Origin of the sequence: Flavobacterium granuli (genome assembly GCF_031456055.1) — a bacterium.
GTDB lineage: Bacteria > Bacteroidota > Bacteroidia > Flavobacteriales > Flavobacteriaceae > Flavobacterium > Flavobacterium granuli_A.
This window is the reverse complement of sequence record NZ_JAVDTX010000004.1, coordinates 57,672-115,342: the sequence shown is the minus strand read 5'-3', so window position 1 is coordinate 115,342 and position 57,671 is coordinate 57,672. Positions and strand designations below refer to the sequence as shown.

The following is a 57,671-nucleotide window of genomic DNA, read 5'->3' as shown; positions in this document are numbered from 1 at the left end:
CTTCATTGTATATTTATTTTCATAGGACTTCAATGAATGTCATTTACAGCTAACTATCGAAGTAGTTCGAATAGCGCGATAGCACAAAGCGAATGATTTTAACAGTAATTAATTTCACATCCAATTTTGACAGAAACTCTTCTAATCAATTAATTACAACGATTTCGTTTATTTTTTGTAAATTTATGTCAATATATTGATTCCCAAATACATATTGAATTTCTAACTTTTAAAAAACTAAGCCATGAAAGTAAAAAAAGAAATTAAAAACGGGTTCTTCATTTTTATATCAATTGGAACCTATTTTCTTTTAATGGAATTTTTGGGTTTATCCAATCTTTTCTATTTGAGGTTGGTGAATGTGTTCTTCATTGTCTATGCCGTAAATGACACGTTAAAATCAAGGGTTGCACACGGCAAGAAAAAATTTGTACCCAATATCTTGGCTGCATTATCCACTTGTATTGTCGGTATTGTTTTATCTATTGCTGGGCTGTTGGTTTATAGCTATATGAGAGGTGGCGATGCTTATATCCATACTTTATCAGAGAGTTTTTTATTCGGCGGCCATCCTTCCATTAATATGTATTGCTTTTCTTTGTTTTTTGAAGGAATTGCCTCGTCAGTTATTGTAACTATGCTATTAATACTGTATTATAATGATAAATTTATCACCGATTAAACTACTCTTTTTAAACAATTTCTAACAAGTCTTTTTAATTCTAGCACATTGCTTCTTTAGAACAATTTGATTACTTTTGGGGCATCAAAATAAAGGATCAATGAGTATCACAAAACACAACTGGACGAAAGAAGAAATTATTGCTATTTATAATAAACCCATGATGGATTTGCTTTTTGAAGCAGCTACTATCCATCGCGAGCATCACGACCCAAACGTGGTACAAGTTTCTACTTTGGTTTCCATTAAAACTGGAGGATGTTCTGAAGATTGTGGCTATTGCCCACAAGCAGCTAGATACAACACTGGCGTTGAAGGAAATGATTTAATGTCCGTAAGCCAAGTCAAAGCTCAAGCTCTTAGAGCAAAGTCTGGAGGTTCTTCTCGTGTATGTATGGGAGCCGCTTGGAGAAATGTAAAAGACGGCCCTGAGTTTGACCAAGTTTTGGAAATGGTTCGTACCATAAACAAAATGGACATGGAAGTATGTTGTACTTTGGGTATGATTACCGAAAATCAAGCTCAACGATTGGCAGAAGCTGGTCTTTATGCTTACAATCACAACTTAGACACATCTGAAGATTACTATAAAGAAGTTATCTCGACTCGTGGATTCGAAGATCGTTTGCAAACTATAGAAAACGTTCGTAAAACCAGCGTTACAGTTTGTAGTGGTGGAATTATCGGAATGGGAGAAAGCGTAGAAGACAGAGCCGGAATGCTTGTGGCTCTTTCAACTTTGAACCCACAACCAGAATCAGTGCCAATCAATGCATTAGTAGCCGTAGAAGGCACTCCAATGGAAGATGAAAAACCTGTGGAAATCTGGGAAATGATTCGAATGGTTGCAACAACTAGAATTATAATGCCAAACACACAAGTCCGTTTATCGGCTGGAAGAATGAACATGAGTCGCGAAGGACAAGCGATGTGTTTCTTTGCTGGAGCGAACTCTATCTTTGCCGGAGACAAATTGTTAACTACACCAAATCCCGATGTAAATGAAGACATGAAAATGTTTGATTTATTAGGCCTCAAACCACAAAAACCATTTACTAAAGTTGTGCAACCTCAAACAGTTGAAGCTGCTGATTCACAATTTGAATCACTTGGAGAAAAACCAAAATGGACTAGACCAGGCCATACGATTGAGAAAAACTTAGAGGCATCAATAAAAGGAAAATAAATCTTTGTGTAAGATAGTAAAACCCCATTTTCATGCCGAAAATGGGGTTTTTTAGTTATTCGCATTTACATAAATATCTTTTATCCAATATATAATAATCCAAATATTGAAATAAAAAAACTGTCCGAATATTTCTATTCGAACAGCCTAAATAATATAATCAACAACCTCTTAAAAAACAATCTCCTTCGTAACCCATTTTCCGCTGGTTAATTGAACCATCACAATCAAGAATTGCTCGGTGGAGTTAAAATGAGGCATTATAAATTCCATACTGTTAATTTTATCCTTTTGATAAAGAAGGCTTCCCTTCAAATCGTAAATCATCACAGCATCAATAGTCTCATTAAATGAAATGACTTTTATTTGATGATTCTCAACAGAAACCACTGACTCTTTTTTTGTTTCCACAGAAGTTCGATTGTCAAAAGAAGTATCAGTAAAGGTACTTTTGTCGTAACTCAACTCAAAACGATCATTGAACGTTCCCTTGGCTGTGGTAAATGAATAAGGTCCATTCTTCAGATTATGGATCGTTTTAGTCAAATTATCCTCTAAAAAGACAGTTTGGTTCGTCAATTCACCATCTACATTATCAATGCTAATCTGAAAAGTTCCTGCTACAGTAGTTCTGTAACCTAAAGGCACTTTGTCCGTTTTATCAAAAGGCAGAGTACGACCTTGTATTGCCAGGTTATTTGTTTCATTGACACTATAAAAATCAGCATACGCATTCCCATCAAAACTAACCGCATCATACAAATTATCCATTTCATTGGTGGCTCCCGTGATATATCCAACCAATAATTGTTTGAAGATTCCATCGGAATTCGTCAAATTTAGCCAAACCCTGCTCTTATCAACTGACTCCGTCTTCTTGGTTTTGGACATTCTGAAAAACTGACTGTTAGATCCAGATGCCGTAGCAGCTGTCGTATTACGCATGGCATTGTTAAACTTAAAAACTCCAGCAGTTTTACTCGTCACAAAAAAGGATTGTCCTGCCGCTATAGTCTTGCCTGGAACTGTTCCTCCGCTTGTTGCCTTTACTCCTCCCGTCAAGAGATAAACTGCATAATCATTGGGACTATACACATAAAAAGAGCCGCTTTGCGTTATAGCAGTATTGTGAGTCCAAAAATACAGTCCTCCATCAATCATGTCCAAATTTTCATTTATAAACTTATCGGCATCGATAGCAGAAGGATAAGGATTACCTATCAAATTATCCTTTTGGATCCCTTGGGAATCAATGGTAATGTCTCCATTATTAGGAACACCAACAAACTTAACTGGTTGAGCATATGTCAAACCCGTCCAATACTCATTGTTAGGAACAAAGTGGATATTAGGTTTAGGAACACGAATAGCAAAACCTTTTCCTGCTGGATCCATTTCATTTAATCCATTCTCAATCACCCATTTCCCATTGGCGTAACTTTGATACTTATCCGATAAGGTATTCGGAGACAAAACATTCAAAACCTGATCTTTTACTGGAGAGCACCAATACGTAAAATCAAAATTCTTCATCGGAGCCGAAATACGATTATAGACGATTTTCCCAGTATTAGCTACGTTATTTATCTGAATCAAACTCGCATTATTCTCGAAGATCAAAGTACCTCCGTTATTAGTCACTGCATTGGTTACAGTAAATATTTTTCCAGATGGAATTGTAACTGCTGCCTCTGAATTAATTATACACGAACAAGCAACCAAATCAGTTGTGGCGGTATATGGTCCCGAAAAAACTGCAGTCTTGGTTACATCTGGATCTCCATTATCCCAAGCACTACCACTCCAAGTAGTGGTAAGCGAAGGTTTTATTGCAATAGGATCTGTAGCAGATGAAATACATCCCGATCCATCTTTGGCAGTTACAACATAATGCCCTACAACTAAACCATTAAAAATTCCTGTAGTATTAGAATAATCAGAACCATCAATACTGTAATTCAATCCTGTAGGTGCCGTTACTGTTATTGTACCTGTTGACACTGTGCAAGTGGGTTGTTCAGTAGCAGTTGCTGATGGCGGTGATGCTGGAGCGTTAACCGTTATGGTCACCACGTTTGAGTCAGCACTAGTCCCACAACCGCTTTGGGTTCTTGCTCTAATATAATAAGTAAAACCAGGAGTCAACCCATTTATATCTAAAGAGGTTACTGATGCCAATACTGGCATATTTTCATAAAGCCCTACAAAAGTCCCTATCCCGAATGATGAATCAGAAGACACGTCAAATCTGTAATTAGATATATTAGGGACTGATGTCCAATCTTCTGTAGCAATAGTTTGATTACAACCTAATGTGATATTGTTTAACACTGGGGCAATTGGCAATGGATTCACAGTTATCATTCCCGTTTTGGTGATATTACCGCAACCTCCTGTCAATGTTACCATATAGGCAAACGGACTTCCAATTGCCGTTGAAGGTGAACCCGAAATGGTTACAACATTTCCTGAAAAAGAACCCGTAACTCCCGATGGCAAACCACTGAATGTAGCACCGATAGCACCTGTGGTTACATAGGTAATATTTGTAATTGCCGTATTAATACATCCTACCTGGTTGTCCGTACCAGCCGCTGAACTCAAAGCAATTGTATTTGTTGGTGTTACCATTACTGTCGCCGATGCACTATTGACCGGAGCACAAGATCCGTTGGTTACAACAGCTCTATAATAGGTTGTTGCAGTTAAGTTGATTGCAGTTAATGCAGTAGTTGTATTTGAAATAGGAGTACTCGCTGTCGCAAAGTTGTCCAATGAAGACTCCCAACGTGTTACTGCTCCAGTGTGTCCACTTAAAGTCAATGTCGTGCTATTTGTTCCTGTACAAACTGAAGTACCGCCAGCAACACTTCCGCCTACTGAAGCTGCACTGACCGTTATAGTGGCTATTGTACTATTGACTGGCGTACAAGATCCGTTGGTTACAACAGCTCTATAATAGGTTGTTGCCGTTAAGTTGGCTGCTGTTAATGTAGTGGTTGTATTTGAAATAGGAGTACCCGCTGTCGCAAAGTTGTCCAATGATGACTCCCAACGTGTTATTGTTCCCGTGTGTCCACTTAAAGTCAATGTCGTGCTATTTGTTCCTGTACAAACCAAAGTACCACCAGCAACACTTCCGCCTACTGAAGCTGCCCTGACCGTTATTGTAACAGAAGCCGTATAAGCTGAATAAGTTGTTACACCACCATTTACCAAAACTGTTCTTCGTCGGTAACTTGTCGTTGCTACTAAAGCTGGTGGAGAATAAGTCGAACTTGTCTCTCCTCCGATTGTTACATAACTACCACTTGCATTTGTTTGCCATTCGTAAGTTATTGTTCCCGATCCAGTTCCATTTGTAGTAGATGTCAAAGTAGCTGGTATTGATCCACTACAAATTGTCTGTGCCGTTCCTATTGAACCTGCTGCCCCAACATAGCCTCCATTATTTACTAAATTAGGAAATTCATATTCACCACTATTACCATTACAAGCAGCGACAGTAGTATTTCCAATAATTATCTTATCAGCTCCATTACAGCCAGAAGTACCATTACCCCCTAGGGGTTTTAAAGTACCACTACCAGTAAACCTAATTGAAGACCCAGCAGCAAGCGTCAATGTATAATTACTAGTAGAAAAATCAATATTAGCATTGGTATTAACAATAAGCTGAATAGCCCCTAAACAACTAAGGTTTAAGTTTTCATTCATAACCAAACTTGATGCTGTACTACCATCTCCAATATTTAAAATACCATCGCAATTACTAAAAGTAACACATGGGTCAGGATTCAATGTAGTAGCATTCTTTGTTCCCGTGATAGTACATTGAGCACTAACATTTCCGTAGAGAGCAAAAAATAACAAAATAGATGTAAAAAACTTAGCTTTAAGTAAAATTCTATTCATAATATTTGGGGGTATTTTGCGGTATTTTTAACAAAAAAAAAACAACTGATAAAACTTTGTGACAGTAAACTTTCAACAAATATCATTTACCTCATTTACAGTATATTTTGCTTTATTAAAGCAAAAGCAGGTATTTTTATGTGCCAAAAATAACCATTAAAAATTTGTTATAAAATTAAAATTGCCCCTAAAAACACTAATTTTTAATTAATTAACGAATTTTTATCTTTCCTGTAAGTTTTAACTTTAAAACTAAAAATCCCCATTCTAGATAGTAAGAATTAGAATATAAAAAATATTATACTGAATTAATTTTTAAAAATAATTTCCTGGGTAACCCATTTACCATTTACCAATTGAGTCACAACAATTAAAAATTGATCACTCGATGTTAAATTCTGAATAATAAATTCATTTCTGTTTACACTATCATTCTCATAAAGTAGTCTTCCTCTTAAGTCATAAACCAACAACGCGGAAATTGTTTCTTCGAAAGAGTTTATATTTATTTGATGATCTTTTACCGATATAACAGCTGATATACCTTTTTTATCAAAAGATTGATTATCCAACTTTGAATTCAATCTAATTGTTGGAGGATTTAACACAACAGAAGTCACAACTCCTTCTGAAGAGTCAATATAAACCAACGTAAAACGATCATTAAACGTTCCCTTGGCTGTGGTAAATGAATAAGGTCCATTCTTTAGATTATGGATCGTTTTAGTCAAATTATCCTCTAAAAAGACAGTTTGGTTTGTCAATTCACCATCTACATTATCAATGCTAATCTGAAAAGTTCCTGCTACAGTAGTTCTGTAACCCAAAGGCACTTTGTCCGTTTTATCAAAAGGCAGGGTACGACCTTGTATTGCCAGATTATTTGTTTTATTGATACTATAAAAATCAGCATACGCATTCCCATCAAAACTAACAGCATCATACAAATTATCCATTTCATTGGTGGCTCCCGTGATATATCCAACCAATAATTGTTTGAAGATTCCATCGGAATTCGTCAAATTTAGCCAAACCCTGCTCTTATCAACTGACTCCGTCTTCTTGGTTTTGGACATTCTGAAAAACTGACTGTTGGATCCTGGCGCCAAAACAGCTGTCGTATTACGCATGGCATTGTTAAACTTAAAAACTCCAGCAGTTTTACTCGTCACAAAAAAGGATTGTCCTGCCGCTATAGTCTTGCCTGGAACTGTTCCTCCGCTTGTTGCCTTTACTCCTCCCGTCAAGAGATAAACTGCATAATCATTGGGACTATACACATAAAAAGAGCCGCTTTGCGTTATAGCAGTATTGTGGGTCCAAAAATACAGTCCTCCATCAATCATGTCCAAATTTTCATTTATAAACTTATCGGCATCAATAGCAGACGGATAAGGATTACCTATCAAATTATCCTTTTGAACCCCTTGGGAATCAATGGTGATGTCTCCATTATTAGGAACACCAACAAACTTAACCGGTTGAGCATATGTCAAACCCGTCCAATACTCATTGTTAGGAATAAAGTGAATATTAGGTTTAGGAACACGAATAGCAAAACCTTTTCCTGCCGGATCCATTTTATTCAATCCATTCTCAATCACCCATTTCCCATTGGCGTAACTTTGATACTTATCCGATAAGGTATTCGGAGACAAAACATTCAAAACCTGATCTTTTACTGGAGAGCACCAATATGTAAAATCAAAATTCTTCATCGGAGCCGAAATACGATTATAGACGATTTTCCCAGTATTAGCTACGTTATTTATCTGAATCAAACTTGCATTGTTCTCGAATGTTAAAGAACCCGTTAAAGCAACATCCAACCCTCTTTCTAGTGTCAAAACCACACCTGAATCAACATGTACAGCAACCCCAGCATCTATTTGACAAGAACAGGCTTCCAAATCAGAATTCAAATTATAATCGCTCGAAAATCTTATTTTCTTTGAGGCATCAGGAATGCCATTCGACCAGATTCCATCATAAATAGTCTCTGTGGGTGCAACATTTATAGTATTTGAATAATCGCTCTCACCACAACTATTGGCTGATTTGAGCCTAACATAATATGTTCCTCCTGCCGTCAAACCAGAAATAGATTCCGATAGAACATTACCTAATTCTCTATTTTCAAAACCTGGAATTCTATTATTAAAACTCAGATCGGTTGCAACATCTAGAAAATAATTTGATGCATACATAGAACTTGGCCAATCGAGCATTAAAACAGTGGATGCACAACCAAGCTTTGTTTCAGGCAATACTGGTTTTTCAGCCGTTAAACAAGAAACATTGCCTTTAAAAACAAAATCATTAACACTAAATGTTCCAGTACCTGCACTCGCCGCCCACCCGTAGATTCTAAACGTTATGGGCAAAACCACATTTTGAAAAGCAGGAGCTGACAATGAAACCAAAGAACCTCTCGCTGAAACTGTACCAATATCTGATGAAAAGCCATCTACACTGGAACGAAAAGCAAAAAGAGTAGGTCCCTTAGCCGAAGTTTGTCCCTTAAATCCAAAACTTACAAAATCAATTTTTTGGCCTGCATTAGGGATCAAAGTAAACTCAAAATAAGTATCTGGATCTGAGCCTTCCACCTTCCAGCTTTTGGCGTCATACCTATTATTTGCATTTACACCAAACATAGTTAGGGCTCTACCAATTCCGCTAACTGTAATATTTGGATTTACGATTTGCCCTAGAGTATAAGGATTTGAATTATTGGGATTGGCTCCAACAATGGCATTGCTAAATATTGATTGAGCAAAATTTAAAACTGGAAAACAAAAAAAGAAAGAAAAAAAGATTAGATATTTTTTCATAAAAAATTAAATAATATTTTAAAAATAAAACACTAAAATAAGATTTTTATTGTAAAATATAAATTTTTATAAAATTATTTTCCTACAAATAAATAATAATTATAAATGCAAAATTTTCCTATTACTAGCTCCATTACTTTTAAAAAAATTAGGTGATATCTAAAAACTATTCTCTTTCCTAAAACACAACATATTAAATAAATTTAATATGTTCTCACTTTAATTATTTTAAGAAAAAAATCCCATTCTGAAAAATCAGAATGGGATTATGTAAAAATTAATATGTTTCTTCTTTAAAAGATAATCTCTTTCGTAACCCATTTTCCACTGTATAATTGAGTCATCACAATTAAAAACTGCTCTTTTGAATTTAAATTCGATATTGTGATTACATCACTATTAACGTTATTCATTTGATAAAGCAGGCTTCCTTTCAAATCATAAATAATTACAACTTTTATGATTTCATCAAAAGAGTTAATTTTAATATGCTGATTATTTGTCGAAACAATAACTGATTTATTCTTTTTAAGAAGAGATGGGTTTCCCAATGATGGATCCAAACTACTTACAGGAGGATTAACAACCACTGGTGCCTCGGCAATAACCTCAGGCTCTGTCGCTACAGGCAAATCAACTACCACAGGTGGCACAACGACTACTGGAGAATCTACAGCAACTGGTGGAGCAACCACTACAGGTAAATCGACTACCACAGGCGGTACAACTTCTACTGGCGGCTGTACAACTACTGGTAATTCGGTAATAACTGGGGAATCTATCGCAACCGGTGGAGCAACCACTACAGGTAAATCGACTACCGCAGGCGGTACAACTTCTACTGGTGGTTGTACAACTACAGGAAATTCAGTAATAACTGATGGATCTACAGCAACTGGCGGAGCAACCACTATAGGTAAATCGACTACCACAGGCGGTATAGCTACTACTGGCAATTCGGTAATAACTGGGGGATCTATCACAACCGGTGGATCAATCACTATAGGCAAATCAACTACCACAGGCGGTACAACTTCAACTGGTGGATCTACAGCAACTGGTGGAGCAACTACTACAGGTAAATCAACTACCACAGGCGGTATAGCTTCAACTGGCAATTCAGTAATAACTGGTGGATCTACAGCAACTGGTGGAGCAACCACTACAGGTAAATCAACTACCACAGGCGGTACAACTTCAACTGGTGGCTGTACAACTACTGGCAATTCGGTAATAACTGATGGATCTTCAGCAACTGGTGGAGCAACCACTACAGGTAAATCCACTACCACAGGCGGTATAGCTTCAACTGGCAATTCAGTAATAACTGGGGGATCTACAGCAACTGGTGGAGCAACCACCAGAGGTAAATCAGCCACTACAGGCGGTATAGCTTCAACTGGTGGTTGCATAACAACTGGCAATTCAGTAATAACTGGTGGATCTACAGCAACTGGTGGAGCAACCACTACAGGTAAATCAACTACCACAGGTGGTACAACTTCTACTGGTGGCTGTACAACTACTGGTAATTCGGTAATAACTGGGGTATCTATGGCAACTGGCGGATCAATCACTACAGGTAAATCAACTACCACAGGTGGTACAACTTCTACTGGTGGCTGTACAACTACTGGCAATTCAGTAATAACTGGGGGATCAATCGCAACTGGTGGATCAACCACTACAGGTAAATCAACTACCACAGGTGGCACAACTTCTACTGGCGGCTGTACAACTGCTGTTTTATCAACATAGACCAAAACAAAACGATCATTAAACTTCCCTTTGGCCGTGGTAAATGAATAAGGTCCATCCTTAAGGTTATGAACAGTTTGCGTCACATTATCCTCTAAAAAAACAGCTTGGTTCGTCAATTCACCATCAACATTATCAATACTAATCCTAAAAGTGCCTGCTATCGTAGTTCTGTAACCCAAAGGTACTTTATCGGTTTTATCAAAAGGTAGAGTACGACCCTGTATTGCCAGATTATTTGTTTTATTGATACTATAAAAATCAGCATACGTATTCCCATCAAAGCTAACGCCATCGTACAAATTATCCATTTCATTGGTGGCTCCCGTGATATATCCAACCAATAATTGTTTGAAGATTCCATCGGAATTCGTCAAATTTAGCCAAACCCTGCTCTTATCAACTGACTCCGTCTTCTTGGTTTTCGACATTCTGAAAAACTGACTATTAGATCCAGATGCCGTAGCAGCTGCCGTATTACGCATGGCATTGTTAAACTTAAAAACTCCTGCAGTTTTACTTGTCACAAAAAAGGATTGTCCTGCAGCTATAGTCTTACCAGGAACTGCTCCACCGCTTGATGCCTTTATCCCTCCGGTCAAGAGATAAACTGCATAATCATTGGAACTATAGACATAAAAAGAGCCGCTTTGCGTTATAGCAGTATTGTGGGTCCAAAAATACAGCCCTCCATCAATCATTGCTAAATTGTCATTTATAAACTTATCGGCATCGATAGCAGACGGATAAGGATTACCTATCAAATTATCCTTTTGAATTCCCTTCGAAGCAATGGTAATGTCTCCATTATTAGGAACACCAACAAACTTAACTGGCTGAGCATAAGTCAAACCTGTCCAATACTCGTTGTTAGGAATAAAGTGGATATTAGGTTTAGGAACCCGGATAGCAAAACCTTTTGCCGGATCCATTTTATTCAATCCATTCTCAGTTACCCATTTCCCATCGCCGTAACTTTGATACTTATCCGATAAAGTGTTAGGAGACAAAACATTCAAAACCTGACCTTCTACTGGAGAACACCAATACGTAAAATCAAAATTCTTCATCGGAGCCGATATACGATTATAAACAATTTCTCCCCTATTAACTACGTTATTTATCTGAATCAAACTCGCATTGGTTTCGAAAATGAACTCCTCTCCGTTATTAATCACTGCATTGGTTATTGTAAATGTTTTTCCAGACAGTACTTTAACTGTTACATCTGAATTAATTATACATGAGCAGGCAACCAAATCAGTTGTGGCGGTATATGGTGCCGAAAAAACTGCAGTCATGGTTGCATTAGGATCCCCATTAGACCAAGCAGAGCCATTCCAAGTAGTAACCAATCCTCCTATAATGACATTTGGAGATGAAACAGATTGACAACCACTAGCACTAGAAACCTTAAATGTATAAGTACCAGGAAGCAGATCAATTATTGTAGTAGATGTTCCTGTTCCTGTAGTTGTTTCTCCCCCTGGAGTTCTTTCCAATGTCCAAGTACCCGTTGATGGTAAATTATTTAAAACAACACTTCCTGTATTGGTGCAACTTAAATTTGTTACAGTACCAACAGCAGGAGCATTTGCCCCATTTAAAAGAGTAACTGTAGATATATCATCAAGATTAGTCTGTCCAGACAAATCATCAACAGTGTTCAACGAAGGGTCTATTCCTGTAACTTTAGCTGAATTCTCGACTTTACCATTAGCAATATCTGCAGCTGTAATAGTATAAGAACCTGTTACTGTTGCTTTTGCCCCAGCAGCCAAAGTGCCAATGGTACCACTACCCGACCACACAAATCCTGGCATCGAGTCAGTCACATTTATGTCAGTTACTGGTACCTTTCCTGTATTTTCAACATCAAACGTATAATTAATGACTTCTCCAACATTAGCACATCCTGAGAAAGAGGCTTTTTTAACCAAACTTAATTCTGCAATTTTTAATGATTCCGTATTAAAAGCAATAAAGGCACAATCAGAACCACCAGAAAAAGTGACTACAAAACGATCTACTTGAGCTGCATTGGCATCACTTATTCCAAAGGAAGCCAAATCCAAAGCAAGAAGTCGAATTTCCCTAGAATCATTTGCACTGTAAACCGAAGCTGGCAGTCCAGTTTTGGCATTAAACAAATCCAATCGATAGGTTCCAACTACAGGAATAGAAGTAAATGCTACATTTACAGCAGTACCAACAGTAACTCCATTTGCATCCACAAATTTGAATGTATCAACTATTGAACTAGGTGAAGCAACCTGACTAACCACTATGTCGGGCGTCCCATCACCAAAAACACCTAATTGCAAATTATTTGTTCCTATCTTAAATTCGGCAGAAGTACCTGCTTGTATGTTTGCTATCCCTGTACCTAATGCCAACCCGTTAATACCATCCGTAAGTCTGGACGCAAGTTCCGCTGGGGTAGATATACTCCCTGATATTGGAGGAATTAATTTCCTATCAGCTAAATCTTTATCAATATTGGAACCCTGCAAAAAATAGGTACTCCCATCATATCCTAAAGATTGAATTTTTAAAGCCCTGAAATTAGTGTTTACATACTTTTTATTTGGTAACGAAACGGGGGGGAGTTTACTATCTAATACACCATTATTTACTCCAGTTGAATATGTCTTTCCATTCCAATCAAAAGCCAACAAATTGTTTTCAGTATTTGGTTGATTACCGATGCCAGTAGCCCTATCAGAAGTCCAATATCCATTCCAATCGGTATAAATCCTGTTAACTGCCGTTTGGCCTAACATATTGGAAGTATTCAGTAAAAAAACTACAACAAGAGTTTTAAAAAATAAAGTTTCAGTAAATAAAAGTAATTCTTTAATCATAGTATTATTTGGGGCGTTTTATGATTCTATAAAAATCTATAAAAAAAGCAATAAACCTATAAGCATTTTATAAATAATATTCCTATTTTTTAAAATATGTTTAATCTAACAAACGAAAAAACACGTATTTTTACGTGCCAAAAGTAAACAAAAAAATTTGCGATGAAACAAAATAGGCATTAAATACAATAATCTAGGTTGAATTACCTAAAATTATCAATTTTATAAGTATAAACTTTATTTTGTTGCCTACCAATCATTTATACTCTATTCCGAAAGAGGTCTCAAATTTTTATCACCTTTTTAAAATGACTTATTACAAAAAAAATGCAATAATCAGAAGAATACACTACACCATTGGCAATTAGATAAGAAAAAGACATTATGATTCAAATGCATTCTTCATTTAAAATCACAAAAAAACTGTCCGAATATTTCTATCCGAACAGCCAAAATAAATATTATTCGCTACTTAATTCTTAAAAAATTATTGCCTTCGCAATCCATTTTCCGTTGGATAATTGTGTCATCACAATCAAAAACTTTTCACTGGAATTAAAATTTAATATAACAAATTCATTACTGTTAACATGATTTTTTCTATAAAGCTCACGCCCTTTTAAATCGTATATGATCACTACATCCATAATTTTATCAAAAGAGTTAATTTTAATCTGATGATTATTTATAGACACAATGACTGATTTATCCTTTTTATCAAAAGATGAATTTCCCCATTTTGGGTCTAATGCAACAACCGGAGGAGTCAGCATAGGCGGATTGATTATAACTGGTAGATTAGCTACTGCAGGTGGTTCAACCGTTACTAGTGGATCAACTACTGCAGGTGGTTCTACTGCAACAGAAGGTTCAACCATTACTGGTGGATCAACTACTACAGGAGGTTCAACCATTACTGGTGGATCAACTACCGCAGGTGGTTCTACTGCAACAGCTGTTTTGTCAACATAAACCAACGCAAAACGATCATTGAAAGTTCCTTTGACCGTGGTAAATGAATAAGGTCCATTCTTCAGATTATGGATCGTTTTAGTCAAATTATCCTCTAAAAAGACAGTTTGGTTCGTCAATTCACCATCTACATTATCAATGCTAATCTGAAAAGTTCCTGCTACAGTAGTTCTGTAACCTAAAGGCACTTTGTCCGTTTTATCAAAAGGCAGAGTACGACCTTGTATTGCCAGGTTATTTGTTTCATTGACACTATAAAAATCAGCATACGCATTCCCATCAAAACTAACCGCATCATACAAATTATCCATTTCATTGGTGGCTCCCGTGATATATCCAACCAATAATTGTTTGAAGATTCCATCGGAATTCGTCAAATTTAGCCAAACCCTGCTCTTATCAACTGACTCCGTCTTCTTGGTTTTGGACATTCTGAAAAACTGACTGTTGGATCCTGGCGCCAAAACAGCTGTCGTATTACGCATGGCATTGTTAAACTTAAAAACTCCAGTAGTTTTACTCGTCACAAAAAAGGATTGTCCTGCCGCTATAGTCTTGCCTGGAACTGTTCCTCCGCTTGTTGCCTTTACTCCTCCCGTCAAGAGATAAACTGCATAATCATTGGGACTATACACATAAAAAGAGCCGCTTTGCGTTATAGCAGTATTGTGAGTCCAAAAATACAGTCCTCCATCAATCATGTCCAAATTTTCATTTATAAACTTATCGGCATCGATAGCAGAGGGATAAGGATTACCTATCAAATTATCCTTTTGGATCCCTTGGGAATCAATGGTAATGTCTCCATTATTAGGAACACCAACAAACTTAACTGGTTGAGCATATGTCAAACCCGTCCAATACTCATTGTTAGGAACAAAGTGGATATTAGGTTTAGGAACACGAATAGCAAAACCTTTTGCCAGATCCATTTTATTCAATCCATTCTCAATCACCCATTTCCCATTGGCGTAACTTTGATACTTATCAGATAAGGTATTAGGAGACAAAACATTCAAAACCTGACCTTCTACCGGAGAACACCAATACGTAAAATCAAAATTCTTCATCGGAGCCGAAATACGATTATAGACGATTTTCCCAGTATTAGCTACGTTATTTATCTGAATCAAACTCGAATTGTTCTCGAAGATTAAAATACCAGCAGTACTTACCGAATTGGTGATGGTCATTATATTTCCACTAGGGATCGTTACTGTATAACCAGCGTTTACCTGACACGAACATCCCTGAATATCAGCAGTTTGGCTATAATTACCGTCGAAAACAACAATATCACCTGCGGTAGGTGGTGTAATATCATTAGTTTTAGACCATTTAGCCCCATTCCAAGTATTGGTTGGAGAAATTATTGAGATTGGTACACCTAATGAAGCACAAGTCCCGTTAGAAGCCGTTACTGAATATACCCCTACAGCTACATTATTGAAAACACCTGTAGTATTGCTATAATTAGAACCATCTATACTATAGTTCATTCCTGTTGGTGCCGTAACCGTAATAGTCCCTGTTGACACTAGACAAGTGGGCTGTGAAGTAGCATTACCCGTTGGAGTCGTTGGCAATGCATTTACCGTAACTGTTACTGTTTTAGTACAGCCATTACTATTTTTGTAAGTGATTACACTTGTTCCTGACCCAACTCCTGTAACTACTCCAGTATTGCTTACCGTAGCAACTGCTGCTGTTGCTGAAGTCCAAGGAGCCGTAGCATCTGGAGTACCTGAACCTGTCAATGTAGTAGTTAATCCAACACAAACAGCTGAAGCACCCGTTATAGATGGCAACGCATTTATCGTGATTGATTGTATTGCAATATCTGTACATCCTCCCCCATTAGTATATTTATACTCTACTGTAGCTGTTCCTGCAGTCAATCCAGTAACAACACCTGCAGGAGTAATACTAGCCGATCCTGTTCCGTTTACGATTAACCAAGTTCCACCTGATGGCGTACCAGTAAATGCCGGAGTTACCGCGTTTACGCAGACTGTATTAGCTCCCCCTATAATTGTCTCGGATGTAACTGTACTATTATTAACAGTTATCGCTAAAGTAGTAAAGGTTGATGATCTACATGAGTTGGCATCAGTTACAAATACACTATAGGTTTTGGTATCAGTTCTGTCTGATGTTGTAGCAGTATTAGTATTTACCGTAGTATTCGTAGCGGCTAAGCCAGCAGAATTCCCTGTAGAAGACCAATTATAAGTATATGGAGCTGTAGCACCCGATGCCACTGAAGCAGTTAGTAAGAGAGTACTATTTTTACAGATAATTGTAGCACTTGGAGTTATTGATGTTATAACAGGGGATGGATTTACTGTAATTGTTTTAGTTACAGTTGTAGTGCCGCAGGTCCCTCCATTGGTTGTCAATGTTAAAGTAATAACTCCCGATTCGCTAGCGCCTGCCTTATAGGTCGCTGTTGATGGATTTGTTGGGTTTGTCCAAGTTCCAGCACCGCCAGACCATGTTCCGCCGATGGCTGTTCCGCTGACTGAGCCTCCCATAGCTGCAGACGTGGCACCTTGACAAATGGCAGTTAATACAGCACCTGCGTTGGCGATCGGGTTTGGATTAACAGTAACCGTTACTGCTTTTCTGGTGGTTGTATACCCATTATATACAGCTTCTACATAATAGATCGTGGTGGCTGATAACGTTGGGGTAGTATATATTGAACCAGTCATAATAGAACTCCCTCCCGATGCTGTAGTATACCATTTATATGTACCTCCCGATAGTGTTGCTGTTGCTGTTAAGGTCGAACTACCAGATCCACAAATTGTAGCTGGGTTAGTAGCTACACTAATTGGATTATAGCCCCCTTGACTAACTATTTGATCAAACGTAAGACCAGTCCCAATTCCAGAATCATTAGCTATCCATGAAGATCCAATATAAAGCCCCCATCCAAAAAATGAACCACTCATATCTGAACCTGAATCAAATTGAATAGAGGAACCCTCTGCTAACCTTAAAGATGTAAACGCTGAAACATTGAGAGTTGCATTGTTTCTAACAATAAGCTGAATAGGCCCCAGGCAACTTAAATCGAAATTATTGTTTATATTCAAAGACATCGTGTTCGTCCCGTCTCCAATATATAATATACCATTACAAGTAATCAGTGGAGCAGTCCCACAGGTCAAAGTACTTGTATTTATTGTCGTCGATATTGAACATTGCGCATTTCCATAAAAAGAAAAAAACAATAAAATAAACGCAAAAAAAGGAGTCTTAAGTAAAATTCTATTCATAGGATTTGGGGGATTTGGTATATAATTCAATACAGTTAAAAAAAACTCTGCGATCTATAAACATTTTTAAAATAATATTGCTTCTTTTACTGTAAGTTTTGACTTAATAAAGCAAATTTACGTATTTATACGTGACTAAATTAAATATTAATAATTAGCTTAAAAATAAAATTGGCGCAAAGGCAATAATTTTAGTTAAATAACTACAAATCAGTATTTTTGTAAGCTATTTTGTCTTTTTACACACCATTTCAATTTTTAAAGAGATTGAAAAATTGGTGGTGATAAAACTTTAAAAACAAAAGTATCGCTAGATTATTCTTATAAATATGATTGTTTTTCAAATAAGACTCATTATCAGTATGTTACCTGCATTGATTTAAAAACAGCTAAACCATAGCCCTCATAATCAACTAATAATTTTTATGGACATTTACAAAACAAATAATGTAATTCTGGTTTTCAGGATAATTATTTCCAAATCTATTAATCCAAACTTAGTAACTTAGTCACCTAGAATTTTAGTAACTGCTGAACAGTTACAAAACATCACTTTTAACCAAAGACCTTCCACATGAAAGAAATCTATTCCCTCAAAGAAGCCATCCAAAAAATAGAGCATTATTGTGTCTATCAAGAGCGCTGTCATGAGGAAGTGGTATCGAAACTGTGGAGTATGAAATTGGATCCAAACGAAATAGACCAGGCCATCGTGCATCTTATTGAGCACAATTTTCTAAACGAAGCAAGGTTTGCCTGTAGTTTTGCCCGCGGAAAACACCGCATCAAGCATTGGGGAAAAATTCGAATTACCAACGAATTGAAAATGCGCAAAATTAATCAAACCTTGATCAATCTGGCTTTAAAAGAAATTGAACCCGAGGAATATATTGCCACATTTGAGGAATTGTCCGAAAGAAATTGGAGCTCCATTGCAGAGAAAAACATACTCAAAAAAAGAAAGAAATTTTGCGATTATATGCTCCGCAGAGGATTTGAAAGTAATTTGATTTATGATAAAGTAAGAGAACTGGAGAATGGAGAAATTAATCTTTAGCCTTTTACAAACTCAAAAGAATACTGACCGCATTTCCTCCAAAACCAACCGCATTAACCAAGACTTTTTTTATTGGCTTCGTTTGTATTTGGGCTTTCGCAAAAGGGACTCCGACGAACTGATTGTGCTGCATCATCAAAATAGCCATTTCCATACTCAAAATGCCCGAAGCACCGAAAGTGTGACCGATTTTCCATTTGTTGGTTGTCAATAAAGGAAGATTTTCTCCAAAGATTTTCTCAATAGCTTTATATTCTGTCAAATCACCTTTTATTGTTCCCGGAGCATGCATGACAATAGCATCCACCTCAGAAATATCGCTGTTTTTCAGCGCCATTTTCATCGATTTCTGAAAACAGGTCGCTTCCGCTGAAATCGAAATATTGTGTTCCAAAATCTCAGTAGCATACCCCACACCTTCAATAAAAGCAATGGCATTTTCTTTCATCCCTATTTCGAGACAGCATACTCCAGCACCTTCGCCCAAAATCATGGTATTTAATTTTTTGTCCAAATCCAAAGCTCGATTTGGATATTGATCTTCACTTTTTGAGTAAATTTTTAAGGCTCGCATTTGTCCAATTGTGAAATCCGTCAAGGGAGCTTCGCTTCCTCCAACTAAAAATTTGTCGGCCATGCCGGCTCTTAACCAAGCAACACCATTAAGAACGGCATGCAAAGCAGTAGAACAAGTAATGGAATGTGAAATCTCTGGACCTTCACTTTGCAAATCATGAGCAACCCATGAGGAAATATTACCCAAAGTAGTGGTTGGCGATGCCAAAGTCTGCGCTTTTCCTGTCTCCAGATATTCCTGAAAATGTTTTTCGAATAAATCGGTTGCACCACGTGAAGAACCAATGTTGATACCAAATTCTGTTCCTTTCGACCAGCCTGCTTTTTCGATTGCTTTTCGTGAAGCCACCATCGCAAACAATACTGATTTATCTAAAGATTTATATTTAATATCGGATTGCCGTAATGCTTCGACTTCCGCTTTGGAATTTTCATCAAGGGCAGCTACAGCTGTGTTTTGATGATCCAAAAATTGTGTCGAAAAGCAAGGACTTTCCGAAAGATAATTTTTCCAGATCGTTTCGGAAGAATTTCCTAATGACGAAAGAGAACCTATGGCTGTTATGGAGATGATTTGTGACAAAATTTTCTATTCTGATTTAACCGCAAAGGTCGCAAAGTTTTAGGCAAAGTTTGCAAAGGATTGTAATTATATAGCAACAGAAATTCACAAATTGTTAGAATTATAAATTCAAATTACTTTGCATTCTTTGTAAACCCTTTCCATTTTTAGCGAAATATTATTACACTATTTCCAAAACACTTTCTACTACCTCATACACTTTTTGTAATTGTGCTTCTGTAATTACATAAGGCGGCAAAATATATACAATATTCCCAACAGGACGTAGAATCACGCCATTCTCAATAAAAAAACCATAAAGTTTATTGCGCAAAGTTCCGTAATAGCTCGCCGAAGTTTCTGTTTTTATTTCTAATGCAAAAATAACTCCGAGCACTCGGGTAGCTGTAACCATAGGGTGATTTTCAACCCGTTTTTGGAAATCCAAATGACTTTTATTGATTCTAATAAGATTTTGCTGCATTTCTTCCGTCTCCAATAAAGTCAAACTGGCCAAAGCTGCGGCACAACCCGTTGGATTTGCCGTAAAGGTATGTCCGTGAAATAATGCCTTATTAATATCTTCATCATAAAAAGCATCAAAAAGTTCTTGAGTAAAAGTCGTAATCGCCATCGGAATAGTACCTCCTGTCAACGCTTTAGACAAACACATCATATCTGGCTTTTGCTTCAAATAATCACAGGCAAAGTTTTTTCCGGTTTTCCCGAAACCTGTCATCACTTCGTCAGCTATTGTCAGCACATTATTTTCTTGGCAAACTTGAAGTAATTGATCCAGTGCTTCGGGCTCATACATCACCATTCCTGCGGCTCCCTGCACCAAAGGTTCAAAAATGAAACCTGCACAATTATTATTTTTTATTACTTCGTTTAGTGTATTAAAACTTAGCTTTTCCTGACCTTTCACTGGCACGGGAATCCTAACCACATCAATGAACATTCCCTGAAATGCTTGTGTGTAAAATGATATTCCACTAGCTGCCATAGCTGCAAAAGTATCGCCATGAAAGGCATTTTCGAAAGCAATTATCGTTGTTCTCTTTTCACCTTTATTGTAGAAATACTGTAAAGCTACTTTGATCGCCACTTCAACTGAAGTTGATCCATTATCTGAGAAAAACACTTTCTTTTGATTGGTTGGTAAAATCGCCAAAAGTTTTTCAGCCAAAACAACAGCTGGTTCGTGCGTAAATCCTCCAAACAAAACGTGTTCCAATGTTGTCAGCTGTTTGTAAATCGCATCGGCAATGAACTTATTCGAATGCCCGTATGGATTGACCCACCAAGAGGCGATGGCATCAATATATTCCTTATTGTTTTCGTCCCAAAGCAATGCACCTTCCCCTTTGGTTATCGCAATAGGAAGCGCTGCCGTTTTATGCTGTGTATAAGGATGCCAAAGGTGCTGGCTGTCTCTTTCAATTAAATTCATTTTACAAAGATAAAAGAATCAAGAAAAAAGAAAAAAGAGATACGATAAAGTTAACAACAATCGTCTTGCTTCTTTCTTCTTGTCTCTTTCCAGTTTACAAATTCAATAACTCATAACGGAATCGATCTGCATATTCTTTGATAACGTTTTGGTCAAAATACGGCTCCTGTTCTATTCGACCGATGAATTTAATTCCTGTTTTATTCAAAATAATAGTCTCCGTAGCTTTATTTTCATCTCCTGAAAAAATAATTCCTCCAATCGCTATTTTACGATTATGCAATGATTCAATGGTGAGTAAAGTATGATTGATGCTTCCTAAATAATGTCTTGAAACTACGATCACTTTATAATCAGGCTGAATTAAATCAATAACGCAGTCTGTATCGTTCAATGGCACAAAAACACCTCCAGCTCCTTCTATAACCAAATGATTTTCGCTTTTTGGTTCTTCTATCTGTTTCAAATCAATACTAATCCCGTCAATTGATGCAGATATATGCGGACTTACAGGCGTGTTTAATAAGTAACTATTTGGATGAATTTCCGTTTTGGCGTTAGAAATAAGCGATTTGATTTTATGACTGTCAGAATGGTCAATATCCCCAGCTTGAATAGGTTTCCAGTAGTCGGCTTCCAGAGCTTCGACGATAATGGCTGAGGCAATGGTTTTACCTACATCGGTAGAAATTCCTGTAATAAATAGTTTCATGTTTTTTTGTTTCGTGAAGATTTGTGAAGTAAAATAAGATTCACAAAATTTTTTATTTAATGATTTCTTTGCGTGTCTTTGTATTTACTCTTTGTGAATCTTGGTGTAATTTTAGATTGTAAACTTTTAAAATACAAAGCTACTCAACAATGTCAATAGCTTAGTCATTTCTTCTTTTGTATTATAGCTATGCAAACAAAAACGCAGTCGTTCCTGCCCTACAGGAACAGTCGGAGAAAGCACCGCTTTGACATCAAAACCATTTTGTTGAAGTAAATTGGCAATATCTTTCACTTTTTCGTTTCCTGGGATAATGACGCTTTGTATTGCTGATTTACTGCGAATAAAAAGTGGACTCACATACAGCATTTTTTTTACTTGGTTAAAAAAAATAATATTATCCCGAAGTGACTCAAGCGCATTTTTGTCTTTTTCCAAATGGTGATATCCCATTAAAATAGTGGCCACCGAATGGGGAGATAGCCCCGTAGTATAAATGAAACTTCGGGCGAAATTAACGAGATACGATTTTAATTCATTTGAACCCAAAATCACTGCCCCATGACATCCTAAGCCTTTGCCAAAAGTCATAATTCGCGCAAATATTTTGTCCTGCAAATGCAAATACTGAATCAATCCTTCCCCTTTTTCTCCAAAAACTCCCAATGCATGAGCTTCATCAACCACCAAATAACAACTGTGTTTATTCGAAACAGAAACCAATTCTTCCATATTCGGACAATCGCCATCCATTGAAAAAACGGACTCTGTCACGATGTAAATTAGAGTGTTTGGATTACGTTGAATGAGTAATTCTAAATCCTCAAAATCATTGTGCTTGAATTTATATGACTTGGCATACGATAGTTGAATTCCGTCCCGGATTGAAGCATGACACAATTCATCGTACAAAATCAAATCTCCTTTTTGGGGTACAGAGCTAAAGAAACCGACATTGGCATCATAGCCTGAATTAAACAGCAAAGCCGACTCAGATTGATGGAATTCGGCAATAAAATTTTCAGCTTGGGAATACAAAATGTGATTGCCAGAGATGAGCCGAGATCCTGTAGCTCCATTATTTTTTATATTATGATCTACTAAAAATTGATGGGTCTCGTTGAAAATCGCTTCCGATTTTGAAAAACCAATATAATCATTCGAAGAAAAATCAATTAAATCATTTGGCTGCGTAAGAATCCTTAGTGATTTATTCTGCTTTCGCGTCTCAAGTTTATCGGTAAGATTTTTTGGGAAATTCATGAAGGCAAAGTTATGAAAAGCCAATTAATTTTCAGACATAGCCTTTTTCTCTTCTAAAGCTTTCTTTTCTGCAGCTCTTTTGGCGGCCTTGGCTCTTCCGATAGGCAGTCCTGCAGTTACGTAAAGAGAACGATTGTATTGGTCAGGGCTGTCATCTCCTTTTAGAAGCGGCACCAAACCGTAGTAATACTGCAGACCAAGATTCATACCATATTTGGTTTTTATTCTATACCCCGCGCCAATTACCAAACCAGCATCGACAACATGAATCTTGTCGCGTATATTGTTTTTATATTCTACATCGTCACCATCATACTCTTTATGAAATAAATCATTAGCCGTGGACAACAATCCCAATTGCGTACCCGCTTTGACATAAATATTATTCGCAAATTTGTATTTTATCATCAAAGGAACATTAAAATAGTTGATGTTTCTTTTAATGGAACCTTCTGCAAATACGGCATCCAATTTTTCATCATTCAGTGAATAAACGGCAACACCTTTCGCTCCCATTGTCGATTTTACTATTACCCCTGTGTTGAAAGCCCAGGAGGGGTTCTTTAGATTAAAATCAAAATAAAAACCCAAATTGAAATCTGTTCTGTAATCCGAATCTAGATTTGAAATAGTGGAAAAATTGGCACCACCTTCCAAACCAAATTCAATATTGGGAGAATTTAATTTATCGCCAAAAATCAAGGACATAATCACCTGTGATTGAGCAGCTTGAAAACTAAAAAATAATGCAATGAAGTAGATACTTTTATTCATGTGTTGTTATTTATTAATTTCCTTGAATTTCAATTCTTTCTAACAAAATTCTAAAATTATAATCCAAAACGGTATTGAAAACTTGTCATGAACTGAGTACGACTTCCTAAAAAACCACATTCAGCACGCAACATAAAATGTCTGTTGAACTGATATTGTGTTCCTAAAATAAAATTCCACATGTCTTTGGGCGCTTTTTCAAGTGAATATTGCACAGTGGAAGTTTCGGCTGTACTCAATGCACCGTCAATACCTGCCAAAAGGTTTCCAGCACCTTCTAAAGCTCTATTCGCTGTTTCGTATTTTGCTTTATTGGCTGGATTTGCTTGTTCCTTAGGAGGCAATCCACTCCACCAAGCGTCCACTTGTGTTTGCTTGTCATTTACTTTGATTATGGCATCATCTACTTTTGCCTGCGCCCCATCTAATGGCAACACATCCGATAAAGCCAATGAACCATTTGTACCGCTTTTTAAATGCACTCGAAATGCTCCAGCCCAAACAGCAATATTACTTTCGGGTTTATTAAATTTAAACGTCTTCCCTAATCTTGGTCCAAAAATAAAACTCATTGCAGGTTTCTCAAGAGCATCAATATCTGTCCACGCTACGTTCATATCAAGAGCCAACCAGCCTCCGCCAATACCAATAGTAGGAGTCATACCAAATCCAAAAGTAGTAGCATTAAATTCAGCTTTTGTTCCAAAATCCATTACATTAGACCAATTATTATCAGCATCCGGAACCCAAACACCTGCATTAATTGTTGTTGATGTATTGGCTTTACCTAAAATACCATAGATGTTCAAAAATGGAAACAGCCAAATATCCGGTCTAACGTTAACTGCAGATGCTGTTACATACGAATCCGTAAAACGAATAATTTGATCCAAATTATATTTAGGACCATTATTAAAACCAACTTCGAGATTATTAATAACAATGTCTGATTTCTGCCAAAAATAATTAACTGAAAGTCCCGCAGAATAAGGCAATTGAAAGCCTTTTTGTGTTGCTTTCTCTCCCCATATTGGCAAAGCATATGGATATTCTACCACTTTGAGACTATCTATGAGCGCAGCATTTTTTTTACCAACCACTTTATTGGTATATACTTGAGAAAAACTCACTCCATATAGCAACAAAAAAAGAAGTATTAAAATTTTATTATTTTTCATAACATAAAATTTAGATTATTTGTTTGGTTTAAAACACGTTAGGTAAAGTTAAAAAAAATAACAAGGTAATTCTTTTACATCACTTTTATTTTAATACAAAAAGTGCATTAGACAAAAACATCAAAAAAAGCCCAATTTATAAGGATTATAACTACTTATTATAACCTTTTTATAATTCATTTTATTATGTAAGTCCTAACGAATCTAGCAATTTCAAGAAATTTAAAAAAAATATTAAGCGAAAGAATAAACTTTATCGGCAAACATTTTTCTTGTTCTCCATTATATTCCATCAGGGCTAAAAGGCCAGCAAAGTTATCTTTTGGAAAAAAAATCAACACCAATCTGTAAAGAAAAAAAACCTAACATAAGTCAGACATTAACATATAATAATTCCATGCTTAAGTAACCATTGTCATTTTTAAAAAAAATACACTAATTAAAAATATATTAATCAAAAAATTAACATAAAAATTTACAAAAACCTTTTCGGTTTATCATATTCATAAAACTATGTTAACGAAATGTTAAAACAAATACGGAAAAGATAACCATCTGAATTAGTTTTCTATTTTCGAACATTATGAAACGAATTGCCTCTTTATTCTTATTAGTAACATTGTTTTACAATGTTCTTGGATACTATCTTATGATTGCTCAAAAAGAAGAGCAAACTTGGGTAGCATCTATGGAAAGAAAAGACAATTCAAAATTCAAAGTCATTCATTTAAATGCTTCTTTATACTCTTTTATTGATGATACCGATTTTCAATACGTAAACGAAAACGTTTCTATCAACAACAAAGTCTATCATGTTTTCAAGAAAAGAATTCAAAACAACGTATTAAGTTTATACTACCTACCAAATTTACATCAAAAAGAAATTGGCAAAAGCCTAAATGACATTGTTGACAACCAATTATTCAACAATAGCAGTTCAAAAGATAGTCCTCTTAAAAAACTCATGAAGTACTCTCTTCAAGATTTTGTAACCCAAGAGGTAAATTCAGTATCTTTTTCATCAAAAAAAACATATAAAACTATTGCCTTTAATACTATTACAAAAGAGGCAATACATGCGGGATACCATTCTTTATCATATTCACCGCCAGATTTCGTTTAATTCTTCTTTTACCCCTAGTAAAATCATTCGCTATCGTTACGTTTTGTCAAAAGCAGGATATTTCATGGATGCATTTTAAGTAAAGAATGCACTTTCTACCGACTTAATATTGGAAATTACACCCGTTACAAACATAAAATCCTTTTTGTGTTTTCTCTATTCTCTTTTTAAAAAGAAATATGGGCTTTACTTCCTTTTTAAATTGGTCTAATGCATCACTTGCTTTCCCAATCATGAAATCATCAAATAGAAAATTCAAAAATTAATTTCTATTGCATGACTAATCCTGTCATTTTTCCCAAAGGATATATCTTTTGCAGTAAGTGCTACATCTTGTATTTCTTTTTGTTTTTTCAATGTTCTGGTCAATACATTTGCCTATACCTAAGATACTTCAAAAAGCGCATTCAATTTGTCTCGACTCTGCATTGATATGACAACGTAATGTACAAACTCAATTTCAATCCACTATTTAGAAATTTTCTATAATTAAATACTATTTTATAATGTCACATATCCCATTAGAAACACATTTACCAGGTATTACAGGATTGTTGGAATACCGCCAAGATTCGGCTGCTCCAATTCGGGAATTGACTCAAATCCTTTTGCGAGGAGAATCAACACTTACTGAAGGCGAACGTGAACTTATTGCCAGTTTAGTATCCTCAAGAAATCAATGTAAATTTTGCACCGCAGCACATACAGCCGCCGCAGACATTCTACTTGGCGAAAGCACTACTTGCGAATTAGTCAAACAGGATTTCGAAACCGCCCCTGTAAGCGACAAAATGAAAGCCTTACTGGCCATAGCGGCATTCGTGCAGGAAAACGGAAAAAAAGTAACACCAGAAAGCATTAATCATGCCAAAAATTCAGGAGCGACTGACCGTGAAATACACGACACAGTCTTGATTGCTGCACTATTTTGCCTTTACAATAAATATGTAGATGGATTGGCAACAGTAACTCCTACAGATAGTCTGTTTTATGAAAAACTAGGTGATCGAATTACCACAGTGGGTTATAATCGTTTACCAGGAGGCTATGATCAATTAAAAAAATAATTGTTGGTCAAACAGAAAAACCACTTTCTGTCAACAAACACTTTCATGTTATATTATTAACTAAAAATCATTAACCATTAAAAAAATTATGAAAAAAACAATATTCTTTTCTCTGCTATTTATTCTAGCGGTTACCTCTTCTTTCGCCCAAAAATATACTGGAACAATCGTTGATGAAACAACAGAGAAACCAATAATTGGAGCTTCTGTTTCCTTAAAAGGGGAAAAAGTAAGTACAAATTCAGATTCAGAAGCAAAGTTTTCATTAAATACCGAAACAAATCTGCCTTTTACTATCGTGGTTTCAATGTCAGGTTATGCAACGCAAGAAATCTTGGTAACTGATAATTCTCCAGTTACTGTTTTTATGAAAATGGAAATTGAGGAGCTAAACCAAGTTGTAGTAACTGCCTCAAGAGTAGAAGAACGTATTTTACAATCCCCTGTCAGCATAGAAAAAATGGATGCCCGAGCCATTCAATCTTCACCTTCGGCTAACTTCTATGATGCTTTACTGAATATGAAATCCGTGGACTTAGTTACAAGCAGTTTGACATATAAACAAATAAATACGCGCGGTTTCAATACAACAGGAAATAGCCGCTTCCTTCAATTAGTTGATGGAGTTGATAATCAATCGGCGGGGTTGGGTTTTGCCATGGGAAATCTTTTTGGCCCACATGATCTTGATGTAGAAAGTGTAGAATTAATTCCTGGTGCAGCTTCTGCATTGTATGGCCCTGTGGCTTTCAATGGGATGTTGGAAACCCATACCAAAAATGCTTTTGCGTATCAAGGATTGAGTGCTCAATCCAAAGTGGGAGTAAATCATCTTAATGAAAATTTAACCCCAGGTGCAAAGCCATTTTATGATTTTGCTATTCGTTATGCAAAAGCCTTTAATAACAAATTTGCCTTTAAATTTAATGCCGCTTATATGGCAGGAACAGATTGGTATGCAAATGACTACACAGACATTGATCCCTATACACCTGAAGCCGACAGAGGTCCAAATAACCCAGCTAAAAATTCATTGAACATTTATGGAGATGAAGTCGCAAGTACTATACCAGGCATCGGACGTGTATCCCGCACAGGATATGAAGAAAAGGATTTAGCAAATTATGATGTAAGCAGTCTAAAATTGAATGCCGCTTTTAATTATCGCATCAATGATAATTTAGAATTAATGTATCAGGTAAATTTCAACAAAGGAACTACTCAATATACTGGAAGTAGTCGTTTTTCTATAAATGGTTTCGCTTTTATACAAAACCGTATCGAGTTGAAAGGAAATAACTTTTATCTCCGTGCCTATGACAACCAAGAAGATTCAAACGAATCATATAACACTCGTTCGTTGGCGCAGTTGATTAATCAAAGTTGGGTGCAAGATTTAAACGGAAATGTGGTGAGTCCTGAGAATGCAGATGCAACATGGTTTACCCGATACGGAGCCGCATATAATGGCTCGATTTCGGGAATTACAGGAAATGACAATAATTCAGCAAGAGCATTTGCCGATCAAGGTCGCTTTATGCCAAACACACCAGAATATAACGCTGCCAAAGACAAACTCATTTCTACACAAGGCCTAAGTGGTGCAGGAATTTATAGCCGTTGTGGGTTACGCCATTTCGAAGGCTTGTATGATTTGAGTTCACATCTCAACAACTTTTTAAAATTGCAAGTTGGTGGAAATTATAGAGTATATCGTCTAGATACTCAAGGAACTCTATTTGATGATAAAGACAAAAACTTAACAAACACAGAATATGGTACTTTTGCACAAGCTTCAAAAAGTGTTCTTGAGAATAAATTAAAATTCACCCTTTCTGGACGTTATGATAAAAACGAAAACTTCGATGGTAGTTTTACTCCACGTGCATCCGCTGTATACTCTCCTGATGAAAAAAACAATTTTAGAGCTTCTTACCAAACTGGCTTTAGAAACCCAACTATTGGAGATCAATACATCAAATTGAATGTTGGCCCAATCATAATTCTTGGAGGAGCTCCCGTAAATTCTCAAGGTTTAAATGCTTATGAAAACTCGTATACAGCAAGTTCTGTAGGAGCTTTTGCTGGAGCGACAGGCGCTCAATTAGGACAAGGGGTTCCGTTTCCAGTTGCTATTGCAAACAACAAGGACAAACTTGTAAAATCTAATGTTCCTTATATTAAACCAGAACATGTGAATAGTTTTGAAATAGGATACAAAGGATTTTTTAACAAAAGCATATTGTTTGATATCAACTATTACAATAGCCAATACAAAGACTTTATAGTCAATACTGTTGTAATCCGAACTGATAGTCCAGTTACTCTACCAGACGGTTCAATAAATCCTGCTGCAGCTTCTGATATAATGACTGGAAAAACTCAAGCATTCCAACTTTACACCAATGCTCCAGATAAAGTTTCAATTCAAGGTATAAGTGCAGGCTTGTCTTATCTTTTCCCTAAAAGCTATCGATTAGATGGTAATGCTACTTGGACTGATTTTAATATGATGGATGCAAACCCAGATAACATTCCCGCTTTTAATACTCCAACATGGAAAACTAATTTAGTTTTAAGCAATTCGAAATTAACCGAGAAATTAGGATTCAGCGTAGCTTGGCATTGGCAAAATGCATTTGATTGGTACGGAACTTTCAACGGAAATAACCCTGGACGCATTCAATCGTACAATATTTTAGATGCCCAAATGAGCTTGAAATTATCTAAACTAAAATCAATCATCAAGTTTGGAGCTTCGAATCTAACTAATAAATACATCGTTCAAGCATATGGTTCCCCAGCAGTTGGCGGTTTATATTATGTGAGTTTGAATTTTGATGAATTATTTAACTAAAATTAGATTGTGTGCATTGCTGTATTTGTAGTACCAAAAAATCTATTTAACATCTAATTGCTTTATTTAAAAAAAAACATGGAAAACTCAAAAAATAATTGGTTGGCTTTATTTCTTTGCATCTTGGCATACACCTTTGCAGGAACGGTTTCTACCCTAATGTCCGTTTATTTACCTGTTGCTATACCAGAGCTATTAGGCAACAAAGTTACCGAAAGTCTGTTGGGGGAAATTGGCGCTTACATCAGTGCTGTTTTTCTTTATGGGTGGATGATTGGCGGCTTATTGTTTGGCGTTTGGAGCGATCACATCGGGCGAAAAAAAGTATTGGTATTTTCCACGGCCTTATATGGCTTTGCTACCGTTTTATGTGTTTTTGTACCCAATCAATATGCTTTAATGGGACTACGTTTTTTTGCTGGAATGGGAATCGGAGGTGTATTACTAATCACAACAGTATATATTTCAGAAATTTGGCATGCCAAAAATCGTCCTGTAATTCTGGGAATTTTGGCAATCTTTTTTCCTGTTGGAATTGTTGCTACAGGCAGTTTGAATCTTCTTTTTACGAACTGGAGACAAGCTTTTTGGCTTGGTATCATCCCTATAATAATCGCACTATTAATAGCCTTACTATTACCCGAAACAACAAAATGGCAAACAATAAAAGAAGATCAAATAGCCAAGAAAAGCATTTTTGATTTAGAGCATCGCTCGAATCTTTGGATGGGCACCCTCATCTTCGGCTCTGTATTAATTGGTCTTTGGGGTCTTTTCTCCTGGATTCCAACATGGGTTCAAACCTTAATGCCAGCAGGTCAAGATGGACAACAAGAGCGTGGTATATCAATGATGTTACTAGGAATCGGAGGCATTCTAGGCGGTATATTGTCTGGATTCCTCATCAAAAAAATGGGCAATCGAAAAACCTTACTCCTTACTTTTTCGGGTTGTTTCATCTCTTGCTGTTTGCTTTTTTTGACAAACACCCAATTTAATGCAATTATTTATTTTGAAATGGCATTTTTGGCCCTATTTTTCGGAATCAGCCAAGGCGCTTTGTCGAGTTATATACCCGAATTATTTCCAACGCTTATTCGAGCAACAGCTACAGGGTTTTGTTTTAACATTGGACGCTTTTTTACCGCAACGGCTGTGTTTTTTGTAGGTAGTTTTGTTACTGCTTTTGGTGGATTCAGCAATGCTTTATTATCATTTTCACTTACTTTTTTATTGGCTTTAGCCCTCACTTTTTTTAGTAAAGAACCTGTAAAAATTAAATTAAATTAAAATTATGGCACATATCCCTTTAGAAGAAGGTGTTCCCGGCATTCGCAGTTTGGTACTCTACCGACCAGAAACTGGCGAACCTTTATATGAATTAGCACAAATACTTTTACGTGGAGAATCTCCACTTACTTCTGCAGAACGAGAACTAATTGCCACTTATGTATCCTATAAAAATGAGTGCCAATTTTGCGCATCCAGTCATGCAGCTGCGGCACGGTATTTATTTCATGACGAAGCAAAAACAGTTGATTTGGTTTTAGATGATTATAAAAATGCCCCTATTTCAGACAAACTGAAAGCTTTATTAACCATTGCAGGCAAAGTACAAGCTGATGCCAGAACGGTTTTACCCGAAGATGTATTATCTGCAAGAGAGTTTGGCGCAAATGACCGCGATATTCATGACACAGTTTTGATTGCTGCGACTTTCTGCATGTTCAATCGCTATGTTGATGGTTTGGCAGCTCTGACACCAACAGACCCCGAAGTATATGCTCAAATGGGAGAACGCATGGGAACCTTAGGATATGTCTCTCCAAAACGCAAATAACTATTATGGCATACATCTCATTAGACGAAACAAAAAGAGGTATGAACAGTTTATTGGCCTTTCGTCCCGAAATAGCACAACCTTTAACAACATTGATGCAAATATTAATGCGGAACAATGTCGGATTGAGTATGGGAGAACGAGAATTAATAGCCGCTTTTGTGTCATCATTAAACGATTGTTACATATGTGGTTCAATCCATGCGGAAGTAGCACAATGCTTATTGAATGCAGATATTACACTAATACAAAAAGTAAAAGACGACTATCAAAAAGCTCCCATTTCTAACAAGATGAAAACCTTACTTACACTTGCAAAAAGTGTGCAAGAAGGAGGAAAAAATGTAACTGAAGAGCAAGTAGCAATTGCAAAAAATTCAGGTTCAACTGACATGGAAATACATGATACGGTATTGATAGCCTCCCTTTTTTGCATGTTCAATCGATATGTGGACGGATTGGGCTTGGAATCAAACGATACTATGGAAACATTCCGAGAGCGTGGTATAAAAATAGCACAGCAGGGTTATAATCAATAAATTTAAAATATGCCACACATAAAACTAAACGAAAATCTTCCTGGCATGAGAGCCTTGCTGGAATTTAGCCCAGAAACTGCCCATCCCATAAATGAACTTGCCGAAATTCTATTAAGGGAAGACAACACGCTTTCAAGAGGAGATCGCGAATTAATAGGAACTTATGTTTCCTATTTAAACAATTGTTTTTTTTGTCAAAATGTACATGGAAGTCTAGCGCAATTTTACATGAAATGTGACATGAAATTCATTGATGACATCAAAGCAGATTTCGAAAAAATGCCTCTCTCCAATAAAATGAAAGCCTTATTGACAATCGCTGCCAGTGTACAAAGAGGAGGAAAAAACGTTACCCCTCACCAAATTGAAAATGCAAAGATTGAAGGTGCAACAGATAAGGAAATTCACGACACAGTTTTGATAGCCGCTTTTTTCTGTATGTGCAACCGCTATGTCGATGGTTTAAACACTACTGCTAATCCTGATCGTCAATTTTACATTGACCGAAGTGAAACCAGAGCAAATCAAGGATATAGAGATTTCGATTTACATAAATGATCAATATAAATCTGTTTTTCTTGACAGTACTTTACAAAAAAAGCCTAACAAAATGTTAGGCTTTTTTTTAAAATATTCTTGAAATTATTTTAGTCAGCTAAAACAATTACTTTATTATCTTTTAACTCAAGAGTACCAGAGGCAATTTCTAAAGTATAATTTTGATCATTTACTTTGGTAAACAAACTTGCTGTTTCTTCGTTTAAATCAAAGCTAGGAGCAGTAATATTAATTGTTCCCTTTTGCAACAATGAAACTATTGGCGCGTGATTATTCAACATTTGAAAACGACCATCTACTCCTGGAACAGAAATAGAAGTGATTTCTCCTGAAAATAATTTCGCTTCTGGTGATACTATTTCTAAAATCATATTTTTTAAAGTTAGAAGTTAGTGGTTAAAAGTTAGAAGTTAAAGTTTAGAACTGATAACTGATAACTGATAACTGCCAACTGATTTTAAGCTTCTGCCAACATTTTCTCTCCAGCTTCTATAGCTTCTTCAATTGTACCTTTAAGGTTGAAAGCTGATTCTGGCAAGTGATCTAATTCACCGTCAATAATCATGTTAAATCCTTTGATAGTATCTTTGATATCAACTAAAACACCTTTTAATCCTGTAAATTGCTCAGCAACGTGGAAAGGTTGAGACAAGAAACGTTGAACACGACGTGCTCTAGATACAGACAATTTATCTTCTTCAGAAAGCTCTTCCATACCAAGAATTGCGATAATATCTTGCAATTGTTTGTATTTTTGAAGAATTTCTTTTACTCTTTGTGCGCAGTCATAATGCTCAGCACCAATAATGTGAGGAGCTAAAATTCTTGAAGTAGAATCCAATGGATCAACCGCAGGATAGATACCTAACTCAGCAATTTTACGAGACAATACAGTAGTTGCATCAAGGTGAGCAAATGTTGTTGCTGGCGCCGGGTCAGTTAAGTCATCCGCAGGAACGTAAACCGCTTGTACAGATGTAATAGAACCTTTGTTTGTAGATGTAATACGCTCTTGCATCGCACCCATTTCTGTTGCCAATGTTGGTTGGTAACCTACCGCAGACGGCATACGTCCCAAAAGAGCCGAAACCTCAGAACCTGCTTGTGTAAAACGGAAGATATTATCAACGAAGAACAACACGTCTTTTCCTTGATCAGAACCTGCTCCATCACGGAAATATTCAGCGATAGACAATCCAGAAAGTGCCACACGAGCACGAGCTCCAGGAGGCTCATTCATTTGTCCGAAAACGAAAGTAGCTTTTGACTCTCTCATTCCAGGTAAATCTACTTTAGACAAATCCCATCCTCCATTTTCCATAGAGTGCATGAAATCCTCACCGTATTTAATAATTCCTGACTCCAACATCTCACGAAGTAAGTCATTCCCTTCACGTGTTCTTTCACCTACTCCTGCGAATACTGAAAGTCCACCGTGACCTTTTGCAATATTGTTAATCAACTCCTGAATCAATACTGTTTTACCTACTCCAGCACCACCAAACAATCCAATTTTACCCCCTTTTGAGTAAGGCTCAATCAAATCGATTACTTTAATACCTGTAAATAAAACTTCAGAAGATGTAGATAAATCTTCGAATTTTGGTGCTTGTTTGTGAATTGGAGTTCCGCTTTCACCTGTTTTTGGTAAAGCTGGCAAACCGTCAATAGCATCACCAATTACATTAAACAAACGACCGTAAACATCGGCACCGATTGGCATTTGGATAGGATTACCTGTTCCAACTACTTCATAACCTCTACTCAAACCATCTGTTGAGTCCATCGAAATGGTACGAACTGTATTTTCACCAATGTGAGATTGTACTTCAAGTACTAATAATGTACCATCCTTTTTTGTGATTTCTAATGAATCATAAATTTTTGGAAGTTCAACATCTTTTCCGTTGAAAACTACATCGACTACTGGTCCAATGATTTGGGCAACTTTTCCTATTACTTTTGACATTACTTATGTGTTTATTAAATAGCTATTTAGGTTTATGAAATACAGCCGATCGAAACTCATCGAAAGGATACTTTTTTCAGAGTGCAAAGATAATTTTTTAAAATATAAAATCAATATTTTTTTTATAAAAAAAGCTAAATTTTTACTGAATTGATTATTAAGCAGTTTCAAACTATTAAATCACCTCTCTCTTTACTAAAAAAAACAAAAAAACCACCTCGTCATAAACGGGTGGTTTCGATAGCTATTGCAAGTAAAAATTATTGTATCGTTGCAGGATACTGAATTTGATATTGAGACAAATCTACTGTTCTTAATGTTGCACCATATTTAGCATTTATCGCGTTTACAAAAAGATTAGCGATATACGCATAACCTCTTGGACTAGGATGAACACCATCTAATGAAAAAGCACCACCAGTAACATATGCCGCTGTCATGTGATAATTTCCAAAACGAACTCCTGAAGTAGACAGTTGAGTCATAGCTAATTTTGTATCAACAAATGCCAAACCTTTGGACTCCGCAATTCCACTTATCGTTTTATTATAAGCGTCTGTAGCAACTTGAACTTCTTTTACTTCGTCTTTTGAAAGCACCCATTGATCAGCTAATGGAACTGAAACTCCATTTACTTTTGTTGGATCCCCTCCAACTGCAGTTCCTATAAAAGTTCTAGCCGTTAGTACAACCAAATCCTCTTTGGTAACTTGTCTATAAGATGGAACTCCATAAGCCGCTAAATTTGTCAAATAACTATCTACGATTACAACTGCATTATTTCCAGCAACAAATTTTATCGTTCTTCTTGCCGCCTCTTCAGCAGTTAGCAATTTATTAGTAACCATAGCCTGCAATCCACCATTATATCTTGCATAACCAGCATTCAATTGTGTAGCTGCAGCATCGGTTAAAGGAACTGGATTATAAGGAACTGTTGTAAAATACGGCAAAGTAGTCACATAAGGCAAATTAGCTACTACTCCTTTAGCGCCACTAGCCGTTAAATTAGTAGCCAAAGCATTATATACATTTGCAAAAACATTAGGATCTGTTATATCATTTCCACCATAAGTAGAAGGATCCAAATTTCCAGTTTGATTTACTCCAATACCTCCAGATGTGGCATAACTCAAAACATCATTACCTCCAATAAACAAAGAAAAGAAACTAGGCGCTTGAACTAATGCATCCGCCAATACAGTAGTTGATCCAGAAGTAGCAAAACGAGCATAATACGGATTCGCTTTACCAGAAGCCACCCCTGCAACATTTCCATACCCAGGTGCAAGTAAATGAAAACTTTTGGCTCCAGGAATCCCTAAATTATTGAAAGCCCCAGTCAAATGATTGGTCACTTCAGTAGTTGGCACCCCCGGCACAGGCACTGGTCCTTTCCCATTAAAATATAAACGTGGCCCCGCAATAACATTTCCACCCAATAGCAACCCTCCAATATTATCAGCCATCAAAGGAGTTGTAATTGCAACCCCTCCAGCTGGCATAAATTGTTGTGCCAATATGTTTACATAAGAGTTCTCTTGACCTGCTTTAAAAAGCGCGCCATCACTATATCCTGCAGCAAAGGAATCTCCCAATGCCACATATTTAGCAAATGAAGCAGATCCAGATGTAATAGGAATCTCAGCTACTGCATCTTCATCATCATTATTATCACATGCTACAAAGCTTAAAGAAACCAATAGTAGCCATTTAAAATTTTTTATCATACCTCTGTATATTTTTAAGTTTTTGTCTAGTCTTTTTAATTAAGGATTAATTGTCAATGAAGCGAACCATTGTTGTCCTATAGATCCAGCCCCAATTACTTGGATATAATCTTTACCTCCAATATTAGTACCTCCCAATTTGAACAATAATTTATATGCCGGAACCGCGTAATTGATTTGAGCATCAAACACAGTAGTTGAAGGCACCATTCCATCAGCAAATGAAGATTGCCATAAATATTCTGTATTCCATCTTACGTTCGTATTAAATCCAAAATTTTTAAACAGTTTTGGATTTCCTAACGAAGCTTTTACTCTATGTTTTGGAGTATTGAATCCAGTAACAAATCCTGGATCTTCTGATTGATCAAAATCCAATTGAGAATAATTATAATTCGCCCCTAATTCAAAGTCTTTATATACCTTTTTAGACAAACCAATACCAAAACCTAAAGATGAAACATCAGCACTAGTATTTGTGTACACCTGATAAACTCTTCTATCACTTCTAACCAAAGCATAAACAGGACTCAATGGATCAGATAAATTGATTGCAGAATTAACATCACCATAATAAACACCAGCTACTCTAGAAGTATTCAAGAAATGATTGTATTGATTATAATACCCATTCAAATCAACTGATAAATCATTATTAATTACAGTACGATATCCCAACTCAAACGCTTTCACTTCTTCAGGACGAACTAAATTAACATTTGCCGATTGCAATAAAGCTGCTGCTCCAGCAACATCAGAAGGATTTGCATTCAAAGCAGCTCCAAACGCCTGAACAGAAGTTAATGTATAAGAATTATTATAAGCATTTCTACCATCCATAGCAACAGTAGCAGCTGCGCCCGCCGCTTGTCCAGACGAGCTTACACCTCTAATTTCAGAATAGCGAGCCAAGTTTTCTGGTGCCGAACCAATTAAAGCAAATGGTCCTAAGTCAAGTCCGATGTATTGATCTTGTGTAGTTGGGTTTCTAAAGCCTGTTTGGTATGAAGCTCTGAAGTTGTGATTCTTTTGCGCTCCTGCAGAGTAAACGAAAGAAACTCTTGGAGATATATTTCCATCAAAATTTTGACTTTTGTCATAACGTATAGAAGCAACCACTTTCAAACGGTCTTCCATAAACAATTTAGATCCCTGGGTGTAAACCCCATACTCATTGTAGCGAATTGGACCATCATAGTCAGTAAAAATAGAACCGCTAGAATTCATTTCATATTGACGAGCAGAACCACCAACTTGAATTTCCGCAAACTCAATCAAGTCTTTAAAATTATAATTTACATCAGAGTGATATATTTTAGATTGATCTGTAAACTTTGCTCCTTGTGTAAAATCAGGATTACTTTTAACAGCATTTAAAGCACTTGTAAACTCAGGAGTTCCTGGCTCAAATCTTGCGTTTCTTGGCGCCGAAGGATTAGTTGGATCCGTATTAGGCACTAAATTCAAACCTGGCGAAACATTGGTGTCCGCAAATGTTCTTGCATAATTAGCTGCTTCATTACCATCAAGCCCTAAAACAGCAGAAGACAATTGAAACGATGTAGCATAATCTGTAAACCAGTTAGTATCTGATTTAGCTGCTCTTTGCACATTCCAACCCGCAAAACGCATATCATACGAATTACCAGCATCTTCAGCAGAACGATACGCTCTAGCAAAAAAGTTTTTCCCTTTTATCTCAACTTTAGTTTGACTCATAAAGAAATCATTCAAAGCATATCTATTTGCTCCTTGGTAAATAGTATTTCCCATACCTAATTTATACTGAAACATGATTTCTGTATCATCAGCCCAAGGTCTTAAATGCAAAGAGAAATCAGCTTTGACACTATTCACTTTATTGTCATTCAAATCTTTTTCACGATAACCCGTTCTGCTAACCTGACCAACATTATTGATAAATGTAGTTACCTCATCTCCATAAATATTCAAACCATCATAATTTTGATTTCCATCATGACCAATAGTACCACCTGTCATACTTCTTCTATCATCAGCAATCCATTCAGTAGCCTTCATATAATTGAAGTTAGCTTTTACAGCAAAATATTTATTAAAGGCTGTTGCCGCTCTAATTCCCATATCAAAATAATCATTGGTACCTGCAACATCTTGAGAAGTTTGACCATATTTCACATAAGAACTAATTCCTTGATTCGTAAAAGGATTTTTACTGTTCATAAATAGAATTCCATTGAATGCATTAGCACCATATAAAGCTGAAGATGCCCCAGGCAAAAGCTCTACACTAGCCACATCAATATCCGAAAGACCAATTAAGTTACCCAATACAAAGTTCAAAGCAGGTGAGGAATTATCCATACCATCTACCAACTGCATAAAACGCGTATTCCCAACAGCGGCAAAACCTCTAGTATTAACCGTTTTGAATGAGATACTACTGGTATTGAATTGCACTTCTTTTAAATTTTCTAAACCATCATAAAAAGTTGGCGCAGTAGTACTTTTTACTTGCGCAATTCCCATTCTCTCAATAGTAACAGGAGATTGAAGAACTCTCTCTGGCGCTCTTGAAGCAGAAACTACAATTTCATTCAATTTCGTCTCTTCTGAATTTAATTTTACTTGAATTTTTTGTGATATTGACTCTACTTTAATGCTGGCAGAAACCTGCCCAACCGCAGTAACATCAATAGAAAAAGGAGGCATTTGTTTGGTTGTCAAAGTAAAGGAACCATCATAATCTGAAGTAGCACCTTCATTTGACCCAGACACTCTAATACTAGCTCCCGCAATAGGTTGATTATTTTCATCAACAACAACACCCTTGATAGAATTTTGCGCAAAAGATATGCTACAAAAGAATAATGTTAAAAAAAGTAAATACAATCTCATATGGTAAAATTTTGTTAGTTAGTGGCAGCAAATTACACATATTTTTTAATTATAAGTAAAAAATGTAAAAATATTTATCATTATTATTAACAAAATAGTTCATTATCTAACAATTCAATATTTTTATATTTTGCATAATTAATAATAAAATAATAGGTTATTCACATAATATACTATGCGTACATAACAATTTGGCATTTATATTAAATTTATCATAAAATTTACAACGATTTCGTAAAAAGTATAAAGCAAAAAAAAGCGAGAAATAAATCTCGCTTTTCAAAAAATTCTATAACAATTCATTATTCAACAGTAACTGATTTTGCTAAATTTCGAGGTTGATCAACATTACAACCTCTCATAACAGCTATGTGATAAGACAAAAGTTGTAATGGTATTGTGGTGATGAGCGGAGATAATGCATCAGAAGTTTCTGGTATCTCAATAACATAATCTGCTAATTCACGAACTTGAGTATCACCTTTAGTTACTACAGCAATAATTTTACCACTTCTAGACTTGATTTCTTGAATGTTACTTACAATTTTATCATAATGCCCTTGTTTAGGAGCAATCACAATAACCGGCATCTGTTCATCTATCAAAGCAATAGGTCCGTGCTTCATTTCGGCTGCAGGATAACCTTCAGCATGAATATATGAAATCTCTTTTAATTTTAAAGCTCCTTCAAGCGCAACTGGAAAATTGTATCCACGACCAAGGTATAAACAATTTGGCGCATCTTTAAATACTGCTGCAATTTCCTTAGATTTATCATTAGTTTCTAATGCTTCCTTAACTTTCTCAGGAATGATTTCCAATTCTTGTAAATAAGTGTGAAAATCAGACTGTGTCAAAGTACCTTTAGCTTTCGCCAAACGCAATGCCAACATTGTCAATACTGTAATTTGAGTAGTAAATGCTTTTGTAGAAGCAACACCAATTTCAGGACCAGCATGAGTATAAGCTCCAGCATGTGACTCTCTTGAAATAGACGAACCCACAACATTGCACACTCCGAAAACAAACGCTCCGTGTTCTTTAGCTAATTTTATAGCTGCCATAGTATCGGCAGTTTCACCTGATTGTGAAATAGCAATTACAACATCTTTGCTATTAATAATAGGGTTTCTATATCTAAATTCAGAAGCATATTCAACTTCCACAGGAATTCTGGCAAACTCTTCAATAACATATTCAGCTACCAAACCAGCATGCCAAGATGTACCACAAGCAACTATGATAATACGGTCTGCATTTAAGAATTTCTCAAGGTTATCTTCAACACCTGCCATTTGAACAATTCCTTCATTGGCATGTAATCTTCCTCTATAAGTATCTTTAATTACACTTGGTTGCTCGTAGATTTCTTTCAACATAAAATGATCGTAACCTCCTTTTTCAATTTGCTCCAAATTCATCTGTAGCTCTTGAATATAAGGATCAACGATAGAATCATCTTTAATTTTACGAACTTTCATCCCTTTATGTAACCTAATATTAGCCATTTCTCCATCCTCAAGATATACCGCATTTGAAGTATACTCAATAAATGGTGAAGCATCAGAAGCGATGAAATATTCACCTTCACCAATTCCAATTGCCAATGGACTTCCTAATCTTGCAGCAACAATTTCATTTGGATTCTTTTTATCAAAAACAGCAATTGCATAAGCACCAACTACTTGATTTAGCGCAACTTGAACAGCTTTTCCTAATTTTAATTTTTCATTTTTCTGTACTTCTTCAATAAGATTTACTAAAACCTCAGAATCTGTATCCGAATTAAAAGTATAACCTCTTTTTATTAGCTCAACTTTCAAAGGAGCATAGTTCTCAATGATACCATTGTGAATAATCACCAAATCACCAGAGTTAGAAACATGAGGGTGTGAATTAACATCATTTGGCACACCATGAGTTGCCCAACGTGTATGTCCAATCCCTATAGTCCCATTTGTAGTAATTTCATTTTGGGCTTTAGATTCAAGATCTGATACTTTGCCTTTTGTCTTAGATAATTTTACAGACTCCCCATCATACAACATTACCCCAGCACTATCATAACCACGGTATTCTAATCTTTTAAGTCCTTTTATAACAATAGGATAAGCCTCTCTATAGCCTATATATCCAACAATTCCACACATAGTTTTTCTTAATTAGTTTTTGTGTAATAAATTTCAAATTTCAATCTTTTATTATAATCCTTATCGTCTGTTGGAATATTATTACCAAACAAGATAGTACCTAGCGGATTCATTACTGAAGCCATAGGGGCTTTCAAAGGAACTCCTGTTTTGTTTCTTAAAGAATAAAAACTGGATTTATTAATATCTTCAGTAACAACCAATCCCAAATCCACATTAGTGGAATCTGCATACTTAACAAGATTTCTAATATGATTGGTAATCCTAAATTTATAATAAGAACCACCATCAACATCAGATTTCTTAGTGAAAATACCTCCAAAAACAAATTTATTGTTTTTAGTATTTGACGAAACAGTTGATGTCTCTAAATAGTCAATTAATATTTGATTGTTTTTAAAATCATATAAATAAATTCGTTGCGGCACATAACTTGAGCCCATCGCTGCTGAATTCAAATAAAACACTAAACTGGCTTCATTTATTAGATATTTATTTTTTCTCATAATATCTAATTGATCTGCCACTCCATTATGCTCTCCACTCACACCATCTGCACCAAATTTATCATCTCCAAATAGCTTTAATACTGACATTGAACCTTCGCCTCCTTTAAGATACAAATTAGCATCAGAAACTTTATCATCAATAGTAGCATTGGCATAATTGACATTAGTATTACTCTGATCCAATAAACTAACAGTATTCCCAGACAAATTCAATATCACGGTTTTATCGGTTGCTACTGAATTTACAGTCTCAGTATAAGTAATCGTTATCTTTCCAGACTTAAAATTAAGCATTGCCATGTTTCCAGGATTACTTCCTATGGTTTCTATATTGAAAAACACACCTCTAAAATAATCTTTAAACGCATTATTATCAACTAAAGACCCTGCTGGTGCTTTAATTATTTTCTTCAAAAAGAATTCTTTATTTAAATTTAACTTCATCCCAGGAGCAGTTCTAGTAGTTGTTTCTTTACCATCGGTAGTTGTTTTAACAACATGTTCTGCAGGATCAAAAAAGAATTCTGAATTTTCAGCTTTATTAGAACCATCATTTAATGGGGTGCCTATTTTTAACTGATTAAAATCTGGATATTGATTGCTGTAATATTTTTGAGGTTGAGAAAATTGCTCTTCAGGATCTAAATCTCTCATGAAATAACCAGACTCATAAACACTAAGTTTCATCTTAGCTTTATCTGGACCATAAATAGAATCTAAAACATAGGTACTACTTCCATCGCTGTTCACTACTGTTTTAGTCTTATCAAAAAAATAAGGTATGGTCAAAACTACACTTTTTATAGCGGCAGAAGTATCAAAAGTAGGACTTACTTCAGCTAAAGTCACTTGAGTAACAAAATTTGCATTAGTAGTCCCGAAAGAAGGATTGTCATATACACCTAAAGGGTTAACCTCTAAATTGTTCGATTGAATTGGCCCTAATTTTTGATTATATGCTTCAACAGAATACTCACTCTTTTGAATATCGAAAGAGTTATCCCCTATAAGATCTTCACCAACAACATTAAATTCTTTATCACAGGAATTAAAAAGAACAATAAATAAAAGGAAAGGAATTGTTTTAAAAAAAGAATTTTTAAGCATACTTATTCGTAAATGATTGATTTATAACAACATATTTTTATAGAATTCGGTATAAGCAACCGAGAATTCGTCTTTATGTTTCAAAGGTAGAAAAGGTTTGTTGGAAGATTCTATAAATTTTGTTAAACTTGGAGAGAGTCCATCTGACGCAATGATTACAGCATCAGAATTACGAATAGTTGTTTTTATAATGTTTTCATAATTCGGAACCTCCAATTCAGAGATAGCTTCATCTGGAATACCGTCAAATTTAACTTTATTGATCATTTCAACATCCAATGTTCCTTCAAAAGACTGACTGTAAACTGAAGTAACTATTTTCGTATCTGAAAACAATGCTTCATTTTTATAAAAATGCTTCATGTAAACAGGCAACATAGCAGCCATCCAACCGTGTACGTGGATAATATCTGGAACCCAGTTTAATTTCTTCACAGTCTCAACAACCCCTTTTGCAAAAAAGATAGCGCGCTCGTCATTATCAGGATACATCACTCCTTCTTCATCAGCAAAAGTTGCTTTTCTTTTAAAATATTCTTCGTTATCTATAAAATAAACTTGTATTCTCTCTTTTGGAATAGAAGCTACTTTAATAATTAGAGGCATATCCAAATCATTCACCACCAAATTCATTCCAGACAACCTAATTACCTCATGTAATTGGTGTCTTCTCTCGTTAATATTTCCATACCTTGGCATAAAAATTCTAATTTGCCCTCCTTGATCATTAATCATTTTTGGTACGTCATAAGACATTAATGAAACCTCATTTTCAGCGAGATAAGGCACAACTTCAGATGATACGTATAATATCCTCTTATCTTTCATAGTATAAATTGATTAATTATTGGCAATAAAAACCACGCAAAATTACAAAATTTTATGCAGTTATGGACTAAAATATTAAGTTTGCACCTAATTTAAACAAAACTGCCATGCAAATTTTCTATGGAAAAGCGGCTTTAATGGACTATTTATCCACATTAAAGACTACAAATACTTCAATTGGATTTGTTCCGACAATGGGTGCTTTGCATGAGGGACATCAGTCGTTAATGCTTCAATCTACTAAGGAAAATGAGATAACTGTTGTTAGTATTTTTGTAAATCCAACGCAATTTAACAATCCCGAAGACTTGGAAAAATATCCTCGTACTTTGGATACTGATATAATAAAAATCTCCAACATCAATCCAAACATTATTGTTTTTGCTCCTACTGTTGACGACATGTACGAAGGAAAAACCTTATCACAATCTTTCGATTTTGATGGATTGGAAAATAAAATGGAAGGCAAGTTTAGACCCGGTCATTTTGATGGCGTAGGAACGATCGTTAAGAGACTTTTTGAAATAGTACAACCAACTAGAGCCTATTTTGGTGAAAAAGATTTTCAGCAGGTGCAAATAGTAAAAAAAATGGTTGAAAAAAACCACATACAGGTAGCGATTGTTGTATGTCCTATTTATAGAGAAATCAACAACTTAGCTATGAGTTCTCGAAATGAACGCTTAACTTTGCAAGAAAGAGAAGAAGCGGGAATTATATATAAAATACTAAGCGAAGCCAAAGCAAAATTCTTAAATAATAGCGCTGAAAAAACCACAGAATGGGTAAAAAATAAATTCAATAAGAACAAAACATTTACTTTAGAATACTTTGAAATTGCAGATGAATCAACTCTTACCACTTGCAAACGAAAAAGTAAAAACAAAAAATACAGAGCTTTCATAGCGGTATTTGTCAACAACATCCGATTAATAGATACCATTTCATTAAATTAAAAAAATACCATGCACATTCAAGTTGTTAAATCAAAAATTCACCGAGTAAGAGTCACAGGAGCCGACTTAAATTACATCGGAAGCATCACTATAGACGAAGCATTATTAGAAGCGGCAAATATAATAGAAGGCGAAAAAGTATCCATTGTCAACATAAATAATGGAGAACGTTTTGATACTTATGCCATTGTTGGCGAAAAAAATTCTGGGATAATTACTTTAAATGGCCCAGCAGCACGTAAAGTACAAAAGGACGACATCATCATCATCATTTCGTATGCGACTTTGGAATTTGAAGAAGCCAAAACGTTCAAGCCATGGATAGTTTTTCCAAATGAAAAAGACAATTCATTAACATAACGGCTTATCGACCCCTCCTTTGTGTATCCATCAAATAATTGTTTATATTGCTAACCTATTTTAGCATAAAATAACAAAACCCCCTAATTTATATGAAGCATTTACTTATAGTATTACTGGCCTTTTTTTCAATTTCTTGTTTCTCACAAATAAAAACAATCAATTTCGACTCTGGAAAACTTCAAGGAAAAAGAGAACTTTATATTTCTTTGCCAGCTTCTTATGAAAAAAATCCGACAAAAAGATACCCTTTAATAGTTTTAATGGATGGCGATTATTTACTAAATCCTGTTTTAGGAGCTTTAAACTACGGTAATCACTGGGATGATTTACCAGAAGTAATCATTGTAGGAATAAGCCAAGGTAAAAACGACCAAAGATCAATAGATTGTGGCTTGGATGAAGTTACAGGAATGCCTGATGGAAAAAGTGTAGATTTCTTTGATTTTATATCTTTGGAACTCATTCCTTTTATGCAGCATGACTATAGAACTACTAATTTCAAAATCATTGCAGGACATGATACAACTGCAGCCTTTTCAAATTTCTTTTTATATAAAGAAAACTCATTATTCGATGCCTACATCTGCTTAAGTCCAGAGTTACCTGTAAATATGGAAAATGTATTGCCAGATATTTTGGCTTCAACAAAAAATTCTATTTTCTATTATTTATCTACAGCTGATGGCGACAATAAAAAAATGCAGGAAAGAATTAAAAACATTGATACTAAGATCCAAGCTAATAAAAATCCGAACTTGAATTACAAGTTTGAAAATTTTAATGATGCTTCACATTTCTCACTTGTTTTACATTCTATCCCAACAGCTTTGTATCAAATTTTTGCTGTGGCACAACCTATATCTGTGTTAGAATACAGCACAAAAATTGTAACCCTCAAAGAAGGCTATGTTGATTACTTAAAAAACAAATATGACATAATAGAAAATTCCTTTGGCATAAAAACCCCTATACGAATTACCGATTTCCAAGCTATTGAAGCTGCTATCATTGAAAACAAAGATTATAATGAATTGGATGCATTAGCAATTCTTGCCGACAAAAACTACCCAAAAAGTATGCTAGGTGATTATCAATTAGCTACCATGTTTGAAAAAAAAGGTGATAATCCTAGAGCTGTTCGCTACTATATGTCTGGATTCAATAAAGAAGAAATTGCCGGGCTTACCAAAGACATGATGTTTGCAAAAGCAGAAGAGTTGAAAAAGACCTTTGCTAAAAAACCAAAAATAAAAGGAAAAGTAGGTCAAGATGTTGAACCAAAACAAGAAGTAATCGAAGAAACACCAGTATCTGATACTCCTGCAGCAGACGCTCCAGTTTCCGAAGAAAAAAAACAATAATAATGTCCAAAGTAAAAACAACTTTTTTTTGCCAGAATTGTGGTGCACAATATGCCAAATGGCAAGGACAGTGCAATTCATGTAAAGAATGGAATACCATTGCTGAGGAAATTATACAAAAGCAGGAAAAAGTTGCTTGGAAAAGTGAATCATCTACGACTAGTAAAGCGCCAAAACCGTTACGAATTAATGAAATTGACAGTACCGAAGAAATCCGTCTAGATACTACCGATGGTGAATTAAATCGAGTTCTTGGTGGAGGAATCGTTCCTGGTTCTCTCATCCTTTTAGGAGGTGAGCCTGGAATTGGAAAAAGCACCCTTTTACTTCAAATTTCCTTAAAACTACCATACAAAACTTTATATGTTTCCGGAGAGGAAAGTCAGAAACAAATCAAGATGCGTGCTGAACGCATTACTCCAAACGGAGATAATTGTTTTATTCTTACCGAAACCAAAACACAGAATATCTTCAAACAAATTGAAGCCATTCAGCCTGAAATTGTCATAATAGATTCAATTCAGACTCTTCATACCGATTATATTGAATCAACTGCAGGAAGTATTTCTCAAATACGGGAAACCACCGCCGAATTGATCAAATTTGCCAAAGAGACCAATATTCCAGTAATTTTAATTGGACACATTACCAAAGATGGAACTATTGCAGGTCCAAAAATATTGGAACACATGGTCGATACTGTTCTTCAATTTGAAGGCGACCGCAATCATGTCTATCGCATTTTACGCTCGTTGAAAAACCGTTTTGGATCAACTGCCGAAATTGGAATTTACGAAATGCTAGGAAGCGGATTACGAGAAGTATCTAATCCTTCCGAGATATTGATTTCCCACAAAGACGAAGAATTATCAGGAACAGCCATTGCCTCTACACTCGAAGGCATGCGTCCTTTGATGATCGAAATACAATCTTTGGTAAGCACTGCAGTTTACGGTACTCCACAAAGAAGCACTACAGGTTATAACGCCAAAAGACTAAATATGATTTTGGCTGTTTTGGAAAAAAGAGCCGGTTTTAGACTTGGTGCTAAAGATGTTTTCCTAAATGTAACTGGAGGTATTTCTGTAGATGACCCTGCCATAGATTTGGCAGTTGTTGCCGCTATTTTATCTTCCAATGAAGACATTCCAGTCAATAAAGATTTTTGTTTTGCCGGCGAAGTCGGGCTTTCTGGCGAAATTCGTCCCGTAAACCGTGTCGATCAGCGTATTCAAGAAGCTGAAAAGTTGGGATTTTCTACTATTTTTGTATCTAAATACAATAAAATCGCCTTAAAAAACACAGGAATAAAAATTCAATTGGTAGCCAAAATTGAAGATGTGGCTAGTCAGTTGTTCGGATAAAACACTATTTACAAAAGAATCATTCCCCCCGTAAGATGAGAACTAATAAACAAAAGTTACTACTTGCTTCCAAAATACTTGGAATCGTTATTACCATACTCTTAATTGGTTTTCTTGTATTTAGGGACGAGCTTTTGGATCAGGCTGTAGACAAGGTTTCTGCAACAATGAAACTGGAATACAACAGTGAATTTGCCATCAAAAAAGCTTCTTTCGATGGGATATCTGGAATTGAATTGAATGAAATTACCTTGGCTCCAAAAAATCTAGATACTCTTTTTAAAATTCAAAAAATAAAAACAAATGTCAATTTATGGCGATTGCTTTTGGGCGATGTTCAACTTGGAACTCTTGAAATAAAAAATGGTTATGTCCAATTGACTAAAAAAGGAAAGATCAAAAATTTTGGTGCTTTCTTAAAAAGAGACAAGAACGAACCCAAAACCACAGATAAAAGAGATTACGCCGAATTTGCCTACCGCATTATCTCCAAAGTCCTCAATTTGGTCCCAACGGATATGACTCTGGAAAATTTGGTTTTCAAACTGGATGATAACGGTAAAAAAGCTACTGTAAATTTCAAAAAACTGACTTTATATCAAACCAAATTAGAATCATCTATCGAGGTTCAAACCAATACTTTTGCACAGAAATGGAGAATCAATGGAATAGCCGACCCTAGAAACAAAAAGGGAGATCTACATTTTTTTAATATTGACACTGGTGCCATCAAAGTACCTTATTTTGACGAACGATATAATCTGAAAGCCAGCTTTGACTCCATTCGTTTCAATGTTCAAAACATTGAAATGAGCCGCGGCGAATTACACTTTGACGGTTATAGTTCGATTACCAATTTAAAAGTGAACCATAAAAGAATTGCCAATAAAGACGTAAACATCAAAAATGCCAGATTTGATTTTCGTTTCTTGCTAGGTTCCGATTTCGTTTCTATAGATAGCAGTTCAACTTTCCAATTCAATAAAATAAAAATACATCCTTATCTTTCCTACAACACCGAAAAAGATACCATTTATAGACTAAAAATCGTAACTCCAAAAATGAAAACGCAGGATTTCATCACTTCCCTTCCTGATGGATTATTTACCCATTTTCAGGGTATGGAAGCTACAGGTGATTTTGATTATAAATTGGATTTTATGTTCAACAAAAACAAACCAAACACCATTGTTTTCAAGAGTGATGTAAACAAACAAAATGTAAATATAACCAAATACGGAAATATCGACCTAGATAAATTAAACAGGGAATTCACCTATAGAGCCGTGGATAATGGCGTGCTGCAACGCCCTGTTTTTGTTGGGGTAAGCAATCCTTATTACACGCCTTTGGATCAAATTTCTCCTTATTTACAAAAATGTGTTTTGACGTCAGAAGATCCTTCGTTTATGTCACATCGAGGTTTTATAAATGAAGCCTTCAAACAGTCGATTCTAAAAAACATTCGTACCAAAAAATTCTCCCGCGGAGCGAGTACGATAAGCATGCAATTGGTTAAAAATGTATTTCTAACAAGAGAAAAAACTCTGTCTAGAAAACTAGAAGAGATTCTATTGGTTTACATTATTGAGGGTAATCGAATCACGAGCAAACAGCGTATGTTGGAGGTTTATTTCAACATTATCGAATGGGGTCCAAATGTATATGGAATTGGCGAAGCGGCGGAATTTTATTTCCAGAAAAGACCTGCTGATTTGAATGTACAAGAATGTTTATTCCTGGCTACGATAATCCCAAAACCAAAGAAATTTATGTGGCAATTTGACCAGGAAGGTTTGCAAAAAGCGTACGCGACCAAACACCAGACATTCTTGAGAAATCTTATGTTTCGCCGTGGCTTATTGGTTCCTGAAGACACTATTGGTTTATCTGCTTCTATAATGCTTACAGGTCGTGCCCATTCTTTATTAAATATCAAAATAAAAGATACAACCGTAATCGACTCAACGGAGGTAAAAGAAGAGTTTGATTTTTAAAAAAGCGAAAAAAAATTTATTTCCGAATAGCGTATAAATTACTCTTTGCAAAATAACCCCCACATTGCAAAATAGCCTTATTGACTTGTTTTTCAGTGAATTAAAATACAAAGCCGTTTTTTTCATAAATTTGTGTTTACTTTAAAAACCAATTGATTATGAAAATAATGGCTTTATTATTCTCGTTATATTCTTTTAGTTTTTCCTATTCTCAAACTATCGGATTGCAGTCTTTTGGAAGTGGTTTCACAAGGCCTTTAGAAATTACAAATGCAGGTGACGATAGATTATTTGTAGTTGAGCAAGGTGGTCTTATAAAAATCATGAATTCTGATGGAACAGTCAATCCAACACCTTTCTTAAATATAACAACACAAATAAGCAATAGTGGAGAGAAAGGTTTATTGGGCTTAGCATTTCATCCCGATTATACCACCAATGGTTTTTTTTATATTAACTATATCAACCTTGACGGCAATACTGTAATTGCTAAATATACTGTAGATTCTGGAAATCGAAATTTAGCAAATCCATCAAGTATAAGTATTCTTCTAACTATTACTCAGCCCTATTCCAATCATAAAGGTGGAACTCTAAAATTTGGCTCCGACGGCTATTTGTATATTGGCACGGGCGATGGCGGCAGCGGTGGAGATCCTGAAAATCGAGCCCAAAACGTAAATGAATTATTGGGCAAAATGCTTCGAATCGATGTGAATTCTGGAACTCCGTATAGCATTCCTACTAGCAATCCATATGTAGGGATTGCGGGAGCTGATGAAATTTGGGCAATTGGTCTCCGAAATCCCTGGAAATTTTCCTTTGACAAAGCAACAGGGAATTTATGGATTGCCGATGTAGGCCAGGACAATATTGAAGAAATCAACATTGCAACAGCTACACAAGCAGGATTAAACTATGGCTGGCGTTGCTACGAAGGAGATACTGTCTACAACACTGCAGGCTGTCCTTCACAGGCATCCCTAAAATCCCCATTAAAGACGATAAACCATTCCACAGGAGTATGTTCCATTACTGGCGGATATGTATATAACGGAAGCGTCTATCCCAATTTCAAAGGATTATATTTCTTTACGGATTATTGCAAACCACTAATTGGAATGATGACCTCTAGTGGCACACTGACTTATTCACAAGAATTTAGCGGGAATAATTTTTCGACTTTTGGAGAAGATATGAATGGAGAACTGTACGTTGCCGACATTACTAATGGTATCATTTTTAAAATTATTGACACTTCGCTCGGCATCAACTCTATCGATCAAACACAATTTGTAATTTACCCTAATCCAGCTAAATCAGAAATTATTATCCAAAAATCAAACAATAACTTCCCTACAGAAATCACTCTTTTTGACATAGAAGGCAAAATGCTATTTAAGAAAAAAATGGAAAATAAAGATGTAAACATTGTCAAAATGGATAATTTTTCCAAAGGGTTTTACATAGTAACCGTCAAAAATGAAGACGGACATCTTTCAACGTATAGATTGATTGTCGAGTAGTTTTATTAGAAATAACTCATGTATCATTTCAATGCAAAAACCCTGTCAAAGTTGAATTTTGACAGGGTTTCTCAATTTGTTCTTTATTTCACAATTAAGGTGCTGGATCAGGAATAATGGCCTGAACGGCATCTATATCTTTTAAAATTTCTTCGGAAAGTGTTACCTGAATCGTATCAATATTTTCTTTAAGTTGTTCCATTGTAGTGGCTCCAATAATTGAACTCGTCATAAAAGGCTGCTGCTGTACAAAAGCCAAAGCCAGTTGAGTCAATGTTAATCCGTGTTTGTGTGCGACTTCCTGATATAGTTTAGTTGCCTTGGTCGAATTTACACTACTGTATCTCGAATACTGTGGAAATAAACTCAATCTTGCATTGGGATGAGACTCACCATTCAAGAACTTCCCAGATAAAACACCAAAAGCCAAAGGTGAATAAGCCAACAATCCCACGTTCTCACGAAGACAAACTTCGGCAGAAGCATTTTCGAAAAGACGATTCAACAACGAGTATGGATTTTGAATGGTTTTAATTCTTGGTAAATCATTGTATTTGCTTTCTTCCAGAAAACGCATCATTCCCCAAGGATTTTCATTAGAAACTCCAATGTGTTTAATTTTTCCAGCTTTTACAAAACCATCCAACGCTTCTAAAACAGCGTGAATATTGTCTTCCCAGGCATCATCCTGAACTTTGTAACCACGTTGTCCAAAAAAATTAGTTTTGCGTTCTGGCCAATGCATTTGATAAAGATCAATGTAATCAGTTTGAAGACGCTGTAAACTATTATCCAAAGCGTATTGAATACTAGCAGGAGAGAAATCTAATTTTTCACGCATGTAACCAAAAATAGGACTTGGTCCAGCAATCTTGGAAGCCAAAACAACTTCTTCTCTTTTTCCTGTTTTTTTGAACCACGATCCGATTATTTTTTCGGTACTCCCGTAGGTTTCTTGCTTACCTGGGATGGAATACATCTCGGCAGTATCAAAAAAATTGACTCCTTTTTCGAGCGCATAATCCATTTGGACATGTCCTTCTGATTCGGTGTTTTGTTGCCCAAAAGTCATCGTTCCCAGACATATTTTACTGACTTTTATGTCGGTATTTGGTAAAGTAGTGTATTTCATTTTTTTTAAGATGCTAAGATTCTAAGCCACTAAGGGCCTAAGTTTATCAAGGCAAAGATAAAAATTAGTTCTTCGATTGTAGATTACTCTTGCTTAATTTTCAACAAAAAAGGTTCGCGTATAAACGCGAACCTTTTCTATACTCAGTAGCTTAGCAACTTAGAATCTTAGTATCTTCCTCCTAAAACTCATTCAACATTTTTGAAATTTCGTCCAATCTTGGAGTCAAGATAATTTCAATTCTACGGTTTTTGGATTTTCCTTCGGATGAACTGTTGCTGGCCAATGGAGAATATTCACTTCTTCCAGCAGCCGTTAGGTTTTGTTTATTTACTTTTTTGTTTTCACCCAAAATAGTGACAATAGCGGTGGCTCTTTTAGTCGAAAGATCCCAGTTGTCTGCAATAGGCCCAGAACCTTCATACGGATCATTATCGGTGTGTCCTTCAATCAATACAGAAATATCTGGGTTGTCCCCCAATACTTTGCCAACTTCAACAACTGCCTTTTTACCTTCTACTCCAACAGCCCAACTACCCGAATTGAAAAGCAATTTATTTTCCATGGAAACATATACTTTTCCGTTTTTTTGCTCTACTGTCAAACCTTTGCCTTCAAAACTATTAAGTGCTTTGGAAAGTGTTTCTTTTAGTTTTTTCATGCTTGCTTCTTTGGCAGCAATCAAATCTTCCAATTCTTTTAAGCGTTGACTGCTTGCATTTAATTTTTCTTGTTCCGATGCCAAAGCTTTTGCTTTAGCATCTAATTGTGCCAATAACTCACGATTTTTCTTCATGTTGGCTTCCAAAGCCTCATTGCTATTTTTTTCCAAAGCAGCATAAGAATCCTGCATCACTTTCATTTTGTTTTTAGCAGCTTCATAATCGGCTTGTACTTTGGCCAAGTTGGCGTTGGTGTCATCCAATTTGTTTTGCAAAGCAGCTTTCTCTGATTCCAATTGTTTTTTGGATGCCAATAAAGCAGCATTTTCATCAGAAATGGATCTATTTTCCTTTTTTAGATTGGCAAATTGATTTTCAAGATCATTGTAAATTTTCTTGGAAACACAAGAAGTCGACAACGCGAGAATTAAAAGTCCAATGGAAATTTTTTTAATCATTTTGTTAAGTTTTTATATTAATAGTGGCATTTGGAATCAAAGGTTCTTGTAATATGCGGAGCCCTAGCCCCGATAGTAGTGTAAATCCTCCCGATTTTTCTTCGGGAGATTGAAACGGATAGCGGGATTAGCTCCTTAAAACTTTCTTTATTTTATTATTCAATTTCTACCAAAACCGGACAATGATCGGAATGCATGGCGTCTGGTAATATAACGGCTCTTTTGAGTTTATGTTTTAGGGAGTCGCTCACTAAATTGTAATCGATACGCCAACCTTTGTTATTTCCACGTGCTCCAGCGCGGTAACTCCACCACGAATATTGGTGCGGTTCGCTGTTGAAATGACGAAAACTGTCTACAAATCCAGATTTCATAAATTTATCTAGCCAAGCTCTTTCTTCGGGCAAAAATCCCGATACATTTTTGTTTCGAACGGGGTCGTGAATATCGATTGCCTCGTGACAAATGTTGTAATCTCCACAAATAATGAGGTTAGGAATACCCTTTCTAAGTTCGTCGATGTAGTTTTGAAAATCATCCATATACATGAATTTATGGCTTAAACGATCACCGTTCGTCCCCGAAGGCAAATACAAACTCATTACCGAACAGTCGTCAAAATCGGCGCGAAGATTTCGACCCTCAAAATCCATGTGATGAATACCGGTTCCGTAAACTACATTATTCGGTTTAATTTTCGAAAGTATGGCAACACCGCTGTAACCTTTTTTGGTTGCAGAGTAATAATATTGATACGGATATCCCGCAGCGGTAATGTCTGAAACAGGAATTTGCTCTTCGGTTGCTTTGATTTCCTGCAAACAAATTACATCTGGATTGGCGTGTTGTAACCATTCTATAAATCCTTTGTTAATTGCAGCACGAATTCCGTTTACGTTATATGATATTATTTTCATTGCTATATTCTTTTTATATCCGATAGACTTTGACTGAAACTGGTTCTTAAAGCCAATTTTTTATCTCAAATTCGGAAGATTATTTTTTTTATGGAATTCAAAAGTAGTAAAAAGTAGAAAGATTGATTCAAAAAAAGCCATAAAAAATGGAGTATTTTGCTATCTTTGTCGCTTGCTCAAAAAAGAAAAAATAAATGGGTTTAGTTACCGCGAAAGAAGTTGCAAAGACAATAAATACGGACAAGTACGGCGCTTTAGGTACTTTTTCTGGTTGGTTGTTAATGAAAGTTTTGAAGATTTCGACATTAAACAAAATATACGACCGCAACAAACATTTGAAAGAGCTACCGTTCTTGAATGCTATATTGGACGAGTTCCAAATTAAATTTGAGATTCCTGAAGAAGATTTTAAACGTTTGCCAAAAGATGGTGCCTATATTACAATTTCAAATCATCCGCTTGGAGGAATTGATGGAATTCTATTATTGAAATTAATGCTTGAAAGAGAGCCTAATTTTAAAATTATAGCCAATTTTTTATTGCACCGCATCGATCCGATGAAACCTTACATCATGCCGGTGAATCCTTTTGAAAATCACAAAGACGCTAAGTCCAGTGTGGTAGGAATTAAGGAAACACTTCGTCATCTTAGAGACGGTAAACCATTGGGAATGTTTCCAGCTGGTGAGGTTTCGACTTATAAAGACGGAAAGTTAGTAGTAGATAAAGCTTGGGAAGAGGGCGCCATAAAAGTAATTCGAAAAGCACAAGTTCCCGTAGTTCCTATCTATTTTCACGCCAAAAACAGTCGCTTGTTTTATTTTCTGTCGAAAATAAACGACACACTAAGAACTGCAAAATTGCCATCAGAATTACTGACTCAAAAAGATAGAATTATCAAAGTACGTGTTGGAAAACCAATTTCGGTTGCCGAACAAAACGAATACGAATCGATTGAAGATTACACGGAATTCTTAAGAAAGAAAACCTACATGCTCGCCAATCCTTTTGAAAAAGAGAACAATTTTTTGAATACGGCTAATTTAATGCCTTCGAAAGCCCCTAAAAAAATTGTTACTCCAGCCAGTACGGACAAAATGATTTCCGAAGTGGAAGCTTTGAGAGTGGCTGACCTTCGTCTTTTACAAAGTAAAAATTACGAAGTGTTTTTTGCTGAAGCCAAACAGATTCCAAATATTCTTCACGAAATTGGTCGTTTACGCGAAATTACTTTTAGAGAAGTAGGTGAAGGGACGAATGAATCCATTGATATTGACAAATACGACAAATACTATCGCCACCTCTTTTTGTGGGATGATGAAACCAAACAAATTGCAGGAGCTTACCGTATGGGATTAGGATCTCATATTTACCCAAAATATGGTATTGAAGGATTTTATTTGAATGGACTTTTCCGTTTTGAACCAGAATTGCACGACATGATGAGCAAATCCATCGATATGGGTAGAGCTTTTATCATCAAGGAATATCAGCAAAAACCAATGCCGTTGTTCTTATTATGGAGAGGAATTATTCATACTACTTTACATTATCCGGAACATAAATATTTATTGGGTGGTGTGAGTATCAGCAATCAATTTTCAGATTTTTCGAAATCATTGATGATTGAATTCATGAAATCGCACTATTATGACCCTTATATTGCACAGTATATCCATCCTAAAAAGGAATTCAAAGTCAAACTAAAAGATGCCGACAAGGATTTCATTTTTGATGAAGCTGAAGCTGATTTAAATAAATTCGACAAACTTATAGATGAGTTGGAACCTGGTATTTTGAGACTCCCTGTACTGATAAAAAAATACATCAAACAAAACGCAAAACTAGTTGCATTTAATGTTGATCCTTTATTTAACAATGCTATCGATGGATTAATGTACATTCGAATTGCAGATATTCCTGAAAGCACTATGAAACCTGTAATGGAAGAATTCCAGGCCGAATTGGAACGTAAACTAAATGACAAGGAAGAGTTAAACGATAAGGAAGAGTAAATTTTAGATTGCAGAATGCAGAATCGTAAAAAATCCCGAAACTATTCGGGATTTTTTTATGGTCTAACATATTTTAATTTTCGTATTCTTTAACGGCTTTTTTAAAACCGTCCCATTCTGTTTTAGTCAACAAATGCTTTTGGCTTGGCTTTTTTCCTTTTATATATTCAAGAATATATTTCGCTCTTTCTTCCGATTCTGGATGAGAATTTACCCATGACAATGCACTTTCCAGTTTATTGTCAAAAGACATTTCATATAAAAAATCAGCAAATGGCGCAGGATCAATTTTAGTCTTTAGCATGTATTCAACACTGGCGATATCCGCTTCTTTCTCAAGAGAACGATCATAAGCTGATGATGACAGTGTATGCATAACTTCCCGAATTACTCCACTATTCTTATTCCCAGTAGTTATCGACATCAGTACAGAAAATCCAACCTCTTTTGATAATTTTTTCATCACATGATTGTTCTCTATGTGAGCAATTTCGTGACCCAAAACACCAATTAAAGCCTGTTCGTTTTTCGATGCTTCAATTAATCCGGAATACACCACCAAATGTCCGTCTGGCAATGCAAAGGCATTAACCTCATCTTTCTGAATAATATGAACTTTAAGACTATCGCGCTCAATTCCGTTTTCTTTACATAATGGTTTTAATAATTTGTCCAACGATTTGGTAATCGAGTCAT

The 57,671-nt window shown here is 35.8% G+C and carries 38 protein-coding genes (1 of these 38 only partly in view); 17 read left to right on the top strand and 21 right to left on the bottom strand.

Going from position 1 to position 57,671, the window contains the following annotated elements:
- Positions 1–244 precede the first annotated feature (244 nt).
- Together J2W95_RS09540 and bioB are read left to right on the top strand one after the other, a co-directional pair.
- Positions 245–682 (top strand): hypothetical protein, encoded by a 438-nt coding sequence (locus J2W95_RS09540; protein ID WP_310006330.1) that lies wholly within the window; start codon positions 245–247, stop codon positions 680–682.
- A gap of 100 nt (positions 683–782) precedes the next feature.
- Positions 783–1,868 (top strand): biotin synthase BioB, encoded by a 1,086-nt coding sequence (gene bioB / locus J2W95_RS09535; protein ID WP_310006328.1) that lies wholly within the window; start codon positions 783–785, stop codon positions 1,866–1,868.
- Between the two features lie 171 nt (positions 1,869–2,039).
- On the opposite strand, the gene J2W95_RS09530 is transcribed toward bioB, so the two are convergent.
- The 4 genes from J2W95_RS09530 to J2W95_RS09515 form a co-directional block, all read right to left on the bottom strand.
- Positions 2,040–5,783 (bottom strand): T9SS sorting signal type C domain-containing protein, encoded by a 3,744-nt coding sequence (locus tag J2W95_RS09530; protein ID WP_310006326.1) that lies wholly within the window; start codon positions 5,781–5,783, stop codon positions 2,040–2,042.
- 308 nt (positions 5,784–6,091) lie between these two features.
- Positions 6,092–8,617 carry a T9SS sorting signal type C domain-containing protein gene (locus J2W95_RS09525; RefSeq protein ID WP_310006324.1) on the bottom strand — a complete coding sequence of 842 codons (2,526 nt, stop codon included), beginning with the start codon at positions 8,615–8,617 and terminating at the stop codon, positions 6,092–6,094.
- Positions 8,618–8,910: 293 nt separating this feature from the next.
- Positions 8,911–13,239 carry a DUF7507 domain-containing protein gene (locus J2W95_RS09520; RefSeq protein ID WP_310006322.1) on the bottom strand — a complete coding sequence of 1,443 codons (4,329 nt, stop codon included), beginning with the start codon at positions 13,237–13,239 and terminating at the stop codon, positions 8,911–8,913.
- A 479-nt stretch (positions 13,240–13,718) separates the two neighbouring features.
- Positions 13,719–17,495, bottom strand: coding sequence for an Ig-like domain-containing protein (locus J2W95_RS09515; protein ID WP_310006321.1), 3,777 nt, complete (start codon positions 17,493–17,495; stop codon positions 13,719–13,721).
- Between the two features lie 574 nt (positions 17,496–18,069).
- Here J2W95_RS09515 and J2W95_RS09510 point away from each other — a divergent pair.
- Entirely contained in the window at positions 18,070–18,552 is a 483-nt protein-coding gene (locus J2W95_RS09510; protein WP_310006319.1) for a regulatory protein RecX, read from the top strand.
- A 4-nt stretch (positions 18,553–18,556) separates the two neighbouring features.
- Here the strand turns inward: J2W95_RS09510 and J2W95_RS09505 are convergent, their stop codons facing one another.
- The 6 genes from J2W95_RS09505 to J2W95_RS09480 all read right to left on the bottom strand — a co-directional run bounded on the left by J2W95_RS09505 (position 18,557) and on the right by J2W95_RS09480 (position 25,070).
- Positions 18,557–19,711, bottom strand: a complete 1,155-nt coding sequence (locus J2W95_RS09505; protein ID WP_310006317.1) for a beta-ketoacyl synthase N-terminal-like domain-containing protein — start codon at positions 19,709–19,711, stop codon at positions 18,557–18,559.
- 160 nt (positions 19,712–19,871) lie between these two features.
- A complete protein-coding gene (gene bioA / locus J2W95_RS09500) occupies positions 19,872–21,143 on the bottom strand; it encodes an adenosylmethionine--8-amino-7-oxononanoate transaminase (RefSeq protein WP_310006315.1) in 1,272 nt (423 codons plus the stop codon).
- A gap of 94 nt (positions 21,144–21,237) precedes the next feature.
- A complete protein-coding gene (gene bioD, locus J2W95_RS09495; RefSeq protein WP_310006313.1) occupies positions 21,238–21,855 on the bottom strand; it encodes a dethiobiotin synthase in 618 nt (205 codons plus the stop codon).
- A 126-nt stretch (positions 21,856–21,981) separates the two neighbouring features.
- Positions 21,982–23,118, bottom strand: a complete 1,137-nt coding sequence (locus J2W95_RS09490; RefSeq protein ID WP_310006311.1) for an aminotransferase class I/II-fold pyridoxal phosphate-dependent enzyme — start codon at positions 23,116–23,118, stop codon at positions 21,982–21,984.
- A 24-nt stretch (positions 23,119–23,142) separates the two neighbouring features.
- Positions 23,143–23,892: a porin family protein gene (locus tag J2W95_RS09485; protein ID WP_310006309.1), complete on the bottom strand. Its 750-nt coding sequence runs from the start codon at positions 23,890–23,892 to the stop codon at positions 23,143–23,145.
- A 56-nt stretch (positions 23,893–23,948) separates the two neighbouring features.
- On the bottom strand, positions 23,949–25,070 hold the full coding sequence (locus J2W95_RS09480; RefSeq protein WP_310006307.1) for a hypothetical protein: 1,122 nt from the start codon (positions 25,068–25,070) through the stop codon (positions 23,949–23,951).
- A gap of 583 nt (positions 25,071–25,653) precedes the next feature.
- On the opposite strand from J2W95_RS09480, the gene J2W95_RS09475 reads away from it, so the two are divergent.
- The 7 genes from J2W95_RS09475 (at position 25,654) to J2W95_RS09445 (ending at position 33,054) form a co-directional block, all read left to right on the top strand.
- Complete coding sequence (locus J2W95_RS09475; protein ID WP_310006305.1) at positions 25,654–26,193, top strand: hypothetical protein; 540 nt, start codon at positions 25,654–25,656, stop codon at positions 26,191–26,193.
- Between the two features lie 506 nt (positions 26,194–26,699).
- Positions 26,700–27,260, top strand: a complete 561-nt coding sequence (locus J2W95_RS09470) for a carboxymuconolactone decarboxylase family protein (protein WP_310006303.1) — start codon at positions 26,700–26,702, stop codon at positions 27,258–27,260.
- A gap of 88 nt (positions 27,261–27,348) precedes the next feature.
- Complete coding sequence (locus tag J2W95_RS09465) at positions 27,349–30,117, top strand: TonB-dependent receptor (protein WP_310006302.1); 2,769 nt, start codon at positions 27,349–27,351, stop codon at positions 30,115–30,117.
- Between the two features lie 78 nt (positions 30,118–30,195).
- Positions 30,196–31,407 carry an MFS transporter gene (locus tag J2W95_RS09460; protein ID WP_310006299.1) on the top strand — a complete coding sequence of 404 codons (1,212 nt, stop codon included), beginning with the start codon at positions 30,196–30,198 and terminating at the stop codon, positions 31,405–31,407.
- Between the two features lie 4 nt (positions 31,408–31,411).
- Positions 31,412–31,957, top strand: a complete 546-nt coding sequence (locus tag J2W95_RS09455; protein WP_310006297.1) for a carboxymuconolactone decarboxylase family protein — start codon at positions 31,412–31,414, stop codon at positions 31,955–31,957.
- 5 nt (positions 31,958–31,962) lie between these two features.
- The gene (locus J2W95_RS09450; protein WP_310006296.1) at positions 31,963–32,496 is read left to right on the top strand and encodes a carboxymuconolactone decarboxylase family protein; all 534 of its coding nucleotides are present in this window, start codon (positions 31,963–31,965) and stop codon (positions 32,494–32,496) included.
- Positions 32,497–32,505: 9 nt separating this feature from the next.
- Positions 32,506–33,054 (top strand): carboxymuconolactone decarboxylase family protein, encoded by a 549-nt coding sequence (locus J2W95_RS09445; protein WP_310006294.1) that lies wholly within the window; start codon positions 32,506–32,508, stop codon positions 33,052–33,054.
- Positions 33,055–33,143: 89 nt separating this feature from the next.
- Here the strand turns inward: J2W95_RS09445 and J2W95_RS09440 are convergent, their stop codons facing one another.
- From J2W95_RS09440 to J2W95_RS09410, 7 genes are all read right to left on the bottom strand, one after another.
- Positions 33,144–33,425 carry a FoF1 ATP synthase subunit delta/epsilon gene (locus J2W95_RS09440; protein ID WP_310006293.1) on the bottom strand — a complete coding sequence of 94 codons (282 nt, stop codon included), beginning with the start codon at positions 33,423–33,425 and terminating at the stop codon, positions 33,144–33,146.
- 86 nt (positions 33,426–33,511) lie between these two features.
- Positions 33,512–35,023: a F0F1 ATP synthase subunit beta gene (atpD, locus tag J2W95_RS09435; RefSeq protein ID WP_310006291.1), complete on the bottom strand. Its 1,512-nt coding sequence runs from the start codon at positions 35,021–35,023 to the stop codon at positions 33,512–33,514.
- A 260-nt stretch (positions 35,024–35,283) separates the two neighbouring features.
- Positions 35,284–36,753 (bottom strand): SGNH/GDSL hydrolase family protein, encoded by a 1,470-nt coding sequence (locus J2W95_RS09430; protein ID WP_310006289.1) that lies wholly within the window; start codon positions 36,751–36,753, stop codon positions 35,284–35,286.
- Positions 36,754–36,792: 39 nt separating this feature from the next.
- On the bottom strand, positions 36,793–39,630 hold the full coding sequence (locus J2W95_RS09425; RefSeq protein ID WP_310006288.1) for a TonB-dependent receptor: 2,838 nt from the start codon (positions 39,628–39,630) through the stop codon (positions 36,793–36,795).
- Between the two features lie 302 nt (positions 39,631–39,932).
- Positions 39,933–41,780 (bottom strand): glutamine--fructose-6-phosphate transaminase (isomerizing), encoded by a 1,848-nt coding sequence (glmS, locus tag J2W95_RS09420; RefSeq protein WP_310006286.1) that lies wholly within the window; start codon positions 41,778–41,780, stop codon positions 39,933–39,935.
- An 8-nt stretch (positions 41,781–41,788) separates the two neighbouring features.
- Positions 41,789–43,396, bottom strand: a complete 1,608-nt coding sequence (locus tag J2W95_RS09415) for a BamH family beta-barrel-assembly machinery protein (RefSeq protein WP_310006284.1) — start codon at positions 43,394–43,396, stop codon at positions 41,789–41,791.
- Positions 43,397–43,417: 21 nt separating this feature from the next.
- Complete coding sequence (locus tag J2W95_RS09410) at positions 43,418–44,224, bottom strand: glycogen/starch synthase (protein WP_310006282.1); 807 nt, start codon at positions 44,222–44,224, stop codon at positions 43,418–43,420.
- A 107-nt stretch (positions 44,225–44,331) separates the two neighbouring features.
- On the opposite strand from J2W95_RS09410, the gene panC reads away from it, so the two are divergent.
- The 6 genes from panC to J2W95_RS09380 all read left to right on the top strand — a co-directional run bounded on the left by panC (position 44,332) and on the right by J2W95_RS09380 (position 51,791).
- On the top strand, positions 44,332–45,180 hold the full coding sequence (gene panC / locus J2W95_RS09405) for a pantoate--beta-alanine ligase (protein WP_310006280.1): 849 nt from the start codon (positions 44,332–44,334) through the stop codon (positions 45,178–45,180).
- A gap of 9 nt (positions 45,181–45,189) precedes the next feature.
- On the top strand, positions 45,190–45,540 hold the full coding sequence (gene panD, locus J2W95_RS09400; RefSeq protein ID WP_077378752.1) for an aspartate 1-decarboxylase: 351 nt from the start codon (positions 45,190–45,192) through the stop codon (positions 45,538–45,540).
- Between the two features lie 92 nt (positions 45,541–45,632).
- Positions 45,633–46,904, top strand: coding sequence for an alpha/beta hydrolase (locus tag J2W95_RS09395; RefSeq protein ID WP_310006276.1), 1,272 nt, complete (start codon positions 45,633–45,635; stop codon positions 46,902–46,904).
- A gap of 2 nt (positions 46,905–46,906) precedes the next feature.
- Positions 46,907–48,268, top strand: coding sequence for a DNA repair protein RadA (gene radA, locus J2W95_RS09390; protein ID WP_310006275.1), 1,362 nt, complete (start codon positions 46,907–46,909; stop codon positions 48,266–48,268).
- Positions 48,269–48,303: 35 nt separating this feature from the next.
- A complete protein-coding gene (locus J2W95_RS09385; RefSeq protein ID WP_310006273.1) occupies positions 48,304–50,265 on the top strand; it encodes a transglycosylase domain-containing protein in 1,962 nt (653 codons plus the stop codon).
- A 158-nt stretch (positions 50,266–50,423) separates the two neighbouring features.
- Positions 50,424–51,791: a PQQ-dependent sugar dehydrogenase gene (locus J2W95_RS09380; RefSeq protein ID WP_310006271.1), complete on the top strand. Its 1,368-nt coding sequence runs from the start codon at positions 50,424–50,426 to the stop codon at positions 51,789–51,791.
- Positions 51,792–51,885: 94 nt separating this feature from the next.
- Here the strand turns inward: J2W95_RS09380 and J2W95_RS09375 are convergent, their stop codons facing one another.
- From J2W95_RS09375 to J2W95_RS09365, 3 genes are all read right to left on the bottom strand, one after another.
- Complete coding sequence (locus J2W95_RS09375; RefSeq protein ID WP_310006270.1) at positions 51,886–52,923, bottom strand: NADP(H)-dependent aldo-keto reductase; 1,038 nt, start codon at positions 52,921–52,923, stop codon at positions 51,886–51,888.
- A gap of 181 nt (positions 52,924–53,104) precedes the next feature.
- Entirely contained in the window at positions 53,105–54,043 is a 939-nt protein-coding gene (locus J2W95_RS09370; protein ID WP_310006268.1) for an OmpA/MotB family protein, read from the bottom strand.
- Positions 54,044–54,198: 155 nt separating this feature from the next.
- Positions 54,199–54,960, bottom strand: coding sequence for an exodeoxyribonuclease III (locus tag J2W95_RS09365; protein WP_310006266.1), 762 nt, complete (start codon positions 54,958–54,960; stop codon positions 54,199–54,201).
- Between the two features lie 194 nt (positions 54,961–55,154).
- Between J2W95_RS09365 and J2W95_RS09360 the strand changes: the two genes are divergently transcribed.
- Positions 55,155–56,975 (top strand): lysophospholipid acyltransferase family protein, encoded by a 1,821-nt coding sequence (locus tag J2W95_RS09360; RefSeq protein WP_310006264.1) that lies wholly within the window; start codon positions 55,155–55,157, stop codon positions 56,973–56,975.
- 73 nt (positions 56,976–57,048) lie between these two features.
- Here J2W95_RS09360 and J2W95_RS09355 read toward each other — a convergent pair whose 3' ends face one another.
- Positions 57,049–57,671, bottom strand: partial view of a M48 family metallopeptidase gene (locus J2W95_RS09355; protein ID WP_310006262.1) — the 3' portion only. 178 nt of this gene lie beyond the right edge of the window; the window shows 623 of its 801 coding nt (coding positions 179–801); the start codon falls outside the window, past its right edge — the gene reads right to left on this strand; it ends in the stop codon at positions 57,049–57,051.

Excerpts from the sequence above, each read along its gene's own strand:
- J2W95_RS09540 (WP_310006330.1), top strand. The coding sequence starts at position 245 with ATGAAAGTAAAAAAAGAAATTAAAAACGGGTTCTTCATTTTTATATCA.
- bioB (WP_310006328.1), top strand. The coding sequence starts at position 783 with ATGAGTATCACAAAACACAACTGGACGAAAGAAGAAATTATTGCTATT.
- J2W95_RS09530 (WP_310006326.1), bottom strand. The coding sequence starts at position 5,783 with ATGAATAGAATTTTACTTAAAGCTAAGTTTTTTACATCTATTTTGTTA.
- J2W95_RS09525 (WP_310006324.1), bottom strand. The coding sequence starts at position 8,617 with ATGAAAAAATATCTAATCTTTTTTTCTTTCTTTTTTTGTTTTCCAGTT.
- J2W95_RS09520 (WP_310006322.1), bottom strand. The coding sequence starts at position 13,239 with ATGATTAAAGAATTACTTTTATTTACTGAAACTTTATTTTTTAAAACT.
- J2W95_RS09515 (WP_310006321.1), bottom strand. The coding sequence starts at position 17,495 with ATGAATAGAATTTTACTTAAGACTCCTTTTTTTGCGTTTATTTTATTG.
- J2W95_RS09510 (WP_310006319.1), top strand. The coding sequence starts at position 18,070 with ATGAAAGAAATCTATTCCCTCAAAGAAGCCATCCAAAAAATAGAGCAT.
- bioA (WP_310006315.1), bottom strand. The coding sequence starts at position 21,143 with ATGAATTTAATTGAAAGAGACAGCCAGCACCTTTGGCATCCTTATACA.
- bioD (WP_310006313.1), bottom strand. The coding sequence starts at position 21,855 with ATGAAACTATTTATTACAGGAATTTCTACCGATGTAGGTAAAACCATT.
- J2W95_RS09490 (WP_310006311.1), bottom strand. The coding sequence starts at position 23,118 with ATGAATTTCCCAAAAAATCTTACCGATAAACTTGAGACGCGAAAGCAG.
- J2W95_RS09485 (WP_310006309.1), bottom strand. The coding sequence starts at position 23,892 with ATGAATAAAAGTATCTACTTCATTGCATTATTTTTTAGTTTTCAAGCT.
- J2W95_RS09480 (WP_310006307.1), bottom strand. The coding sequence starts at position 25,070 with ATGAAAAATAATAAAATTTTAATACTTCTTTTTTTGTTGCTATATGGA.
- J2W95_RS09475 (WP_310006305.1), top strand. The coding sequence starts at position 25,654 with ATGAAACGAATTGCCTCTTTATTCTTATTAGTAACATTGTTTTACAAT.
- J2W95_RS09470 (WP_310006303.1), top strand. The coding sequence starts at position 26,700 with ATGTCACATATCCCATTAGAAACACATTTACCAGGTATTACAGGATTG.
- J2W95_RS09465 (WP_310006302.1), top strand. The coding sequence starts at position 27,349 with ATGAAAAAAACAATATTCTTTTCTCTGCTATTTATTCTAGCGGTTACC.
- J2W95_RS09460 (WP_310006299.1), top strand. The coding sequence starts at position 30,196 with ATGGAAAACTCAAAAAATAATTGGTTGGCTTTATTTCTTTGCATCTTG.
- J2W95_RS09455 (WP_310006297.1), top strand. The coding sequence starts at position 31,412 with ATGGCACATATCCCTTTAGAAGAAGGTGTTCCCGGCATTCGCAGTTTG.
- J2W95_RS09450 (WP_310006296.1), top strand. The coding sequence starts at position 31,963 with ATGGCATACATCTCATTAGACGAAACAAAAAGAGGTATGAACAGTTTA.
- J2W95_RS09445 (WP_310006294.1), top strand. The coding sequence starts at position 32,506 with ATGCCACACATAAAACTAAACGAAAATCTTCCTGGCATGAGAGCCTTG.
- J2W95_RS09440 (WP_310006293.1), bottom strand. The coding sequence starts at position 33,425 with ATGATTTTAGAAATAGTATCACCAGAAGCGAAATTATTTTCAGGAGAA.
- atpD (WP_310006291.1), bottom strand. The coding sequence starts at position 35,023 with ATGTCAAAAGTAATAGGAAAAGTTGCCCAAATCATTGGACCAGTAGTC.
- J2W95_RS09430 (WP_310006289.1), bottom strand. The coding sequence starts at position 36,753 with ATGATAAAAAATTTTAAATGGCTACTATTGGTTTCTTTAAGCTTTGTA.
- J2W95_RS09425 (WP_310006288.1), bottom strand. The coding sequence starts at position 39,630 with ATGAGATTGTATTTACTTTTTTTAACATTATTCTTTTGTAGCATATCT.
- glmS (WP_310006286.1), bottom strand. The coding sequence starts at position 41,780 with ATGTGTGGAATTGTTGGATATATAGGCTATAGAGAGGCTTATCCTATT.
- J2W95_RS09415 (WP_310006284.1), bottom strand. The coding sequence starts at position 43,396 with ATGCTTAAAAATTCTTTTTTTAAAACAATTCCTTTCCTTTTATTTATT.
- J2W95_RS09410 (WP_310006282.1), bottom strand. The coding sequence starts at position 44,224 with ATGAAAGATAAGAGGATATTATACGTATCATCTGAAGTTGTGCCTTAT.
- panC (WP_310006280.1), top strand. The coding sequence starts at position 44,332 with ATGCAAATTTTCTATGGAAAAGCGGCTTTAATGGACTATTTATCCACA.
- panD (WP_077378752.1), top strand. The coding sequence starts at position 45,190 with ATGCACATTCAAGTTGTTAAATCAAAAATTCACCGAGTAAGAGTCACA.
- J2W95_RS09395 (WP_310006276.1), top strand. The coding sequence starts at position 45,633 with ATGAAGCATTTACTTATAGTATTACTGGCCTTTTTTTCAATTTCTTGT.
- radA (WP_310006275.1), top strand. The coding sequence starts at position 46,907 with ATGTCCAAAGTAAAAACAACTTTTTTTTGCCAGAATTGTGGTGCACAA.
- J2W95_RS09385 (WP_310006273.1), top strand. The coding sequence starts at position 48,304 with ATGAGAACTAATAAACAAAAGTTACTACTTGCTTCCAAAATACTTGGA.
- J2W95_RS09380 (WP_310006271.1), top strand. The coding sequence starts at position 50,424 with ATGAAAATAATGGCTTTATTATTCTCGTTATATTCTTTTAGTTTTTCC.
- J2W95_RS09375 (WP_310006270.1), bottom strand. The coding sequence starts at position 52,923 with ATGAAATACACTACTTTACCAAATACCGACATAAAAGTCAGTAAAATA.
- J2W95_RS09370 (WP_310006268.1), bottom strand. The coding sequence starts at position 54,043 with ATGATTAAAAAAATTTCCATTGGACTTTTAATTCTCGCGTTGTCGACT.
- J2W95_RS09365 (WP_310006266.1), bottom strand. The coding sequence starts at position 54,960 with ATGAAAATAATATCATATAACGTAAACGGAATTCGTGCTGCAATTAAC.
- J2W95_RS09360 (WP_310006264.1), top strand. The coding sequence starts at position 55,155 with ATGGGTTTAGTTACCGCGAAAGAAGTTGCAAAGACAATAAATACGGAC.